Consider the following 57671-nt stretch of genomic DNA (forward strand, 5'->3'; position numbering starts at 1 on the left):
GACTTTTCGGACACCCTCTTTTGAATGACCTAGGGAAGAATAAATAATAGCTGTTAAAGCTAATTAATAGATTTGAATCATGTATCGGAAAAAAATAATAAACGGCGATAATTTACCAAAGTTGGTCCGCCTTCTTTCACAGATTGGACTACTATTCACCGCCTTGTTGATTGCACATTATTCTACACATCAATATCTTCCAGATTGGATCAATATAATTATTTCTTTTATTGTTGAACTTTTTACGATTCCATTGATGATGATGGTCTTATTGATTTGGATGATATCGCTTTTTTTTCTTGTTTTCAAGAAAATGTATAGTGCTGATTGGATCATGAGTATTCTTTATTCTTCAGCGACTATTATCTTAGTGTTGGTTGGAGATTCTTTGGTGTAAATACAGTTTTAGGTTAATTAGTTTTGGAACGATTTGTTTTTTTTCTTTTAGCATTTGCCCCCAATTGATTGGGGGTTGAGTGGTTTGGATCAATGGGATTTACAGTGTTAAAACCTTACAGAAGAGGAATGGTCTTACGTTATAATGTGGTTGACCACGTATTTGTTGATCCAGAAAATGCTACCGAATTTATCAATGAGCTAAAACAGATTACACCCAATATAGATGTTGTATAAGGTAAATAATCTATAATTTTGAGCATACTTTATTATACTATTTCGGTCCTTTTATCCGAGAATTTCGTATCTTGTATCATACTAGCTTGCTACTAATTTATCATTATACATAGATAATTGTAGATAATTATTGGGATATCCGTTAGATATAGATAAACGGGAAGTGTCTTGTTACAATTAAAACTCTCGTCTCGGGAACGATCTCATTTTCTAAACTGCTCTATTTTTTCCGTTTTACTTCCCCTAAGGCAATTAGCTTTTATTTTTTTGATCTGTTTTTTTAGATTTACATGGACAAAATATGGTTTCAATTTTTCCTTGCTAACTTTTTTTTGCAGAAAATAAAAAATATTAAGCATTTTTACGACGCAATTATTAAGCATCCTGATCAGATGTACTTATATGTCCTAAAAATTCCCACTATGAAGTACGATTTGTAGTTTGGAAGATATCTAACTATGCAGAAGGAAGAAATATTATTTAAAACACACTATAATGGGCTTTGCCACTTTGCCTGGAAAATTGTCGGAGATTTAGCTGTCGCGGAAGATCTGGTGCAAGATTCCTTCATCGCTTACTTTAAAAATACAGAACAGGTCAGTGATAATGATATTGCTATAAAAAACTATTTGTATAGTGCTGTCCGTTTTGCATGCTATAATCATATTCGTCATGAGAAAGTTCGGCAAAAATATTGGAATGTAGTCGGTTTTACGGAAGAGGATAATATCGCCCTCGAATTAAATATGATTCATAGTGAGGTTATTCAAGAAATTTATAAAATTATCGAACAAATGCCTTTGTCATGTCAACAGGTGTTTCGTCTTGGATATTTGGAAGGTTTATCAAATCTTGAAATAACCGAGGAACTGAAAATTAGTGTTAATACCGTAAAAACTCAAAAACAACGCGGTATGAAAATGCTTTTAAAGCGACTAAATCCTGAGTTTTTGCCGTTTATTATATTTTTGCTAAAAAATATTTAAATTCTTGTCACCCTTTTGCCTGTCTTAAGTTTCTTTATTCTACAAAATGATGGAAAACTCAGGACATATCTCCCGTCTTCTTCAAAAATTTCTATATGGTCAATTGACCGAAGAGGAGAAAAATCAATTTGAAGAATGGCTACAAGCTAGTGACCATAACAGACGGCTTTTGGATTCATTTCAAAGAGCGAAGAATATTGAACAAGATCTAGCTATTGTTGGGCAGTTAGATGCAAATAAAGCATGGGATAGGCTTACTAACAAAAATAATAGATCGTACAATAAATGGTTTATTGGTATTGCTGCCTCACTGGTGCTATTATCTAGTTTCTTCTATCTATGGTACAGCCAAATGGAAAAAGAAGATAATGATGGCAGCATTTCGGCTCTAAACCTAAGTCAAGATGTAGCGCCAGCGAAAAGTGGAGCTGTTTTACGGATGGCAGATGGCAAAGAAGTTCGGCTAAACAATACTAAACCGAATGGTTACAATAGCGATAAAACTTTTGTATGGAATGCTGCAGAATTGATTGTTAAAAATGGCAAAAATAAGCTCGAATCTTCCCAGAATTCTTTAATTGTACCGCGGGCTAGTTTTTATAAAATCACATTGAGTGATGGTACTAAAGTTTGGGTGAATGCGCAGTCGAATCTAACATTTCCAGCACAATTCTCAGCAAATGAGAGGAGAGTACGTTTAGAAGGCGAAGCCTATTTTGAAGTGGCACATGATCCTAGCAAACCTTTTTTCGTTGAATCAAAAGCTGGTGAAATTAAGGTGTTGGGAACTCACTTTAATGTTTTTGCTTATCACGATGATATTCGAGCAACATTAGTTGAAGGAAAGGTTGAAGTAAGGCAGAAGGATAATACGCTTGAATTAAATCCTGGAGAATTTGCCTCGCTTTCGAAAAGTAACCTTATAAAAGGAAAAGCTGATATATTGCAAGATTTAGCTTGGCATAATAATGAGTTTTATTTTAAAAAGGAAACCATAGTAAATATTGCCCATCAACTTTCCCGTTGGTACGATCTAGAGGTGAAATTTAGAGGTAATGTTAATCTTAATAAAGAATACAGCGGCAGCATACAGCGAGATGTAAAACTTTCACAGGTATTGGAAATGCTATCTTACGTCAGCGATCTTAAATTTGAGATTCGTGGAAAAGAATTGATTATCGAGAATAAAATTTAAGTTGTTTAAATAGACATAAAATTAATTTGCCAAGGCTTATGATATAACTTTACTACCCAATCATTAAAATGCCCCAAAAAAAAGAACAGGAATGTTGGCGCATCCCTGTTCAGAAATGTGATCAAAGGGCTCATAACTTTTAAAGTGAACTATTAATTACCTAATTAACCACAAAATGTAAATGTATGAATAACTTACCATTAAGCAAAGCCTGGTCCTTGTTACCTCAAGACCATCGGTTTTGCAAACCCTTACGTATTATGAAAATTAGTACATGCCTTTTATTCGCATTTGTAACTGGCGTCCATGCAAAAGGAACAGCACAAAAAGTTACATTGAAAATGAGGAATGCACGGATTGAGGAGGCGCTTTCTGCGATCTCTAAACAATCCAACTTACGCGTTCTCTATAGCGAAAACCTAAACGCTAAATCTCGTATTACAGTCGACCTAAAAAATGCGTCTGTGGAAGAGGCGTTGAACTCGATACTAGGAAATAAAAATATCGAGTATAAGATTATAGCAAATACGATTTCCGTTAACAGTAACGAAAAGAGCGAAGTTTCAGAGAACTTGCAACAATCTGTCACTGGAACCGTTAAAAATGCTAACGGAAATCCTTTGGCCGGTGCTACAATTACGGTTAAAGGTACCTCCATTTCTACCCAAACTGATGCAAATGGACATTTTAAGATAAATGCTGGCGGAAATGCTGTATTGGTTGTCCGCTATATAGGATTTAACAATACGGAGGTTGCTGTCAATAATAGAAATACAGTATCTATCGTATTGGATTCTAATGAAAATCAAATCGAGGAAGTTGTTGTAACGGGGCTTGGAGCTAAGATTGACAAACGAACCTTTACAGGCGCTACCGCTAAAGTCAATATGAAAGATATTGAACTGGGCGGACTACCTGACCCTTCGAGAGCTTTGGAAGGGCGTGTCGCCGGTGTATCAGTACAGAACACAACTGGAACATTTGGATCAGCACCAAAAATCAGAGTTCGTGGGGCGACCTCGATTTATGGTAGTTCAAAACCACTTTGGGTAGTTGATGGAATCATTATAGAGGATGTGGCGAATGTTTCATCGGATGATCTTTCTTCCGGAGATGCATTGACGTTGATCAGTTCTGCCGTAGCTGGATTGAATGCGAACGACATCGAGTCTTTCACCGTTCTTAAGGACGGTTCAGCGACATCCATTTACGGTGCTCGGGCGATGGGTGGTGTTATTGTTATTACAACAAAAAAAGGAATTGCCGGTAGAAATTCTGCAAACTATGTAGGAGAGTTTACATCCAGAGCTATTCCTTCTTATAATAATTTTAATATCATGAACTCGCAAGAGCAAATGGCTTTCTATCAAACACTTGAGCAGAGAGGATGGCTTACAATGTCCGATGTGGCAAATAGGTCCGAATCAGGAGTGTATGGGAAAATGTATCAGTTGATCAAAGCGGGACAGTTAGAAAATACACAGGAGGCAAGAAACGCCTACCTAAGACAAGCTGAATACCGTAATACAGACTGGTTTAAACAGTTGTTCAGCCGGACAATCATGCAAAATCACTCGGTCAGCCTTTCTTCTGGTACAGATAGAGCACAATATTATACCTCTATAAGTGGTGTTTTTGATAATGGCTGGACGCGCAAATCGGATGTGAAGCGCTATACTGGGATGTTTAATGCATCCTATAATTTGTTCGATAACCTAAAATTGGATTTAAGAACAAACGGTTCTTATAGGGATCAAAGAGCACCAGGTACGATAGGTTCATCGGTGGATCGGGTCTCGATGGAAATTAAGCGCGACTTTGATATCAACCCATACACCTATGCATTAAGGAATTCTCGTACCCTTGATCCTAACGAGTTCTATACACGGAATTATGCTCCATTTAATATCCTGCATGAGTTAGACAACAATTACATGGATATCAATGCTGCTGATATAAAATTCCAGGGGGAACTAAAGTGGAAGCCCATTAAAGCACTCGAACTAGGGTTATTAGCTGCAACACGCTATCAACAAACTTCGCAGCAGCATTATATCAAGGATCATTCGAATCAGGCATTAGCTTACCGATGGATGCCAACAACGTTTATTCGTGATGCAAATCCTTTCTTATATACTGATCCAAGTAATCCCTATGCTGTTCCGGTTTCTGTGTTGCCTGCTGGAGGGATATATAATCGTACAGACAACAAGATGTTTACCCGTGATTTGCGCTTTACTGCAGCTTATGATAAGACATTCAACGATATCCATAAATTATATGTATTTGCGGGAGCCGAATCTAATTCTGTAAATCGTAATCAAAACTGGTTTAGAGGTTGGGGCTTGCAATATGATCTAGGAGAGATTCCATATATTGATTACACCTTATTTAAGAAAAATCAAGAAGAAAATGCTGACTACTATTCTATAGATCGTAAAAAGAACGGTGATGTGGCCCCTGCGCGAAATAGACAGGTTGCTTTTTATAGTACAGCAAATTATACATTTGACAATCGTTATACTGTCAATGGAACATTTCGTTATGAAGGTACAAATCGCTTAGGACGTACAACATCTGCGCGTTGGATGCCTACATGGAATGTTTCGGGTATGTGGAATGTGATGGAAGAGGATTTCTTTAAAAACTTGGAGACGCCTTTTTCAAACCTGAGTTTTAAAGGTTCCTATAGTTTGACTGCTGATAGGGGGCCAGACTTTGTAACCAATTCGAAAATTATCATTCAAAGCTATAATCCATGGAGACCAAGTACAGCTGATAAAGAAACTGGTCTTTCTATTTCGGATCTTGAAAACTCTGAGTTGACCTATGAGAAAAAGCACGAACTTAATATTGGTACTTCAATCGGTTTGTTCCGAAATCGTATTGCCATAGATGTGGATTATTACAAACGCAAAAATTACGATCTTATAGGCATAGTCAATACTCAGGGATTAGGAGGAGAAATCTTGAAGTATGGTAACGTGGCAGATATGGAATCTAATGGTATTGAGCTTAGTTTATCTGCTACAATATTGAAAAAGGAGCATTTCTCTTGGGTATCGAATTTTATCTATTCAAAGGCGAAGAATAGAATTACTTCATTGGAAAATAACAGCAGAGTTTCTGATTTAATAGCGCTAGGTGGATACGGTGTAGAAGGTTATCCGGTACGCCCCTTATTTTCTATTCCTTTCAACCGTATTATTGACAACGGATTACCAGTTTATAATTACATCGATGGCGCTGAAACAACTACAGGTGTCTATTTTCAGGAAAGAAATAATATTGGGTTCTTAAAGTATGAAGGTCCTACCGAACCAACAGATATGGGAAGCTTTGGAAACGTATTCTCTTACAAAAATTTTAAACTGAATATATTTCTTACCTATTCTTTTGGAAATGTCGTACGATTGGATCCTGCGTATAAAACAGGTTATACAGATCTGGATGCCATGCCGAGAGAGTTTGCCGATGCCTGGACAGTTCCTGGTGAAGAAGCGCTCACCAATATACCTGTCATTTTGGATTCTCGTTTTATTCGAAATAACAGTCAGTATCGGTATGCGTACAATGCGTACAATTATTCTACTGAAACAGTTGCTAAAGGTGACTTTATTCGCTTGAAGGATATTTCATTAGCTTATGAATTACCGAAACATATCGTTAAGTCCTTAAAGATGTCTAATCTAGGTGTACGTTTCAATATGGTGAATCCATGGTTGATTTATGCAGATAAGCGTCTAAATGGACAGGATCCAGAATTCGTTAATTCAGGCGGTGTAGCTTTACCAATTGCAAAACAATATACATTAACCTTAAAAATGGGATTTTAGCATATGAAAAATAGACTATCATATATACTGATTTTTGCCGGTTTAACGGCGATGGGCCTATCGTCCTGTAAAAAGTACCTTGATGAATTGCCAGATAATAGAGCCGAGTTGAATACCACAGACAAAATAGGTAAAATGCTTGTAGGGGCTTATCCTAGCAGCGCTTACGTTGTTGTTACTGAGCTGTCTTCAGACAATGTCGACGATGTTGGTCCGGTATATTTAAACTATCCGAGATTTATAGAAGAAATCTATAAATGGCAGGATATATCGGAGACGAATAACGACGGCATTGAACGCATTTGGGGTGCATGCTATGGTTCAATAGCCAGTGCCAATGCTGCCTTACAGGCAATTGAAGAACAAGGAAATCCTGCTAGTCTCAGTGCACAAAGAGGGGAGGCATTGTTGGCTAGAGCCTATAATCATTGGATACTTGTCAATGTTTTTGCTCAGAATTATTCAAAGACACATGCGACAACTGATCTTGGTATAACTTATATGACAAAGGGGGAAACTACTTTAAACCCTAAGTATGAGCGTAATACTGTCGCAGAGGTTTATGATTATATTAAAAAAGATGTGGAAGAAGGGTTACCATTAATTAATGATGCTTCGTACGCGAATTCAAGTGTAGCAAAATATCATTTTAATCGTGCAGCCGCTTATACATTCGCATCTCGTGTTGCTTTGTTTATGGAAGATTGGACCAAGGCAGTGGAGTATGCGACATTGGCTTTAGGTGAAAACCCAGCCATCACGTTACGGGATTATAAGACAATAGCTACTTTCTCAGCGACTTATGCAAACTTTACGCGCGAGTACAATGCGAGTTCTGTTAAAGCAAATTTTCTGATTGCTACGGCATCTTCTTCTATGGGGCAAACGTTTGGAAATTATTCTACAAACAATAGGTTAGCACACGGTGGTAGTATCGCTATGACAGAAACTATCTTTGCCAAGCAACCTTTCGGACAGGCTAAGGTAAGTACTGATTACAGAATTAAAGCTGCAATTTATTCCAGTACTACAACAAATAAAGTTATTTTTCCACATGTGGCGCGAATGTTTGAATATACCGATCAAGTTGCAGGTATCGGTTATACAAAAGGCGTTTATGCCCCAATCGTATCGGAAGAAGCCCTACTTAATCGGGCGGAAGCGAATATTCATTTAAAAAATTATAGTGCAGCGCTCTCTGATATGCAAATCCATATTGACAATAATACGATCAATGCTCCTGCAACAGTAAGTGAAGCTTCAATTAATAATTGGGCAAATTCGTTTGATTATTTTACGCCAACCACACCTACCCCAAAGAAAAAATTGAATCCAGAATTTTCCATTGAGCCTGGTACGCAGGAAAATATGCTTCATGCCGTATTATCTTTAAAACGGCTACAATTTTTACAAACTGGTATGCGATGGTTTGATGTGAAACGTTACGGAATAGAAATTACAAGAAGGGAGGCTCCGGCTGTATATAATGGTAATCTAACATATACGGTTACAGATAATATACTTACCAAACGTGATAAAAGACGTGCTATACAGTTGCCGCAAGATGTTATTAATGCAGGTTTAACTCCTAATCCTAGATAATATGAAAAATAATACCCTATTAATATCAATATTATTATCCTTTGGCGTGATGTTTTCAGGCTGTAATAAAGAGGATAAGTTGGATTCGAAAAGTGTTTTTGTGGATTCAGAGATCCCGAAAAATGCTTTAGACAACTATTTGTACAACAACTATACGAAGCCTTATAACGTACAGATATTTTATAAATATAATGACAACGAATCCAATATGACTTATCGATTGGTGCCAGCTCCTTATGACGCTTCTATTCGTTTGTCAAAACTAATGTTGTTCTTGGTAATGGATCCGTATAGTGAAGTAACTGGAAGTACCCAGTTTTTAAGAAGTAATTTTCCAAAGATCATTACTTATACAGGCTCTGTACCTGTACAAACAAACGGTGTCATTATACTAGGTACAGCCGAATCCGGCACGAAAGTTTCACTGTACAATTTATTGGAGCTGAATGAAACTACTGGTAAAAATTCCCAGTTTTTGAATAACGGATTCTTTAAGACAGTACACCATGAATTTCAACATATTTTAAATCAAAATAAACCCTATCCGAGCAATTTTAGAGAAATCTCGGGAAGTAACTATATTGAAGATGAGTGGAATACAAAATACCCTAATAGTCCAGTCGGAATTGGATCCGCTATAGCGGCAGGTTTTATATCACCTTACGCTTCTAAGGCTGATACAGAAGATTTTGCTGAACTGTATTCATTCTATGTTACACGAAGTCAGGCTGATTTTGATGCGATGTTGAATGTCGAAAATTCGACAGCAGCGGGAAGGACATTGATATTATCAAAATTGGCTATTGTAAAAAGCTATATGAAATCCGAATGGGGAATCGATATGGACATTTTACGGGCTAATATTATTGCTCGTTATCCTAAACTTAGTACGTTTGATCAAACAACTTTAAATTAAGAAAAATGAAATTAAAACTATTTATATTCGCAATAGCCATTTTATCTTTGAGCGTAAGTTGTGAAAAGAAAATGGATCGAATCTTTGATGAAAGTCCGACTGATCGTTTGAATGCAAGTGTATCCAATGTATATACAATGTTGCAGGCTAATAAAGATGGTTGGATGATTAAATATTATCCTAGCAGTGCATTGGAATTTGGTGGTTATACATTATTTGCAAAATTTACCAATTCGGTCGATGTGACTGTGGAAGGTGACATGACGACTTTGGCAGCACAGACTAGCACTTACATAGTGGTTCCGGGGGCCGGGCCAATTTTGACGTTCGATACCTATAATCGTATTTTTCATTATTTTGCTTTGCCAGGGTATTTTAATAAATCAAGTGCATATCAATTACCTGGTTTCTTAACGGCGCAAATCGGTTCCGTTAATGAAGGAATGAAAGGTGAAAATGATTTCTTGGTAACAAAAGCGTCAGCTGATTCCATTGTTATGGAAGGTAGAAAGTCGTACAATAAGGTTGTGATGGTTCCAATCAAATCTTCAGAGGCTACCACAATTGTTGCAACATATCGTTCTGCACTTACAAAATTCCATGCCTTTTCAAATTACAAATTTGAAGTGGGAACTGAATCTTTTCCTGCAACATTTGCAACAGCGGCAACGAAGAGAGCACTATTGATCGCTGGAAATTCAAAACCATATGCCTATCGTTATATCCCTACTGGACTTGAATTTTACACAGAATATGACGTCAATGGAGTGAAGTTTAGAGAATTGAAGTATGTAGAACCAACAGGTAGCTATGCGAAGGGATACTTTACCAATGATGCTGGAACAATCAAATTAGTTCCACAAAGCTAAAATCTATTATATTCAGAATAGTTTCTTAAGTTTATGTAATTATACCCTCTCAAATGTTTTTGAGAGGGTTTTGTCATTCCGATAATAGATTTATACACTATCACCTTTCGATTAAAATCCTTCTTGTTATCTACGCAAAGTTAACTTACCCTTATGCTTTTGTAAAATCGTCTGTTTAAATTTGCTGTAGAGACTGAGATAGCGAAATGTGAAGAAAGCGTACGATTGATAAGTCGATAGGTGCCTTGCAGAAAAGAAAATATTAGCATAACTTAGTTGTAGCCTATTTTCTGAAATTTAATGACAATGAGATACATTATTTCCCTATTCATTCTTATTATACAAACTGTTGCCATTCAAGCGCAACAAAAAAGCAGACCATTCCAATTTAAGAAACCGAATAAAGTAGTTGAACATGCTAAGTATGGCAAAATAAGGCTATACGATGCACGAGAAATAAAAGATAACCTCGGCGTCATACAAGTAGGTATGCTCAACGCAAATCGATTTTTAGTGGCTGAACCATCATTGGAAAAGCAACTGCAGCGCCAATTGGAAGATATGACAGCAAGCCGCAAAGCCGACGACGAATTACTAATGCGCCTTGAAAAATTTTGTATTGCGGAATTGACGGGGGCTTTTTCCGAAAAAGGATTCTTGGATTTTAGAGCAATTTTATTTGCTAAGAAAGGAAATGGAAATTATTTGCAAGTTGCTCAGGTAGATACGTCTATTATAGTGAAAGGGATGGATGTAACCAAAGCGACTTTGGCACGTGCTAGCGACGTCGTCAATAATTTGATCTGTGATGCGTTAACCAAAGAAGGCGACACCACAAAACTTTACACCCTAAGTCAAATTGAAAATTACGATTCTGTTCAAAAGAGACAATTAGCGTTATACAATACGTCCACTTATAAAGATGGACTTTATCTCACCTACGAAGAGTTTATGCGTCAAAAACCTTCAGGTGGGCCTGCACAATTAAAAGATGGGGATTTATATTTGGGATTCTTTAAAGAAAATGAAAAAGGGAAATTTAAAAAGTTAAATGCAAAAGATTATTATGCAGTGGTGTATAATGGTAACCCTTTTATTTCAAGTCAAGATCAATTTTTTGCGTTAATCAAAGAGGATGACGATTTTATTTTTGTCGGGCCTGTAAAGGAAACTGCTTCTGCAAGCAACGTCGTTGCGGCTTCCGCGCTGTTAGGTGCGATAGGAGGGATGTTGGTATCGGGACCTGAAACAAACTACTACACGCAGAAACTTGATTATGTTAACGGTACCTTTATTCGAATAAAATAGATGGTTGGGAAAAATAGTTTTGTTATTGCTTTTAGACAAAGGCTCAACTTTATTTGATTTGTCTATAATCAAAAATTTCGAAACCTTAATTATTAATCGATTTAAAGACTCTGGTATCGTATTTATGTCTCTTGAAGAATATAACTATTTAATGGCTCCCCGAGAGTTTGTAAAAATATTTAAAACAGCTTTCTATATTTATTTTAAAAGTTAAACTCTATCGTAAAATATTCGTGGATTTAATTTTGTTTAATGCTAAAACAAAAGACCGCTCTAGATAAGGAGCAGTCTTTTGTGATTTGTAAACATATACTATCAAAGTAATATCTTTATTGTGTTACTGGCAGCCAAAAATTGAGACTTCCTCTACTTGCATCCAGAGCTATCAGAATAGCTTCCTTCTGTTGTTGGTTCAAATAGCCTGTTCCTATAACATACTGCTCATAAGAGGCAATATAGTTTTCCACTTGATCCTTGCTATATAACAAGTTTAGTCCATCAAAGAAATTATTCGAAACAGTAGTCAAAAAGCTGTCATTGACCACGCTATTTACATATGATTTACTAACGTATACGCTAGGTTCAATATTAGAAAAAGTACTAATAGTGGTATTGATTAAATTCTGACATTGTGAAACAATCGCTGTTTCATTATTCGTCAATTGTACATTGTCGAAAATAGAATTGCTTAGCCCACCTCCTGGACTAGGTGTAGGAACCCCTGGATTGAGCACAGGTACCCCTCCTGGTAAAGGCGCCTCACCACTGGAAATAGATGGAGAGATCAAAGCTGCCAATACTCTGTTATGACCATTGTAAGCACTTTCCTCCCCAATTGGTGCCGGCATAGCCAGAGGGTTATTTACCATTGGAATGGCTCTTAATGTCGTGTCGGACACTGCACCTGACGCCCCGTAAGAAGCGGCGGCTCCCACTATAACTCCTCCTGCTACTGCTCCTGCAGCTGCTCCAGAGACCGTCCCTACACCAGGCACCGCAATAGTGCCTGCGAGACCACCGATTTTACCCCCCGCCCAAGTTCCTGCCCAAGCGCCAGCTACGTCGTTTGAGAATACTGCGCAAAATCTCTTAAAGGAGAGCCCAGTAAAAGGCTTAGGCTCGTTGGGCGCCGGAACTTCAGGACCGTTGGCTTTTTTTATTGTATAATGTTTTGTAATAAATTGATTGTTAAGATCTCTTAACTCATTGTTGATAAGGTCTATTTTGTCCTTCTTCTCAACCTCTTTGGTTAAATCATTACCTTTACATGCAATCCAAAATAAAATTGTACATACGCTAATGATCGCAAACATAGCTCTTTTAGTAGTTTTTACTTTTCTCATGATTATATAATTTTTTAGATATTTACTAAACAATTATTTAAATAAGTTGTTTCAACGTAGGTGATTTTTTTTCTAATATAATATCGTTGATATATACAAGGGTGTCATTAACGCTTTGTTAGAATGTATAAAAAGTTCCGGAAAAACAGACTTAGAGTGATATCCCTAAGTCAATCAATGGAAATCCAGAACCAGATGGACTCTTATTTTTTCTTTCTATAAAGCCTCAGCCGGATATAGGATCCTTGATGGATGGAAGATATACAAATACTGCTTGTATAACACAAATTTTTATATAGATTTCTTATGGAATATATTTTTTCTTTCTGTCATTGTGGAGTGGACCATGCAGACAACAGCATATATTGATCAAAAACAATCTCGGCGGAACGAATCTCAAAATGTTTCTTTATTCAAATTATATTTATCTATTTGCAGACCATTTCTTATCTCGAATGCATAGACCGATTATAAGTTCAGATAAAGAGGCGCGCTCTTTTTCGGGTCTGCATAATATTCTTCAATTACCATTATCCATGGGTATATCGTTGATCTATACTTTATTTTATAATTTAGTTTCACAGTCTTGAGAATATATAAAGCGAATAGGGGGTGTCGATACATCAATAAGTGAAGATTAAGTAAAACTTCAGTTTTCCACATAATGTTAATAACGATGTGGAAAACGCTTTCAGCGTTCGCATCGAAAATCGCAAACTCATCCACTGTGGTTCCAAGCATACAATCATACCTTTTCTTTAAATTTTAAAGAAAGAGAATTTGAAGAAGTAAGCAATGATGAATGGGAGATTGATATCTTTTATAGGCAAGATCCCAATTCAAGGAAATAAATCAGTATTGGATGCATCAATTTTGCGGGCAGCCCAATGCTAGCGGGATTTACACTCATATATCTTCAATTTTTTCAATCCTAGCCGGTATGCATTCACCGCTCCTTTACGACCATTTACCGACTTTTTTATTTTGTTTATCGAAATGTAATAAAATAGAACGCTGCGTTGTCTTACTTTTGAATCAGAATCTTAAAGGAAATGATGCAACATAATCAAGATCCTTGCGACTATAAGAAAAGAAACAAAAAACTAACACGATAAAGTACAATATTATGAAAACTTTAGTAAAGACATTCGCAGCAGCAGCATTGATTACAATATCAACTTTCGCAATGGCAGCTACCGATCCTGGAAAAGCATTGAACCTTTCCACAGCTGATCTGGCCATCGATAGTTATGTGTCCGTAATGACGGAAGGCGCTTCTCAGGGCGTAGAAAAGTTGTTCGCTCAGGAATTTAATCAGAAAATTCAAGGGAAATCAGTTCGTACCAACAGCCGTTCGGAAGTTATTTCGTTCCTGAAAAAACAAAAAGGCGAAAAATTGAACTGCAGGACGCATACTGAAGTTCTGGAGGAATCTGAAAACTATATGGTAGCACGTATCACCATGAAGTTTGACAATTTCATCAAAACAGATGTAGTGACATTGGTCAATGAATCAGGTACCTGGAAAGTTGCAAGCTCCGTAAACTCGTATAAATAGAAACTGTTTAATTAAATTCATATGTTTATTTTGGCCACGTCGGGATGATGTGGCTTTTTTTGTTGTATTAAGCACTTAAAAAGTGCCAAAATTATTTCTAAGCCATTAAAGGTAGTATACCCATTCTGTTGAGCTCCTATCGTTGATTTTATACTATGTAAAAGAAAGTAGTATTTCTTTTTGGGAGCACAATTGCTCTACTGCTTCTATGAGGATGGCGTTTAGTTATAAGATTATGTTGTTCTTTCTACGTGTAAATTGGGTTTTCAACAACGTTATTAACATGTTGTGGAAAACTAAAATTGCTGTTTTTGTCGAATACGTAATAAACATAAACGTTTTTTAACCAATTAATTTTTTAATTATCTTGCATATTTATTATTATTACCGTTATACAAGCAAGTATTTATGAAAGGTTATTTAAATTTTTGGGCGTCATTCGTCTGTTTTTTATTATTCAATTTTTGTTTATCAAACCTTTATGCTCAGGTTTCTTTTACCACCTATCACAAGAGAAATGATACCGAAACAAAGCATTTGGATTCGGCCTATTACACGCGGATAGTTAATATCGATGCATCTGGGAAGGATAAAGTTTACCGTGTCGAAGAATTTTATACGCGCAACGACTCCATTAAACTCAGTGGGATCAGTACGAGTCCTCTTTACCCGTTTAAATTTCGCGGGCGAAAATATGAATTGTATGAACAGGGAACGATAAGAAGTATCGAGGACTATAGCGACGACAGCGCGCTTGTAGATTCTGCTTTTTACTTTTATCCAGGTAATAAATTGGAAAAAATTGTTTTTTATCCGACTAGTTCAGCTAAAAAGGGAAAACTGAAAATAGGAGATCCTATTTATGTCGTATATTATGATTCACTCAATAATAAAACACTGGAAAATGGAACGGGTTTTATCCGTTTAAGTTATAGCGGGGGATATGAAGAGGGGAAAATGAAAAATAATTTGCGTGAGGGTGAGTGGAAAGGAAAGTCGGGAAAGGATAGTTTTGTTGAAACTTACACAAATAATCAATTAATTTCAGGCATTAAAACAAAAGGTTCGGGTGAAGTTTTCAAATATGATTCTTCCAACTTTATGAGTCCTCCCGATTACCCTGGTGGAATTTCGAGACTGATGGGCTTCATCGCGAGCAATTATGTCTTCCCAAGGGGCGCTATTAGTAATGGGGTGTCTGGCGTTGTAAGGATAGCGTTTGTGGTCGGCAAAGATGGTAACGTAAAGGATTTAGTTGTAGAGAATGACCTAGGTTTCGGAACAGGAGAGGAAGGAATTCGCGTGATAAAAAGAGCAGGAAAATGGAAGCCCGGCATACAGCGTGGAGAGGCCGTTAATGTGAAGTATACGCTTCCCATACAATTGCACTTATCAAATTAGGCCTATTTAGATCGTATAATTAGCGGATGTGCAAAAGTGATCTCAAAGAGCTGAAATCGCATTATGAAGATATATATGTAACAGCAGTTATATAGATAAATCAAACTAAAAATGGCTGTCCAAAAAAATCGGACAGCCATTTCTAGTTGTATCGTATACGTTATACTATTTTTTCAAGGCTGATGCCCCGCTGATAATTCCTTCTACTACATTCGGATCCTGTAGGGTAGAAGTATCTCCTAAATTGCTGGTATCGCCTTCGGCTATCTTACGTAAAATTCGACGCATGATTTTTCCTGAGCGAGTTTTTGGTAGATCATCGACAAATTGGATAATGTCTGGTTTTGCAATCGGACCGATAATACGAGAAACGGTTTCCATGATATCGCGTCTGGTCGCTTCGGCATCTGTGTGGTGATTGGCAATCACATAAGCATAGATACCTTGCCCTTTTACAGCGTGCGGATAGCCTACGATTGCAGATTCTACAACGTCAGCGTGCATGTTGATAGCATTTTCAACTTCAGCTGTGCCAATACGGTGACCCGAAACGTTGAGTACATCATCTACACGACCTGTGATTTTGTAATAGCCCTCCGGACTACGGAAACATCCGTCGCCCGTAAAATACATATCCTTATAGGTCGAGAAATAGGTTTGACGACAGCGGTCGTGATCTCCCCACGTCGTACGTAACATACCCGGCCAAGGGAATTTGATACACAGGTTTCCTGTGACATCATTGCCCTCGATTTCTTTTCCATTCTCGTCCATCAAAGCAGGCTGAATACCTGGCATTGGGAACATCGCATAACTTGCTTTCTCTGGTGTCACGCCCGCCAATGAAGTGATCAAATGGCCACCGTTCTCTGTTTGCCAATACGTATCAACAATAGGACAATTGTTCTTACCGACTTTCTCATTAAACCAGTTCCAGGCTTCTTCGTTGATTGGCTCTCCCACAGATCCTAAAACACGCAACGAAGAAAGGTTGTTTTTGTCTACAAATTCATCACCAAAAGCCATTAATGAACGTAGAGCAGTCGGTGAGGTATAGATAATATTAACGTTATACTTATCCACAATATCCCAATAGCGGCTCGCATCCGGGAAGGTTGGTATACCTTCAAACATCAATGAGGTAGCGCCTTGTGATAGGGGGCCGTAAACGATGTAACTGTGTCCAGTAATCCAGCCAATATCTGCTGTGCAGAAAAATACGTCGTTTGGTTGATATTGGAAAGTGTTCATGAAGGTATAACCGGTGTATACCATATAACCACCACACGTATGCACCACTCCCTTAGGCTTTCCTGTAGATCCTGATGTATAGAGAATAAACAGGGTGTCTTCAGCATCCATTTCTTCTGCTGGACACGCTGGATTTCCTTGTGTTTCTACTTTCTTGATCTCATCTTCCCACCATACATCACGGCCTTTGATCATTGATACAGGGGTGCGTGTACGCGTTAACACAATAACTTTCTCCACCGTATCACACTGCATCAACGCGTCATCTACAATATTTTTAAGTCCAATGGTTTTATTTCCGCGGTAACTGCCATCTGATGTGACAATCAGTTTGCATTCGGCATCTTCGATACGATCAGCAATAGAACGCGCTGAAAAACCTCCAAATACTACAGAATGTATAGCACCAATACGGGCGCAAGCCAATACAGCAATGACCAATTCGGGAACCATTGGTAAGTAAATACAGACACGGTCTCCTTTTTTGATGTTATTATTTTTAAGTACGTTGGCAAATTGCTCCACCTTTTGCAATAATTGCTTATAGGAAAGAATGCGGTGTGCTTCATTCGGATCATTAGGTTCCCAGATGATGGCCGGTTTATCTCCATTTGCATATATATGGCGATCAAGACAATTTTCTGTAATATTTAGTTTGGCACCCTCAAACCATTTGACATTGGGTTCTTCAAAGTTCCAATTTAGCACCTTATTCCATTTTCTCTTCCAGAAAAAATGATCTGCAATGCTCGCCCAAAACTCCTCAGGTTGTTCTACACTTCGCTTATATTCACTTTGATATTCTTCAAATGATTTTATTTGTAGGCTCATCGTTATTAGGATTATTATGAATTATTTTAATTTATATTGTTATCGTTGCGAAATTGTTTTTGGTATTTCGATTTCGGTGTACAATTTAGCGGTTTTTGCCCATTTTATCAAAAAAATGATGTTTAATATAATGTTAAACTACTTTTGTCTATCAAGATTGTTATCTTGCATCAAGATTTACCAAGATGTCTTTTCTGAGAAAGCTATTCTATATTACAATTTATACGAATCTTCTGATCGCTATGGCAGCCATGGCACAATGTGCACTGACTTACATTATTTTTGAACGATCCATCAATTGGTATATTGTGCTGGTGGAGGGAACAGCGACACTATTACTGTATAATTTTAGCCTATGGTGGTCCAAGCCCAAGAATCCAAAAGAATCAAAATTTCCCCGGACACGCTGGATCTTTAATCATGAATGGGTCATGTGGTTAAATAATGGTATAGCGTTGCTTGTGCTGGGGTATTGCTTGTGGTTTATACACATTTACTCTTTCCTTTTTTTGGGATTTATTGGAATCCTAAGCCTATTATACGGGATGCCACTATTTAAGTTCCATGATCGTAAAGTGGGACTTCGACAGATTCCTGGTGCCAAAATTTTTCATATTGCCTTAGTGTGGGTCTGCAGCAGCGTGGTGCTTCCTTATGTGGAACTGGTCAATGTAGGTGTCTCCATAGATCGTTGGGTCTTTATTGCGCTTTGTGGATTGAAGTTCATATTTTTGTTAATCTGTACATTACCATTTGATATTCGGGATATTCAACAAGATTCTTATTATCACTTACGAACTTTACCCAATATGTTGGGCGAACAAAAAGCAAAGAATTTAACCTATTTGCTGCTGGGCCTGCATTGTGTTCTGATCTTGACAGTACCTTATACTGTACCTATAAAAATTGGATTGATTTTGACAAACCTGCTCATATTTGCTTTGCTAAAACTGGCAGTTTTTAAAACAAAAGACCATTATCACTATGCTTATCTACTCGACGGTAGTTTGGTATTACAGTTTTTGATTGTTGTTCTACTAGTCATCTTTAGTCCAGCAGCATGAGTTTTTATCAGGGGCAGCAAAAATAGATTACTCGGACTTCATGTATTGAAGCTGCCTGCTGCACGAAAGATTGTGACCAATGAGCCGTGTAAAACTCAAGACGTCAGAAATGCAATGATCTTATCGGCGGTGATTTCTGATAATTTATAATAACTTTCAAATGTCCATCCGGCAACATGGGGAGATAAGATTACATTATCCCTGCGGATAAGATCTGCATACCAGACTTGTTCTGCTAGTGTTGGGAACTTTTCGACCGGCAACACGTCAAAAGCCGCTCCGAGAATGGCACCCGAATCAAGCCCCTTTAGCACTGCGGGTATCTGTACTATACCACCTCGTGCCCCCAGTAAAAAGAAAATAGGTTTTTCAAATCGAGCCAGATAGCCTTCATCAATCATTGCACATGTTTCGTCTGTTAAGGGAATATGAAAACTGAGTACATCAGCTTCTTTGTAGATTTTTTCCATGTCTGCTTCTGTTGCATATTGATCGGTATAGTCGATTCGATATTTATCATAAGCAAGCACCTGTACATCAAAGCCCGATAGTTTTTTTGCCATGGCCATACCATTGTGCCCATAGCCGATCAACCCTACAGTACGCCCCTTAAGTTCGTATCCACGATTGGCTTCACGCAACCACTGGCCAGATCGTATTTGTTGGTCGCCACGATTCAGATTGTTCATCAGACTAAGCAACATTCCGATCATATGCTCACCTACAGCATCCCGATTGCCTTCATTGGCTGGAATTAACTGCACAGCCCTTTGCGCAGCAATGACATCGTCAATATTGTCCATACCGGCCCCTGCGCGGGCGATAAAGCGGAGGTTGGGCGCTAGGTCAAAAAATGCTTTATCGACCTGAAATTTGGAACGGATGACCAGGCCTGAATAGTTAGAAATAATTTGCTCGGCTTCTGCTCGGCTGATAGCAGGCTGATAATCGTAATGGATACCTGCCTGCTCAAATTTCTCAAGCATGATCTCATGAATGTCGTCGACGATCAGAATAGTAGTTTTCATCCAATTATTTTTTATGTGGGAACGATAAATAAATAGTGCTTCTATTTCGTGTTGATTTTGTGCCCAGGGGCATGATTACGGTTAATCTGCATAAAATCCACAGACAGTAATTTGTTTAGCTGCTGTTGCTTCATGCGGTTCGGCATGATTCTCATGCAAAAATTTCGCATTCCTATCAAAAATGGATTTTCCCATTGTGCAATTTTGCCTATCCTCCAGGATGTATTGCAAATATAATTAACCCGATCCAATCGCCTTTTTTCGAATTGTTGGAAGGCTAAGGTAACCGAAGCTGCTGTTTGTAGCTCGTCCATCAGTACAGCGACATCTTCAATAGCCTGACAAGCTCCCTGCCCCAAGTTTGGGGTCGTGGCATGTCCTGCATCACCAAGCAACAGTATATTGTCAAATGCAAGCTGCTCAAGCGGTGCGATGTCGATAATATCATTTGCAATCAATTGACTATCGCTAGTCTCAGACAGGATCGTTGGAATAGGGGGATGATAGTCGCTGAAGTTGTCGAGCAGCTCCCTTGTTTTCCAATTTTTTAAAACTGGATTTTGTGCAGATGAATTAATGCAAGCGTACCAATAAATTCGGTTATTGACAAGTGGGGTCATTCCAAAACGTCCTTTCGCACCCCAGGTTTCCGTCCCTTTGTTGAGTTGTATGCTGCTATTGTCAATGGTGGCCCGCCAGCAGGTGTAACCCGAATAACGTGGTGCCGAACCGGGTATAAGTTGCTGCCGTAGGGGGGAGTGTACACCATCAGCAATTAAAAGGGCATGTCCGTTTGTATGGCTTCCATCGGCGAAATAAACTCGAATCTCTTCACCCTCTCGTTCGAAGGAAACAGCGCGTTTGCCCAGGTGGATCTGTGTGGTTGGGATTTTGGATAATAGAAATTGATGCAGGTCTGCCCGATGGATAGCGAAGTTGTCCTGTTGATATTTTCGGCTGATTGATCTGGTATCTGGTTCAACCAATATATTTCCCTTTTGATCCAAGACATGGTAGGATGCAAGATAATGTCCTATCGGAACGATTTCATCTTTCAATCCCAAATACGCTAAAGCCTGCATGGCATTGGCTGCAAGGCCAAATCCAGCACCTATGCCTTTAAGCTCAGCAGCACTTTCATATACCTGTGCTTCAATGCCCAGCTTTGCAAGCCCGATTGCAGCACATAATCCCGCGATACCTCCACCAACGATAATAAATGTGCTGTCTGCCGCCCGCATATTAAAGACTATTTGCTATTTCATTTGTTAAGCCCACAAAATCATCTACCGTCAGTCGTTCTGCTCGTAGTTCGTAGAGTGGATTATCGGACATTTTATCTTTGGGAACAACGCCTGAGAGTGAATTCCGGAGGGTTTTACGACGTTGGTTGAAACCTGCTTTCACAACGCGCCAAAACAGTTTCTCATCGCAGGCCAATTGATCCCGTTCATTGCGGGTCATGCGAATAACGCCTGACAATACCTTTGGAGGCGGATTAAATGCTCCCGCCTTGACGGTAAATAGGTATTCTACCTTATAGTAAGCCTGTAAAAAGACACTTAATATGCCATATTCCTTACTGCCCGCTTTAGCCGTACAGCGTTCAGCCACTTCTTTTTGGAACATACCTGTCATCTGAACGACACGTTGACGTTCATCCAAAATTTTAAAGAGAATTTGAGAAGATATGTTGTAGGGAAAATTGCCAATAACGGCCATTTTCTCGCCGAAGTATTGTGAAAAATCAAGGTTTAGGAAATCCCCATGAATTAACCTTTTGCCCAATTGGGGATATTTGTCATCCAAATAAGCGATGGATTCATCATCCACATCGATTAAATAGGTTTCGTATTCCTCTTTCTGCAACAGAAAATCCGAAAGTACCCCCATCCCTGGACCGACTTCAAGCACTTGGCTAAAACCCATTTTAGGATCCAATGCTTCCACAATCTTTTGTGCAGCATTTTTATCGTTTAAGAAATGCTGTCCTAAATGTTTTTTTGCTCTTACTGTACTCATGTTGCAAAAGTAATGAAAATTAAAAATTAAAAGTCAGAAATTAGAAGTCAGCAGTGAAAAGCTAAGCGTTAAAAAAGAGCAACGGGCAAAGAACAAGGATAAAGGACAATACCTAATACTAAAAAAAAATCCCTATTTTTGAATCAAAGCATTTAAACAGAATGAGCGATAAATTAAAAATCGGAATTACCGTAGGCGATATTAACGGCATTGGACTTGAAGTAATCATTAAATCTTTGGTGGATCAACGTTTGTGTGACTTCTTTACACCAGTGGTTTATGGAAACACAAAGGTTGCTTCTTTTCATCGTAAAGCGATCGGCGTAAATGATTTTAGCTTTAATGTTATTAATGATGCTGAGCAGGCGCATTCCAAAAGAGCAAATATGATCAATTGCTGGCAGGAAGACGTCAAGATTTCGCTGGGTGAAGAAAACGAAATTGGCGGTAAATATGCTTTCTTGTCATTAGAGAAAGCCGTTGAAGATCTAAAAGCGGGTAAAATCGATGCTTTGGTGACGGCTCCAATTAATAAGCACAACATCCAGCAGGAAGGATTTCAATTTCCAGGGCATACCGAATACTTGCAAGCCAAAGTTGGAGCCGATGATGTATTGATGTTTATGGTATGTGATGAACTGCGTATCGGCGTGGTGACCGGTCATATTCCTTTACATGAGGTTGCTGCTCAAATTACCGAAGAGGCCATTCTTAAAAAACTTGCGCTGATGAATGATTCGCTGAAGAAAGATTTTTGGGTAGAAAAGCCTAAAATAGCTGTTTTAGGGCTCAATCCACATGCGGGAGATCATGGCATTATTGGTACCGAAGATGATCAGATCATCAGGCCTACCGTAGAAAAGGCCAACGAACTGGGGATCTTCTGTTTTGGTCCTTATCCGGCCGATGGATTTTTCGCGAAAGGGGCATATGAGAAATTTGATGCGGTATTGGCGATGTACCATGACCAAGGGTTGATTCCTTTTAAACATATCGCTAAAGGTGCCGGTGTAAATTATACCGCTGGTCTACCTATTGTAAGAACCTCGCCAGATCATGGTACAGGATATGATATTGCCGGAAAAAATCTAGCTTCCGAAAGTTCTTTTGTAGAAGCTATTTTTTCCGCATTGCATATTGTAAAGCGTCGCCGTGAACAAGCTGAATTGCTTAAAAATCCACTTGCTTTCCGTAAATTATCCAAAGATAGGGATTAGGGAAAAAATTGTTACTTTTGCAAACTGTTTGGTTTTTTACCTGCTGTTTTGACTATGTACGATAATTTACAACATCCAATCTTTACCATCATTAAGGAACTCGCCGAGACAACACATACCGAATGTTATGTCATTGGTGGGTATGTCCGCGACTATATCATGAAGCGTCCTTTTAAGAATGATGTGGATATTGTTGTTGTCGGGAGTGGAATTGAATTTGCGACTTCACTGGGTGAAAAGCTACATACTAAAGTTGCCGTATATAAGAATTTCGGCACAGCAATGCTTGTGTATGAGGGCCTCAATGTGGAATTTGTGGGTGCACGAAGGGAATCCTACCGCGCGAATTCGCGCAAGCCTATCGTAGAAGATGGCTCCCTATCCGATGATCAAAATAGACGTGATTTTACGATCAATGCAATGGCCTTTTCACTGAATAAAGCTGACTATGGTACTTTAGTCGATCCGTTCGGAGGTGTACAAGATCTTGAACAGCGGATCATTAGAACCCCCTTGGATCCGATAGAAACGTTTTCGGACGACCCATTGCGTATGATGCGCGCCATTCGATTCGCCACGCAGTTGAATTTTAAAATTGCTATCGAAGCAATTACTGCAATTACCGATACCAAAGAGCGGATACAAATTATTTCCAAAGAGCGGATTATTGATGAAATCAATAAGATTATTCTTTCCCCAAAACCTTCGGTAGGATTCAAATACTTGTTTGATACCGGTCTATTGGAATTGATATTTCCGGCGATGTATAATCTACATGGTGTGGATATTATTGATGGCAAGGGGCATAAAGATAATTTCTATCATACGTTGGAAGTCCTTGATAATGTATGCGAATTATCAGATGATCTCTGGTTACGTTGGGCGGCGATTATGCATGATATTGCTAAACCAGCAACGAAACGTTTCGATAAAAAGCTCGGCTGGACTTTTCATGGCCATGAAGATCGTGGTGCCCGGATGGTTCCCAAGCTATTTGCTGAATTGAAGCTTCCGCTCCACGAGAAAATGAAATTTGTTCAGAAGCTGGTACAATTGCATCTTCGGCCGATTGTATTGGCACAAGATATTGTAACAGATTCGGCCGTACGCCGTTTGTTATTTGAGGCTGGTGACGACATTGAAGCACTGATGATGCTGTGCCATGCGGATGTGACAACAAAGAATGAGTTTAAAAAGAAAAAATATCGACAGAATTTTGAACTTGTCAAACAAAAACTGAAGGATGTCGAAGAGCGGGACAAGGTGCGAAATTGGCAGCCACCAATCAGTGGGGAGGATATTATGCTCTTATTCGGCTTGGCACCAGGACGTACCGTTGGACAGCTTAAAAATTTGATTCGTGAAGCTATTCTGGAGGGCGAGATTCCAAACTCCCGAATAGAAGCCTATCAATTTCTGGTTCAAAAAGCAGTGGAAATGAACTTGACAATCAAACAAGAAATCCCATTGGAAATTTCCAATTCTTAAAATATAGTATTATTTTTAAAAAGGTTAAAAGAAGAAAATAGTAGAGATGGCAATTTATAGATTTAGAGTTACTTTTGAAGATTATGAAGATGTGTACCGTGAGATTGACATGCCTTCTAAAAGTACATTTATAGACCTACATGAGGAAATCCATAAATCGACAGGATATAATGCAGATGCATCTTCCTCTTTTTATGTAAGCAATGATCAATGGAAAAAGGGAACTGAAATTGCATTCAAGCCTACTCAACGTAAAAAAGATGCTGAGGTATTGTTGATGGAGAATATCCGTTTAAGCAAGTTTATTGATGACCCACATCAGAAATTTTACTACGTTTACAATTTTGATCGCCCTTATGACTTTCAGGTTGAATTGATCAAGATTTTGAAAGAAGAGGACGGAAAGGTTTATCCTGCTTTATTTAAATCTATTGGACAGGTTCCTAAGACGATGACTGCGGCTAATTTCCCGGTAGCAGATGCTGTTGAAGAGGATGAATTTGTAGAGGAAGATGATACGCAATATGGTGTGGATGATGAAGATGAATTGGATGGCTTCGATAGTGATGGTGACGACGAGGAAGAGGGGGAAGAAGGTGAAGAGCGTGAAGAATCCACTGGCTACGAAGACGAATATTAATTAAGAAGACTTTAGAGGTTGTTTCAGCTTTTAAAGTGTTAAAATATGGCAAATAGAAAAACATTGATAGCCATTGTGGGGCCAACAGCTGTTGGTAAGACTGCAATGGCTATTTCATTGGCACAATATTTTAAAACAGCAATAATTTCTGCAGATTCTCGTCAGTTTTACCGAGAGATGTCCATTGGTACTGCAAAGCCAGATCCAGAGGAATTAGCTGCTGCTCCCCACTATTTTATTGATTCGCATACGATTACACAGGATTATTCTGCAGGAGATTTTGAGCGTGAGGCGTTGCTGAAGTTAGAAGAACTATTTCAATTACATGACGTCGTGATTATGGTAGGCGGCTCTGGCTTATTTGTGCGGGCGCTTTGCGAAGGATTGGACGATTTGCCTAAGGCAGGGGATGATGTCCGCGAGAGGCTTAATCATGAACTTGCAGTTTTAGGACTGGAAGTCTTAAAAGATCGATTGAAGACTATCGACCCGATATATTTTGAAACGGCCGATATGGATAATCCGCAACGTGTCGTGCGGGCTCTTGAAGTTTTTGAGGCAACCGGTAAACCGATGTCTTTCTACCACAAGAAAGATGTTGAGAGAAGGCCTTTTGATGTCCTTACGATAGGGCTGAATATGGACCGGGCGAAGTTGTACGAAAGGATCAATTCACGTGTAGATCTGATGATGACCAAAGGCTTACTGGATGAAGTGAAAGCTTTACTTCCTTTCAAGACGAAACCTGCTCTGCTTACAGTAGGTTATGCGGAATTGTTTGATTATCTTGATGGTAAGCAGTCTTTGGAGGAAGCAATAGCGAAAATCAAGCAAAATTCTAGGCGTTACGCCAAAAGACAGATCACCTGGTTTAAGAAATATGGTCGTACACATTGGTTTCTAGCCCATGAGACTGCAGCTATTATTGAATTTATCCAAAAGGAACTGGCTGGGCACATCCATAGGGATGCGGTGAGGTAGGGTTTTGTAAAAGTTATATGAATAGGAAATAAAAAAGCCTTGGTTATTCATAACCAAGGCTTTTTTATTTTTCCTGGAGGACTATTTTACTAGGTAGTTCCATCCATACGGATCTTCTACTTTGCCGTAGCGTAAATCATTAAGGTAATTCAAAACACGATTTGAAAATTCGCGGCCTTCGACTGGCGGCAAATTATAATCCTGTCCTTCAAAACCGATACGGCTGATATCTGTAATGGTGGCTGCAGTGCCCGCTGCGAAAGCTTCTGTCACGATACCTGCTTTTATACCATCAATTAGTTCTTGTACAGATACCTTTCTCTGCTCAGTTTTATAGCCCCATTTTTCTGCCAATTCCATGATTGTCCGACGCGTAACACCATGTAGGATTGTGTCGCCATGTGGAGTGATGATCGTATCTCCAATGCGGAAAATAAGATTCGCTGTACCGGCTTCTTCAATGTATTTGTGCTCGGAAGCATCAGTCCACATAATTTGGTCATAACCTTCATCATTTGCCAATTGTGTTGGATAAAGTGATAGCGCATAGTTACCGGCATTCTTAGAAAAACCGACACCACCTTCAGCAGCGCGTGTGTAGTAAGTTTCTACTTTTAAACTAATTGCTTTGCTGTAATATGCGCCAACTGGACCTGTGATAACAATAAATTTGTATGATTTAGAAGGGTGCACACCTAATGCTGCTTCTGTTGCGAACATAAAAGGGCGTATATACAAGGATGAGCCTTCTTTTGCTGGAATCCAATTGCGGTCGATGTCCAATAGCTTGCTTAAGCCATCCATAAAAATCTCTTCAGGTACCTCGGGCATTTGTAAACGAGCTGCAGATTTGTTGAATCTTTCCCAGTTCCTGTCCGGACGGAAAATGCTTACTGTTCCATCGGCAAATTTATAAGCTTTGATTCCTTCGAAGATCGCTTGACCATAATGTAAAGCGGACATTGAAGGGCTAATACTGATATCTCCATAAGGAACGATGCTGACATCTTTCCATTCACCGTCATCATAGTTTGCGACCAGCATGTGGTCGGATAAAATCTTTCCGAATTTTAGATTGTCGAAATCTACTTGCGAGAGTCTTGAATTTTGAGTTGGCTCTACGCGAATTGAATAGTTCTCTGTCGCGTTCATCTTATTTTTTAATTACATAGGCTAAGTTAGGAAAAAAATGAAATATAAGTCGCACGTATAGCTGGATAATTTGCAGGTATGGATATGCCTTTTATTTCGGACAGTTGTTCCCCATTTTACTACACTTTTTTTTGAAATGGAAGAATTTCGATGCATTTTTTAATGCGCATAAGTATTCATAATTAATAGTGTTAATTTTTTATTAATTAATGTCGGGTTTCAATAGTATGGCATAAAGTTTGGCTGTAAAGGATGCAACCATTTTGATGGGCTTTGTGGTTTGCAGTAACGCTATAAAATCACTTATCATAAAATAAACTAAGTATGGAATTGACTCACAGTCTTGACAAAGGTAATGAAGTAACATCTGGCGATGTACACACATTGTTACCGCGTGACGTTGAAGTTCAGAAGAAAGGTATTTCGATGAATTTTATCCTCGGTTTTTTTGTGTTTTTATATAAAACAGCAATTAAACCCTAACAAACCTCCACAATTGTGTAAGCTTTTGGGCTTATCACATCAAATGAACTCGCAGTAGTTTTTTCAACAACGATTGGATACCATGAGATTAGCCAAAATAAAAAGTCCAGGAAATTTTGGCTAATCTCCAGCCGGAGGCTAGGCTATTATTTCGGCCGTATGCTTCATCATGTTTCATGTTGTATCATGAAGTAATCATACTTAATGTATCATTTAGCTAGCGAGTAGTTTTAAGAGCGGGTCGATATATTCGCGATTATTACTCAATCTAGGAACCTTATTTTGCCCCCCGAGCTTACCGCGTGATTTCATCCATTTGTAAAATGTATCTTCGGGTGCATTATGAACGATGGGCTGGCGGAGAGCCATATCTTTAAAACGCTTGGCGTCATAATCCGAATTGATTTCACGGAGCTTCGCGTCTAATATTTCACAGAAACGCTTAAAATCATTGGGTTGTTGTTCAAATTCGATCACCCATTCATGTGCGCCAGCTTGGGCATCTTTAAAATATACCGGTCCTGCCGTATAATCTTTTATTCGAGCTTGAGTCAGTTTGCTCGCTTCGGCCAGTGCCTGTTCGGCATTGTCTACGATAACTTCTTCCCCAAAAGTATTAATGTATTGTTTGGTGCGTCCGGAGATCTGAAAACGATAAGGGGATAATGATGTAAATTTTATGGTATCCCCGATTTTATAACGCCAAAGACCTGCGTTGGTCGAGATGATCAATGCATAATTTTTACCTAGTTCAACCTGATCCAAGCGTAGCGTTGACGGATTTTCTTCCTGCATTCGCTCTGTAGGTAAAAACTCGTAATAAATACCATAATCCAACATGAGTAGGAGATCTTCCGAATCAGATTGGTCCTGTAAACCAAAATAGCCTTCTGAAGCATTATAATTCTCCAAATAATACATGTTGTCTGACGGGATCAATTTTTGGAATTGTTCACGGTAAGGTTTGAAGCTCACGCCCCCGTGTCCATAAAATTCGAGATTTGGCCATATCTCCAGTAAGTTGTCTTTACCTGTAATTTCAAGTATACGTTTGGCCATAACGATATTCCAAGTGGGTACACCTGCCAGGCTCGTTACGTTTTCTTTAAGCGTGATTTGAGCAATTTGCTCAATTTTTTCTTCAAAGTTTGGGTTTAAAGTTACTTCCATATTTGGTGTCCGTTTAAATTCGGCCCAAAAAGGCAGATTCCGAATGAGAATCGACGAAAGATCACCATAATAGGAATCTGGACTAAAATTGTTTATTTGTGAAGAACCACCGATAACCACCGATTTCCCTGTAAATACACGGTTTTCGGGCCTATTATGGCAATAGATTGTCAACATATCCTTCCCCCCCTGGAAGTGGCATTCTTCGAGTGCTTCTTCACTGACTGGAATAAATTTGCTTCGATCTGAGGTAGTGCCCGAAGACTTCGCAAACCATTTGATATCCGATGGCCACAGAATATTTTGCTCACCTTTAATCATACGATCAACATAACCCTTAATATCGTCGTAGTCCTGTATAGGGACACGTTCTTTGAAAATTTCAGGCGTTAATATACTTGTGTAATCGTATTTTTTTCCCCATTCTGTTGCTTCCGCAGTGGCAATTAAACTTTGAAACCATTCTTCTTGAACATCATGCGGATATTTCATGAAAAGTTCAATCTGGTGAATTCTTTTTTTCATGAACCAAGTAAAAATGGAATTTAATAAGGCCATAGGGGAGGTTTGTCTTTAATTTTTAAAATTTTTTCCTTCTTAACTCAAAATGTCGACCGAGATAAAATTTACGGGCAAGCTCATTATCCGCAATCTCCTCAGGTGTACCCGTCAGCATAATCTTTCCTTCGGTTAGCAGATAGGCCCTATCGGTGATTGATAATGTTTCCTGCACGTTGTGATCGGTAATTAAGATGCCGATATTACGGGTTTTGAGTTTGGCCACAATCGTCTGAATTTCTTCCACGGCGATTGGGTCGACCCCTGCAAAAGGTTCATCCAAAAGAATAAAGGATGGATTTGCAGCTAATGCCCGCGCAATTTCGGTACGTCGACGTTCGCCACCAGATAACAAATCACCTCTGTTTTTACGGACACGGTGTAGGCTGAATTCTGTGAGTAGTTCTTCCAGTTTTGCCAAACGTTCTTCTTTATTCGGATAGTGTATTTCTAATACAGCCAGGATGTTGTTTTCCACAGAAAGCTTCCGGAAGACCGATGCTTCCTGAGCGAGATAACCTATCCCACGTTGAGCGCGTTGGTACATCGCATCTTGCGTAATTTCCTGATCGTCGAGAAATACTTTACCTTCATTGGGCTTAATAAGACCAACGATCATATAGAAAGAGGTCGTTTTTCCAGCTCCGTTCGGGCCCAATAACCCGACGATCTCTCCCTGCTCTACAAAGAAAGAAACATCGTTGACAACGGTGCGCTGTTTATACTTTTTGATAAGATGTTCTGCCTTTAAAATCATCTTCGTGGAATATCTATTGTTGTGTAAATATATTTAATATCTTCTTACTCTTGCAATACTAATACTTAATCCCTTTGATGTTTAGCTGTAAGTTCTTTTTGTTGCGCCACACATTCTCTTCGATGCTGTAGCAGATATCGAAACTTTGTCCAGAATTGATATGCGTGATATGTTCTGCCAATCCAAAACCAATGCAGTCAAATGCCGGAGAGTCTTCCTGCACAATGGTCATCTTAAGATGATTGGTACCTACTATAAAGGCTTGTCCTACTGCATTTACCTTTTTACTGAGGAAAATAGGGGATTCATTTTGGGGACCGAATGGTTCAAATTGCTGGAGAATACGGAAAAACTTAGCGTCGATATCTTTCAGTGCTAACTTGGCATCTATCAAAATTTCTTGCGTCAGCATTTCTGGACTGATACGTCGTGATACCACTTCTTCAAAACGATCTTGGAAGAGGGTGACATTATCTAAGGACATGGTTAGTCCGGCAGCATATTTATGTCCGCCAAATTGTTCCAATAGATCGGCGCATTCGCTTAACGCTTCATATAAATCAAAACCCAATACCGAACGGCAGGAACCGGCGATATGACCATTTGTTTCGGTCAATATAATTGTCGGTCGGTAATATTTTTCGGTCAGACGGGAAGCGACAATCCCAATGACGCCTTTGTGCCAGTCGGCTTTATACAGTACGGTGGATTTGCGGCTTTTAAGTAGAGCGTTATCTTCAATGAGAGCCAACGCTTCTTCTGTGATTCTGAGATCGAAGTCTTTCCGCACATTGTTTTGATCATCAATGCTCGAACTGAAGTCTTTTGCTTCTTGCAGTGATTTGGAAATCAAAAGTTTGACGGCGTCCTTGGCATGATCTATTCTGCCCGCGGCATTTATTCGGGGGCCAATCTGGAACACGATGTCATTAACGGTAAAAATCTTCGTTCGGTTATTGGATAAGTCAATCAGCGCCTTCAATCCAACACAGGGATTCGTATTCAGTTTAATGAGGCCAAAGTGGCTGAGTATCCTGTTTTCACCGGTAATAGGAACAATGTCCGAAGCGATACTTACAGCGACGAGATCCAAAAACTGATAGCAGGCATTGATATCCATGCCGTTTGTCAATATAAAAGCCTGAATAATCTTAAAGCCGATTCCACAACCTGAAAGTTCTTTATAGGGATATTCACAGTCTATACGCTTGGGATCTAATACAGCATAAGCTTTAGGAAGCTCTTCCCCCGGAAGGTGATGGTCTCCGATAATGAAATCAATCCCCTTGCTGTTTGCGTAGTCTATTTTATCGATTGCCTTGATACCGCAGTCTAATGCGATAATTAAGCTGAAACCGTTTGCTGCGGCGTAGTCGATTCCTTGCGTCGAGATGCCATAGCCTTCGGCATAGCGGTCTGGAATGTAAAACTCCAGCTGGCTATGGAATTCCCTGAAAAAACTATAAACAACGGCTACAGCGGTTGTACCATCCACGTCATAGTCACCATAGATCAGAATTTTTTCTTTATTACCAATAGCCTGAATAATACGTGTAATGGCTTTTTCCATGTCACGCATCAAAAATGGATCGTGCAAATCCGATAATTGAGGTCTAAAAAACTGTTTAGATTCGTCAAAAGTCTCAATCCCTCTGCTCGCGAGCAACTCTGCCAATACAGGGTTTATGTTTAATTCCTCGCGCAGTTTATTGGTTATTTTGACATCAGTTTTAGATTTTAGTACCCATCTTTTTTGCATATCTTTGCACAATATTTTAAGTGTAAATATACGTTTTAAGGCTGGACTTACCTAATTCCTAAACCGGGTATTGATTCGCCGTTGCTTAACGTGCATATTCCCAATGTTTTAAATATGGTACAGGCTTATTCTTTATACGAAGGTTCTTTTTCGGTAGATAAAAGCAGAAAATTTGTTCCCTTTGATCCGTCACTAGATGACCCTCAGGACCGTCCGGGCGCTATGTTTATCGATGTTCATCCTTTCTTGATCCAAACCGATGCCGGACTCGTACTCTGTGATACTGGGCTTGGTTATACGGATAAAAATGGGCGGTTACAGCTGTATGATAACTTACATAAATTAGGATACCGGCCTGATGATGTAAAATATGTATTGATGTCCCATTTGCATAAAGATCATGCCGGTGGCATGGTGACATTTGAAAGTGGAACAGGTCGGATTGCATTTCCGGAGGCCGAATACATTGTGCAACGAGGTGAATGGGAAGATGCCTACTCGGGAATTTCCAGTTCATACCGGACCGAGATTTTTGATGTGATTCAACGCAGCGGAAATTTGGTACTGGTGGAAGGTGAGGGGAAAATAAATGATGAAATCAGCTATGCGCTTAATGGTGGACATACCGCACATCACCAGGCATTTCATATTCAAACGGATGACCAGCATTATTTCTTTGGCGGAGATGTATTGCCTGAGCCCGAAGAGATTTTCCATAACTATGTGGCAAAATATGATTTTGACGGCCGGCGCTCTAAAGCGTTACGTCAGGCGTACTGGGCAGAGGGTGCCCCGGCAGGCTGGGTCTTTTTATTTTACCATTCAAAAAATATCACGATCGGGCACAGTCAGCTCCGGGAAGATGGTACTTATAGGCTGATTGATGCTGCCTTGCGGGAATAAAAAAGGCGGGTCTATTGGGTTCATGGATACCGTGCCATAGGTAAGAATGTTTGTTTCCTGTGTTCTTTTTTGCTACTTTAGGGTAATTTGCGCCTTGTGAAGACATCCTGTTAGATATTGAACGATTCGTTTAAGATTTATTTTTTGGGTAGATTTGTGTTTTAGTAGCTAAGTAAGGATGCTGTTTTTTCTGTAAGTCTTTGTTTTATTGGCTGGAAAGCATCTTCAGTTTGCTTTCATAAAGTTCGTTTATAAAAAATTATGAAGGTTTTTTTATTATTGGTATATATTTTAAAAAGAAGATTATGTCTATTGTAAGAGAGTCCGATCTGATTGGAATTGGTAAAAAATTTCAAATTGAAACCGATGCGGGAGATAACATGGTTGTTGTTATCCATGACGATGGCAGACGGGAACTTTATCGTTATGATGACGAGGAGCATGAGTCACGTTGCGTGATGACACTTAATGACGATGAGTCCCGTCAGATTGCGGGAATCATCGGTGGATTATCTTACAAGCCGAAGGCTTTGGAGACGATTGAAGTTGCTCTGGACGATTTGCGCATTGAATGGTATAAAGTAGAGGGCAAAAATGAAGGTGCAGGAAAGACAATCGGGGAGTTGGAAGTTCGTCAGCGCACTGGTGCATCGATTATTGCTGGTATACGGGATGATGATACGGTTATTAATCCAGGACCATCTTATTTGATTAGCCCAGGTACGACACTGGTTATCGCGGGGAAAAAGAATAATATTAAACTTTTAAAGGAAATTTTACTGTAATTTATGCTATCACATACCTTAATTCTGGAAATTGGAATCGCTGTAGGACTTGTTGCCATTGTTGGCCTAATTGCCAATAAGCTTAAGTTTTCTGTTATTCCTTTTTTCATCATTATAGGAATGGTTTTGGGACAGCACGCCCCACAGGTCGGCATGGTGGATTTAACATTTACAGAAAGCAAGCCCTTTATCGATTTCATGGGCCGTTTGGGGGTTTTATTCCTACTGTTCTATCTTGGTCTTGAGTTTTCAGTCAATCGGCTTATTAAGTCTGGTAAAGCCATTGTGACAGGGGGAACCATTTATGTTTTATTGAACTTTACTTCAGGACTATTGATCGGTTGGTTGATGGACATGCCATTTAAGGAAATGATGGTGCTGTGCGGTATTATGACTAGTTCCTCGACAGCTATTGTTGCAAAAGTTCTGACTGATCTCAAACGTACTGCCAACCCCGAGACAGAGGTCATCATGGGCATGATTATGTTCGATGATTTGTTTATAGCGATGCATATCTCCTTTCTTTCAGGCCTGATTCTTACGGGGAGCAGCTCTTTTTGGACGGTGGCTGGAACTTCTTTACTGGCCTTGGGTTTTATATTGGCATTTTTGATTTTAGGCAGAAAACTGGTGCCTGCAATTGATCGTTTATTGAAGGAGAAAACCTCTGAATTATTTATATTGATCATCTTTGCGCTGCTTTTTATTGTAGCGGGATTTTCCGAAACGATACACGTTGCAGAGGCTATTGGTGCATTGATGGCTGGATTGGTGCTTGCAGATTCTCAATACATTAAAAAAATTGAATCCATGGTACTGCCCTATAAAGATTTTTTTGGGGCCATGTTTTTCTTTAGTTTCGGATTATCCATTGATATTATGTCGTTAGGAGGTGCCGTTTTTTGGGCTTCGATCGCAGCGTTGGTAACCATGATGGGTAATCTTGCTTCGGGATATTTTGCGGCTAAATTTTCGGGCATGAAGCCTAAAACTTCTTTTGATATCGGCTTTACCTTATCTGCGCGGGGCGAGTTTTCTATTATCATGGCAAATATTGGTAAAGCGGGGGCTTTATTACCAGTGATCCAATCCTTCGTGGTTGTTTATGTCCTTATTCTTTCAATTGTATCGCCCCTATTAACTAAAGAGTCGCGAAAGCTGTGGAAAACACTTTTTGGAGCGGATCCCAATAGTGCTAAGCCCTTAAAGAAGCTGAGCGATCTGGAAAATAATCAGAAGCTTTAGAGTTACAAAAATCCTAATTCTAGTTTTGCTTCTTCCGACATCATGTCTTTGGTCCAAGGCGGATCAAATGTCAATTCTACCAATGCTTCTTTGATGCCTTCGATGGCAGCAACTTTTTCCTGAACTTCATTCATGATTTCGCCTGCCACCGGACAGCCTGGAGCAGTGAGTGTCATCACAATCTTTGCAATACCTTCTTCCTTCGTAATGATTTCATATACAAGTCCCAAATCTACAATATTTGCAGGTTTGAGTTCAGGATCATAAATCGATTCCAGTACAGTCTGTATCTGCGGCGCTAAACCTAGTTTATCTAATACGATGATACTCATTTATTCCGTTTTTTATCGTGAATAGCGTCCTGATAGATCGCCAATAATTTTCTTTTATTTATTTCAGGTGTAAAATTACTAAAATAGTAAGTACTGCAGGTCTTTCTTATCTCATCTTTTTCATCTTTCATTTTTGTACTCCATGCGGTCAAAGAGCGGATGATGTCATTTTTATTGTGAGGATCGAAGGTCAGCCCTGTTTTGCCGGGAGCAATCAATTCGGGAAGCGGCCCAATATTGGAGCAGAGTACGGCTGTGCCTACAGAGTAAGCTTCAAGAATTGTAATTGGCATGCCCTCGAAACAAATGGAAGGAACGAGCAATGCTTGTGCATTTGCTACCAAGGGCAAGATTTCATCCCTCTTTTTAAAGCCAAGGTAGGAAATATTAGGTTGACCCTTGATGCGTCGGTTTACTACCGCTTCGAGCGGTCCCCCGCCAATGATCTGTAGTTTAAAATCTGTCCCGATAAAAGCATCTATCAGATTTAATATGCCCTTTTCTTCTGAAAGACGACCGACGTAGATGAAGTAGGGAGGGGTAACGTTGGGCACTATTGTAGTAGGGAAGACAAAGTTTGGTTTAACAACGAATAAGTGAGGTGAAAGGTTCAGCGTAGATTTAACAAATATTTCTTTTGCAAAGGAGCTTAAATTGATGTAGCGATTTACTTTTTTCCAAGTCCCAATTTTACGGTGAACCCAATAATTCAAAGCTAGGATAAATGTTTTTACCGTAGAGTTATTGAATGCTTTTTGTCGCACAGCAGTCCAAGGGAAGTTCTCATGGATTGAGTCCAAAAAAAGGTGATTGTGGTGATACAGCGTGGCCGATGGGCATAACAGCCGGAAGTTATGGAGCGTCATGACCTGTGGGATTCCGAGTTTGGCGATGGTACGCACGATAACTGGACCAGCTGCATAATGTGTATTATGTATGTGAACGATATCTGGTTTAAAGGTATTTATTTTTTCCTTGACACGTTGCGCAGCGAAAATATTCCAAAAGGATCCCACTGTCTGTAGGGCTCCCCTCCATCCCTTTTTATTCTGGAAAGTGACCGTGAGGACTTCATGATCCTGAGCAAGGAGGGAAGCTTCCTGCTGAAACACAGTGTCTTCACCACCAGGATCTTGGTAAAATGTATGGATAATCAGTATGCGCATAATAAAATACTTGTACAAATGTACAATTTTGGGGCGACTTCCTTTAAAGGGACAAAATTGCCATTTCTATCCGATTATTGCTATATTCGCAAGATTCGATCGTAAAGATATATGCAACATTTACAACAACTCGTGATGGAGGCGATAGAGACAAGTAAATTTCCTGAGACACCATCCAATTTATATGATCCAATACGGTATATTTTGACTTTGGGCGGAAAGCGGGTTCGACCTGTACTGACCTTGATGGCGGCCGAATTATTCGGTATGCGGGACATGGCCGATATTATACCTGCCGCCAAAGCAGTGGAGTTTTTTCACAACTTTTCGCTAATCCACGATGACCTAATGGATAAGGCTCCCTTAAGAAGAGGTAAAACGACAGTTCACGAGAAATGGGATGCTAATATTGCCATATTATCTGGAGATGGATTGTTGGTTAAAGCCTATGAGGAAATCTCAAAATGTAATCCCGTTTATCTACCTGCAACGTTGAAAATTTTAAGTAAAGTTGCCATGGAAGTATGTGAGGGCCAACAATTGGATATGGATTATGAAAGTCGGAGTTCGCTATCGATGGCTGAATATTTGGAGATGATCCGCCTGAAAACTTCCGTGTTATTGGGTGGAGCATTGCAATTAGGTGCTATTCTGTCAGGAGCAGATGAACAGCAACAGCAACTGATTTACGATTTTGGTGAGAATGTGGGTTTAGCATTCCAGTTACAAGATGATATTTTGGATGCTTACGGCGATCCGGAAACCTTTGGAAAGATCGTTGGTGGTGATATTCTGATCAATAAAAAGACGTTTTTATTGGTGAAGCTGATGGCCGTGATTTCGCAAGAAGATAAACCCATTTTGAAGAATTTGTTGGAAGCTCCTGCTGAGGATACTCCATCAAAAATAAAGGATATGCTTGCGTTGTATGGGAAATATGAAATTAAAGCAGCTGCTGATAAACTTAAGGATAGCTATACACAGCGGGCTTTTGAAAAAATGGAAGCTTTAAATGTACCAAATCATCGCAAGGAACCGTTATTAGTTTTAGCAAATAACCTTTTGGTGCGGCAGCAATAAGTATTAATTCTTTTAAAATTTGTATCTTGCCGTTAAATGGTTATTTTATTATAAAATAATTAAGTAAATTTTTAGATTACGTTCATGGAGCCTTTAAAGATCACCGTATTTCAAGCATACCTATTCTGGGAAAATATAGAGAAGAATCTAAATAATCTCGCGTTGAGGCTTTCCGCATTGCGCGAAAAAACGGATGTTATTATTCTTCCTGAGATGTTTAATACAGGCTTCACAAATAATGTTAAGAAATGCGCCGAACCCGCAAACGGACCTACCACAAGATGGCTATTTGAGATGGCTAGTTCGCTTAATTGTGTTGTCGCAGGTTCTTTAATCATTGAAGATGGTGGGAAATATTATAATCGTTTTGTGTGGATGTTTCCGGATGGCAAATATGTAAAATATGACAAACGCCATCTCTTTGGATTATCGAAAGAAAATGAATACTTCGAACCGGGCAATGAACGCATTTTAGTAGATATCAAAGGCTGGAAAATTTGTCCAATGATCTGTTATGATCTTAGATTCCCTGTTTGGTCTAAAAATCAAAATGGTGCATATGATATTTTAGTATATACGGCCAGCTGGCCTGACAAGCGATCTGCGCATTGGAGAGCCCTTATTCCAGCACGTGCGATAGAAAATCAAGCCTATGTTGTTGGTGTAAACCGCGTTGGGCATGACGGTAATGATGTTTATTATTCTGGCGGTTCGATGTGTATATCTCCTTTAGGGGATGTAGTGTATTACAAACCGGAAGATGAAGACTTATATACATTTACCTTAAATCCGAATGATTTACTGGAAGCTCGTGAGAAATTCCCTTTCTTGAAAGACTCTGATTCGTTTACTATCAGCTAACTCCCTTTTAATTAGGTATAATTGCAAGCAATAATTTTGGTCGTATACTTTTTATTTGCTAAATTCAATCTGGCATAAATCAAATTTTGATGATTTATCAACATCTACTGATGACATGTTGATAAATTTTGTTTGAAGAAGCTATACTAAAGCGTAATTTAGGCTAACTATTAGCCACAATACGTTTAGCTTTTTTTTACATCATATGAAAGACAGCATTTTATTGCTATAATAAGTTGCGTAAACAACCATAACCATTATTATATGTTGCACCAAGATTTAGTATCACAAGAGTATTTTTATAATTTCCTAACGGGTAAATATTCCATTGCAGTTATGCGAAGGTTACAGCGTAATCTCCGGGAGGCCGGTTTAAGCATTACTTCTGAACAATGGAGTATCATGTATAACCTTTGGGTAGAGGAAGGGCTTACCCAGCAAGAGTTAGCTATTCGTACATTTCGAGACAAGCCGAGCGTGACTCGGCTAATAAATAATTTGGAACGGGTCAATCTGGTTATTCGCGTGAATGATAAAAACGATAGACGTTCTAATCTGATCTATTTGACAAAAACGGGAAGAAAGATGAAGGATGAGGGCATGAAGCAAGCTAGAAATACAATTGAACAGGCCTTAGAGGGGTTGAACGATGATCAGATTGCTGTCTCAAATATGATTTTACATCGTGTACTCTTTAATCTAGAATAGTTTTTATGTTCGGCTCCTGAATAAGCAAGCCATAAAAAAGTCCCCTATGCTGATTTTACATAGGAGACTTTCTGTTTTATTTAAACAATATCGCTTAATCTTCGAACAGCTTACTTTCGAAATCTGTGCGGCTGTTGACCAATTTACCTTCATTTCCGAAATAAATTTCCTGAAAGCTTAGTGTCCGTATCGCATCCACTTTACGATAAAATTTATCTGCCGATACATCAGACAGTGTTTTGAATCCGCAAGCTTCCATAATTTCGACAGTAGCACGTAAGGTGTTACGATGGAACTGAGCGACACGCACATATTTATCGTTCACGTCTAGTCCTTTGTAGAGATGTGGTTGTTGTGTCGCCACGCCAACTGGGCAAACGTCTTCATTACATTTCAGTGCCTGGATGCAACCCAAAGCGAACATCATACCGCGCGCGCTATAACATGCATCTGCTCCTAGGGCGATAACTTTTAGAATGTCGAACCCAGTGACGATACGGCTGGATACGATCACTTTGATATGTTTTTTTAGACCAAAGGAAATTAAGGTTTTTGTGACAAACGCCAGTGCATCATAGAGCGGCATACCTAAATTGTCCGTAAACTCAAGTGGCGCTGCTCCGGTACCACCTTCCGATCCATCTACAGAGATAAAATCTGGAAAAATCTGTGTATTTTGCATCGCATGACAGATATCCATAAACTCATGTTTATCTCCGATACAGATCTTAAAACCGATAGGTTTTCCACCAGACAATTCACGCATATGCTGTATGAAGTGCATCATTTCTGTTGGCGAAGCGAATGCACTATGCGCTGGAGGTGACATGACGTCTGTTCCGGGAATAACGTGACGAATGGCAGCAACCTCAGGTGTATTTTTTGCAGCTGGAAGGATACCTCCATGACCTGGTTTAGCACCTTGTGAAAGTTTCAACTCAATCATCTTCACGTTTTCACGGTTTGATTTCTCCTTGAAAAGTTCGGCATCAAATTTTCCTTCTTTATTACGGCACCCAAAATAACCTGTACCAACCTGCCAAATTAAATCACCGCCATTATTATGATAGTCACTGATCCCCCCTTCACCGGTGTTGTGAGCAAAATTTTGAAGTGCAGCGCCTTTGTTTAAGGCCGTTATCGCGGTTTTGCTTAAAGCACCGTAACTCATTGCTGAAATGTTGAACACACTTAAACTATAAGGCTTTTTACAAGCCGAGTTTCCAACCGTAGTGCGGAGGTCGTGGTTCTCGATATGACAAGGGAAAACAGAGTGCGCTGCCCATTCGTTCCCGACAGCCTGCGGATCAGTCTGCATACCAAATGCGACAGTTTCGCGTTGGTTTTTTGCACGCTGGTATACGATCGAACGCTGTCTTCTGTTAAATGGACGTCCATCCATGTCTGATTCCCAAAAATACTGTCTCAATTCAGGACGAATAGATTCAAAAACATAACGGAAATATCCAACCAAAGGATAATTGCGCAAGATGGCATGTTTGGTTTGGAAACTATGATATAGTGCTATCAATAGCAGCGGAAATGGTATGATGAGCAGCCAAAACCAGCTTGATGTAAATATAAATCCAAATGATAAGATGATCAAATTAATCACTATCATTATTGAAAGAATGAGTTTTCTAACTTCCATAGAAAATACGATTATTTATTTTTGATTCGCTATTTTTAATTTTAGCCCAACTGATTATTATAGTACTCAATTAGCATTCCAAAACGCGCTTTTGGACGAAGCAAATGTACTAAAGTTCCCTAAGTAAATAGCTATATTCACCCGTTTGGAGTAAGTTTTGATAAGTTTATAACCGTTTCTAACAAACTATTTTCTTTTAGTAATCTCCTGCGATAAAAGTTGATAGATTTGCTGTAAATCTGGTTTATTGCTAATAAATTGCAAATGTTTTTGCATTGTTGTGCTGTCTTGCCGGATGGCTGGTCCTGTCTGAACTGTTATCGGAATATGATTTTGAGCTTTTTCTGCCGTCTCCCGGATGATTGGCTTGATCAGATCAAAGGATAAGTTATTTTCGTTGAGGAGCTCATACGCCATCTGATAGAGGATGTTCGAAAAATTATTGACCATGACCGAAGCAAGATGAATAGCTAAACGCTGGTGTGAAGTACAATATAAGCTGTGCGGGCTTAAGTTGCGTGCGAGCTGGAGTATCATTGCGCTATTGTCATCCGTATTACCTTCAACACAAAGCGGAACGGTGGAAAAATCGACTGCTTTATCTTTAGATAAAGACTGTGGTGGATAGATGACACCGGCGTTCTCAAATCTATTGAGTACGGCCAGATCTGTTGCGCCTGAACAGTGGATAACAATTCCTTTTAAATTTTCAGGTAGCGCTTCTACTACCGGTATGATAGCATTATCCGCAACCGCAATGAGGTAAAGGTTGGCATTTAAGTCAAGTTCAGACAGCTGGTCAATTGCCGCGCAATGAAGATCAAAGGCCAATGCGTCTGCATTGGCCTTTGTTTTACTATAGATCTGAACGATATGCTGTCCTATTTTTTGAAACTGTCGTGCGAAGTGTGTGGCTGCATTTCCGCTTCCTAAGATCACAATGTTCATTATTTCAATGCTTTTCGTTTTTCCTCTTTATTTCTTCTCACAATGGACATGATAAAGCCAATTGTCATGACAATTGTGCCACACCAGAAAAAGTTTATATAGGGGAATTTAATGGCTTTAAATACGACCCATTTTTTTTCTGGAAGGGGTTTTTGATAAACCATAATTTCCAGTTTATCTTTGTCGGGCTTAATACCCGTAAATCTGAATTTAAGTCCTTGTTCATTGACATCTTTATTGAAGTCATAAACCCCGCCATCTTTAATGAGGTAGATAGGTTGTACCTCATATTGTTTGTTATCGGCGGAAAATACTTTTATTTTCAATCCAACCATGACATCATTGGGACCCTTTGGAATTTTCTCTAGGTGAGCTTCTTTATTTAGGCCTTCAATGACATAATAGCCATTACGATAGCGTAGCGTATCGCCGATATTTACCTGATATGTCGCTGGCTCCTCGTAGTCTTCGAAACCAGTTTTCTCTTCTGCCGAAACTTTCGCATGTGTAGCCTGACTTTCAGCTGCCGCAGCAGTAATCAGTGTATATACATCATGTGTAATATAATGTTTGGTCGCTGGCGTGCCAATCAAACCACCCATTTTTGCATTGTTTTGAGCAAAAGGTTGCAGAACGAATTGCTCCTTTACTTTTCCCGTTTCTTCGTCGATTCGTTCATATTTTATTTTATAAAACGTATTTGGAGCAACGATGCTGTCGCCGATATAGGTGATTTTGTATTCGCCCATCTGTACCGGTTCACCCTCGGTCAAGAATAAATTTTCGCCGGGTTTCTCAACTTTGTCAAACCCTGATACAGCGATGTATCCTGTATTGTTAACAGAAATGACCTCGTTGGTTGCTGCAGCGACCATGGCACCGATCAGCAAAAGTCCGAAACCAATATGAGCTACGGAAGAGCCCGCAAGCTTCCATTTACCTTTGACAGCATCTCCCAATACGCGGATATTAGCTAAAATACAGAAAATACTTGCGAAGGTGATTAAAATATAGATCAGGTTGGTATAAGTCTTCGTCAAATAAACTACACCAGCGGTTAATATAAGAGACACGACCAATGATGCCACAGTAGACGCCAAAAACTTGCGGCTGTCGGTACGTTTATATTTTAAAAATTGCGTAAATCCGGTTAGGATCATAACGATAACAGCAAAGCCTGATTGCCATTTGTTATAATGTTGTATCGGATCTAAAGGCGGGGCTACTTTGGTTCCAAAGATCTTGTTAAATACCGGAATTGATGTTGAAGCGATGATCTGTGCACAGGCAACAGTTAATACCAAAGCGCCGATAAACATCCAGAATTCTCTTGAATAGATATCTTCATCCTTTTCTGTAATCGGCATTTCTTTCTTTTTAACTGTCAGAAATACCACCATGATAACTAAAAATACGACATTGAACAAAATCAGTTGTCCGCTCATTCCCAAATCGGTAAAAGAGTGTACTGAAGTTTCTCCGAGCACACCACTTCGCGTGAGGTAAGAGGCATAAATCACCAGTACAAAGCTGATCATCGCTAAAAAAGTAGCGGTGAAGTAGGAATGGCCAGAATTTTTGTAAGCGACCATGACGTGTACCGCTGCAATCAACGTAAACCATGGAATAATGGATGCATTTTCTACGGGATCCCAAGCCCAGAAGCCGCCGAAGTTAAGTGCTTCGTAAGCCCAGAATGAACCCATGATAATACCAGCTCCTAAAATCATCACAGCAAATAGTGCCCAGGGAAGTGCAGCATTGATCCATTCCTTGTAACGTTTGGTCCAAAGGGCGCCCGTTGCATAAGCAAAAGGAACAATCATAGACGCAAAGCCAAGGAACAGTGTAGGCGGGTGAATTACCATCCAGTAGTTCTGCAACAAAGGGTTTAGACCATTACCGTCTTTAAGTAGGGACAAATAGTTTGCTTCCTTTAGGATAGGGAAATCCATTGCATCGCGCAGGAGGATAAATGGAGAGCTTCCGATGCGTAAACCCAGTAACTCAATCCCTATAATCATCGAGGCTAAAAATGCCTGACACAACATCACGAAGGTCATGACGGACGTTTCCCAGCTCTTGGCTTTAAATAGTAATACTGCGCCTAATACGGTTTGCCAGAATGTCCATAGCCAAAAGCTTCCTTCCTGCCCTTCCCAGAAACTGGAAATGATATAATAAGTCGGTAAGTCTCTCGAAGAGTGTGCAAAAGCGTAATTATATTCAAAATAGTGATTGTAAATAATATAAAATAAAGTTGCGCCGACAGCCACGACTGAGACAGCATTAACCCAGAATGCGATGCGAGCAATTTTTTTCCATGAAGTTTCTTCAGGAGTTTTAGTCGCGAAAAAATAAGCAATACAAGATAGAAGTGCGGCACCAAAAGAAAGAACAATAAAGAACTGTCCGATCTGCCCGGGTAGCAGGTGCTCACCAACGTAATTAACGTCCATTGAAAATTGATTTTACGAATTAATTATTGAAAGCAGTCGCATTGATCTCGGTAACGACCGATTTATCGTTATATTTTGACGGACATTTCATTAAGATCTTACTTGCCCTAAACACATTTCCATCCATTTTACCGGTCAATACAATTTGCTCTGAACGTTCAATATCCTGAGGTTTGGCACCCTTAAAAATCACTTCACACTCTGTACCATCATTGTCGTACATGAAAAACGAGAATCTGTTGGCGTCGGTCTTAGGGTCATAATGAAGCGCTTTTTCCTTATTTAATTGACCTACCACGTACAGTTCGGTTTTCTTTTCCTTAGCTTCGGTAAATGTCGAATACGTACTTGAATCGGTGTAGATAACAAGTATCATGGCAATGGCGACAGCGATGATAGCGATTAGAATAATTGAACTTTTTTTCATTGTATTTACTTATTTATAAGTGTTTGACTCCATCGAAAACATAAATCGTTTCACTCGGTTTCGTTGTTCTTGGTGACGATGTTAACTGGGTAAAATATTTAGATTACTTCTTATAAAAATCCCGAATTTCTTACATTTGACACCTAATCGAATGCAAAATTACAAATAGATTCGCTAAGAAAGGAATAATGCAACTTTTCCATATTATTTATATCTATTCTAAATAGTTTAAATTAGTTTGAAAAATATGACGTATACCAATGCTTTTCAATAATTTGATGTATGATTTGCTTTTTTGGTTCCAATGATTTCGCATGAATTTTACAATTGCCTGTTAATATGAGTGTAGGTTTGCGATCCTTAGGGCTCCTGTTGCCCCTTTTATTTTCGTGTTTTCTTGTGTTTGGGCAGGTGAAATTCCGTAATCAGGAACTTTCCATTCAAAACGATAATGATGTTTACCTCTTGGTGGGGCAGGATAGGTATTATACGAATGGTATCAATGTCAATTATCGCGTGGCAATACGGAATGGGAGCAACGCGGAGATCTCCAATACTGTATTGGACTTTGAACTTGGACAACGAATCTATAACGGCATTAGCATGCTGGACTATCGTCGGCAAAATAGGACATATGACCGGCCTTTTGCAGGTTACCTTTATTTGAGCGCAGGTGCAACGCGGTTTCTAAAGGCGGATCAAGTTGTAGAAGTAAAGGTGGAATTTGGGCAAATCGGCTCCAGATCCTATGGTGAAGAAGCACAGAAGTTTATTCATCATCTTTTTGGACTGTATGAGGCCACAGGTTGGGAAACGGAGTTGCGCAATGCATTTGGTGTGGATATGCAGGCTAAATATCTTAAAGGAATTTACCGGAATGATTCGCAGTCCTTCGATCTTGGCGTGATGGGAAGAGGTGTGCTGGGCATGAACAATACCAATATCGAGGCAGGAATTCCGATACGTGCAGGTAAACTCAAATCGTACCATGCTTCGACCTTTACCCGTGGACATCTGACGCAGGCCATAAGTAACAACGAAAAGGAATGGTACTTTGTCTATCAACCTAGTTTGATTCGGGTTTTTTATAATTCCACTATACAAGGGGGATTGGGGAAAGATGATCCGATTGGTGGATTATATCAGATTGAACCTTGGATGCTCAGTCATCGCGTCGGATTCAACTGGGCTGACCATAAGGTTAATTACGGCATTAATTATATTTTCAATTCCAAGGAGCTTAAGTCTGTATTCCATCGACATCAATACGGACAGTTATTCTTTGCTTACCGCTTTTAGTGCATTTGGCAAAGACCATTTCCACTGATATTAACCCATGGACTGACCTTGGGCTGAATAACTTGTATTTTCAGGTCTTAAACTTGATTTGCTATTATAGGATCTGCCAATTTCTGTCCGATTAGCCGAGTAGTAAGCATTGCCGCGACCGTATCGCCGGTCGCGTTGAGCATCGTCGCCAACGGATCTACCAATGTCGCAATGATCATAATTGAAGGAATGACCTCAGTCGGCATTTGATAAACCGATATGATGAGCATCTCACCGATATATCCCCCGTTTGGAATACCGCCGGCAACGATGCTGACCAACAAGGTGATCCCCACCGCCATGATCATATTGCTTGGTTCAAAGAACTCTTGTCCACTCAACAGCAGCGCAATGTAAATTTTAAAGATACAGGCGATGGCCGAACCATGTTTATGTAAGGTCGTGCCCAAAGGGATGACGACGCTGGCTACCGTATCGGGTATGCCAATTTGTTTTGCTGCCAGTAAGTTGGCCGGCATGGTCGCAAGACTGCTGCAGCTGCTGAGGGCAGTCAGCGAAGGTAAAATATTGTTTTTCCAATAGCGTTTGACACCTTTGAGCCCAGATGCAAGAAAGGCAAAAACACTAAATACTATGAAGAAGTAGAGTACCCCAAAGATATAATAGAGGCCAATGGGTTTGGCATAGAAGCCAAACAGCTGTGGGCCAAGGGTACCGACTTGATAGGCAAAGTAAGCGCCGAGACCTATCGGAGCCAGTTTCATGACCATGACCAGTAAATTGCCCATGACGGCATTTCCGGAGTTGATGAATTTTCGGAATATATCAGCGGAAGCGCCAGATCTGCGTGTGGCGATGCCTACTAAAAATGAGAATATCACAAAGGCAAGCATATTCTGCCGGGATAAGAGACTGGAAAATTCACTAACAGTCAGGAATCGAACCATTTTTTCACCCCAGGAATCATGAATGGCTGTATCCATGATATTGTTTGCCTGTTCGATGGCGAGCGGAGCGTCTACGGGAAATAGGTAGAGGAAGAATATGGTCGATACTCCTGCAACGACAATACCGAGAACAAATACGAATGACATCATGCCAATAATTCTGCCCAACACACTGTCACCTTCAATATTGGCGACAGATGAAGCTATTGCGAAAAAGACCAAGGGTATAACACTGACGAAGAGCAGGTTTAGAAAGATATCCCCAATTGGCTTAAGGTTATCCACAAAATGTGGGAAAAAGATGCCAATTAAACTTCCGATACTGATGCCAAGAAGCAGCAGTAAGATGCTGCCGTAGTTCTGTATAAAAGTTTTTGCCGAGTATGCCATTAGGTTCAGTGATTGTTTCGTGTTTACGGCGCTAAAATAATCTTTTTATCCATTATTTTCATTTTACGCTTTGATAAAGATTAATCGGAGTTTATTCGAACTGGCTTTTTATCTTTGAACGAATCTTCTGATAGCATACCGTCGCGGTTGCAGGGAGAAAGGTGGAATATGGAGGCGTTTTGTGTCGAGTGTGTCCGAAGATTCATGAAGACCTTATTGATGTCTTGTTGGGGGAGGGAGATAAGGTTATTAGATTTTTAATAATGAGTATGAGAAAAATGAATTTTGTAACGACCGGAGATGGCTCGAAGACATTGTACAATGCCGAGATCGGCGAATGTTATCATTCAAAGCATGGGGCCGTACAGGAAAGTAAGCATGTTTTTATCAAAACAGGTTTGGATCACTATGTGCAAAAGACAGGGGCTTCGGATGTTGCTATCCTGGAAGTAGGATTTGGTACCGGACTTAACTTTCTTCAGACAGCCGATTTCATTCGGGACAAGCCATTTCAGATAGACTATGTAGGAATTGAAGGTTTCCCTTTGCCACTTACGACCATTGCCGAGACAGGATATAACGAGACCGTGAATCCAACAGTGTGGTCAGCTTACCTGAATTGCTATGAAGCGGCATTGCAGCAGGAGGTGCAAGTTCATGAACGTTTACGACTCACTATTGCTCATACTTTATTGATGGATTTTCAAACAGAAAAACAATTTGACGTCGTGTATTTTGATGCTTTTGCTGCCATACATCAGCCCGAAATGTGGAACGATGCGGCATTAGCACATGTCGCGCAGTTTGTTAAACCTGGGGGAGTCTTTGTGACTTATGCGATTACGGGTAATCTTAAACGTAGTATGAAATCTTTGGGCTTTTCTATTGAGAAGGCTCCCGGCGCACCTGGAAAAAGGGAAATGTTACGGGCGACAAAGCTTTAAGAAGCTTACTGTCCTATATGTCTATGGGAGAAAGAGAATATAAATTAGTATGCGCGCACTAAGACGGTTGGAATGAGCGATGGTATGTCGGTGACAGGTGATAGCAATAACTAGTTGGGTAGAAATAAAAATCAAAATGAGAATAGCACAGATCTTAGCTAAACAGAGTGAAACTAAGCTTACACAAGCTAAAAAACTCATCGTTCGTGAATTGGAAGAAGTTGAGGTAAAAGGAAATTTTGTGGCTTATGTAGATGAGGGGGAGGAATCTTATGATATTAATGTCCAGTTGGATAAAGAAGTTGTTGTCGGTCATTCTTGCGACTGTGGGCGTAGGGATAGTTATTGTATACATCAGATCGCCATACTTCTGATGCTCTCGTCAGAAAAGGAGAGCCCTTCAGCTACGAAAAAAAGCAGTAAGCCAGCCAAGGGAAAGAAGGTGAAGGAAAGTGAACAACTACTACTCATGTTAGAACAGGAAGTGTTAGCCTCCTGGCTGTTGGAGCTTTTCAAATCCAATAAAGATATTGAATTACAGTTTCTGATGAAATTCGGGAAAAATAAGCAGGAATATAAAGAGACAGATGTCGCTAAGATTTTAAAAGATACTGTTGTTTCAGTAGTAGGCAAGCGGAAGAAGATAGAAGCGTCAGAAGTTAAAAAAATAGTACAATTATGGGAAAAGGCACTTGAGCCTTTTTGGGAGTATTTAGCCTTGAATATAGGAAATGAAAAGATCATCCATCTGTTGTCGGCAGTCTACAATACTGTTTTAGATCTTGAATATAGCATTTTCTATACCGGTACGCGTTTTAGAAAGTTTATTGAAACCGGAAATTTGAAAATCGCTGGAATCATTGCTCATGTTGATTCTGACATACAGTGGGTCGCATTGACCAATGCGTATTGGGATAAAATGTGGGCGGCGGAAAACGCACAGGGGGGTATGTTGGAGTTGTTTATACAGATCTATGAAAGTTCTTCCATAGAACGGAAACGTTTACTGGCCGACAAAATAAAAGATCTGATCATCTCCCTGTTAGAAGGGCGCTATCACATGTCCGTAGCGGTTGATAGCTTCTTTTTAGATGTATTGCTTGAGAATAATATGTTTGACGACAGTGCTGATTATTTTGTACCCCGCCAATGGGAAGCTAAGTATAATTTGAAATTAATAGAAGCAATAAGAGGTCATGATCCCAACAAAGCGATTGATTATTGCAACAGGGTGATCGCTGGCAATGTAAATTCAACTTATAATGATCCTTTTTTGGAGATTTTAGAGGACATATACGCGAATAGTGGAGATTTTAGCAAGCTTGCCTCTATTAAAATGGAAAAATTTTCAAGTGCTCCGAATATTGTTGATTACGTTTTTATCATGGATCATTCCAACGATGAAGAGCTCAATAAGAAATTTAGGACGAGGACATTGAGTATGCTTCGCAATAATATGGAATATGCAGGGTATGATGAGCTGTATTTCAGGATATTGGAATATGAAAAGAATTATAAAAAAATGCTTGAGGTGATAGATTATCGTGTTCGTCCTTCTGTACTGCTGAAATTTTGGAAATATCTTTATGCCCACGATAAGCTAAGATTCTTGCGTGCTATCGCAGCTAATGTACAGATTGATTATCGTACGGATCCATCCGCACTTGAACAACTGATTCTCAAGATAACCGATAATTATGAAAGCGATGTCATTAAGATATTGTTCAAGCCAGACGCGTGGTCGAGCCATCAACGAACTTTTAAGGCAATGGTCTATAGTAGATTGGAGAGTCTGAAATAATATTTATTTCTAAACTTTTTAATCAGGCTGAAATTGTTTAGCAATTAATTTTCATCGATCTCTAAAGTATATGCGGTAAATATGTGGGTTATTTATCGCAAAAAAGCGGAGAATAAACTGCTTATTCTCCGCTTTTCATAAACTTCGTGGATTTATATCATTAATTCCGTCTGATAACATTCCATATCAAATCGCTTTAGATAATGGATTATTTATTCTTTAGCAGCCTTTCTAAATACTCCACCTTAGCTTTTTCGGCTTCTAAAAGGCGTTCGTAGAGCCTTTTATTTTCTTCATATGCTTCGATGAGTTTATCAAGCGGATTAAAGTTCGGATGTATATTTATTGCATTTAGTGTAGATGTGTCGTGGCTTGTAAAAGTGTTATTTATAATATTAAACACTGCTTCTTCATCAAAATTCTCAATGGCTTCAGGCGTAACACCTAATGCTTCCGCTACCTGAGCCAATAGACTTACTTCTATCTCAGGACTACGCTCCATATTGGATACAGCTTGTTGGCTTACACCCAATTCGAATGCTAAAGCCTCTTGTTTCATTCCCCTAAGTTCGCGGATACGACAGATTTTTCTTCCTATATGGTTTGTTGCGCTGGTTGTACTCATAAATCCAAAGTTAGCAAATATTAAGTGTTTAAGATACGAAATATCTTTAGATGGTACAAAACAAGAAATCCTAGTGTGATACAAACTATGCTAGGTATTTTACAAGTGGTTTTGGTTCGGTACGTAGATAGAGATGTGTTTATTTGTGCAAATCAAAATAGACTTGATATGAAGAAGAAAGGTAAAAGCAAGGTTGTAACGGTAGACATGTATCATAAGTATGCCGAAATCGACGAAATGTATGGTTCAAAGGTTAGAGACCTCAAATTGGATATTCCAAGTAATCTCAGAATGTTATGTGCGATACTCCATGTTAAAGTAGAAAAACTGTTAAACGACTTTATGTGGATGTTAAGCTATTCCCATCATAACTCAGCTACTGCTAAACAACGGAGGCTGCTAATAAATTTTTTCTTGCTTGCGAATATGGACTGCCTATGTATTCCAAAAAGCAGATCAATCAAATGTTTGGTTAACTAAAGGCTAAGCGGAAACACTAAAACAAATCAATATCGCTGATAAGGTAGAAAATAAAATGTAATATTATGGACAATTTATATCTCAAAAATCCGGAATGTGAATTAGAGCCCCAGTGGTTCTTCTTAGAGGGCGGAATAGTAGAGGCTTTTGAGTTTGAAAGCTTTGAGTCGTTTCGCGAAAGACTATGGAATTTATTCCAAGAACTAACATCCAGATCTCAAAAAACGGATGAAGAGCAGCGTCAATTAACGACGACTTTAGATAAACTTATTCTGCTCGTTAAGGGATGTCACTATTTTTTACACCATAAAAAGCGGTTGAACTATGAAGAAGAATGGATAGATATTAAATGGCTAAAAAACCCTTATCGCTGTTTGAAAAAATATCGGCATCAGGATGACGAAAAGCTCAATCATCATTTGGCACATTTCGATTATAACTTTACCCAGTTAAACCGAGAAGAGGTGCAAAACTTCACGGTGCCTTTCAGAATTTTTTTTTGCAAATGGATTTATCGTCTTGGCTGAATCTTTTTGATGATTACAAAGAATGTATAGCGAGAAATGAAAGTTTATATGAATGGACCGTAGATGATACTCCGCTAAAAACTTATGAGCATCTATTGAAGTTGCTAGAAGCCTGCATAGTCGCCTTTCATTGGGCAAATATGTGGATATGTGTACCGATTTTGGCATGAAACTGTACTTTGGCCCAAGAAGTGGTAAAGAAAATCTGATCCATTTCCTTTAACGGCCTATTTGCTGGGGAAAAAGTTATTCGCGATCTGGAATATCGTCCCACAGAGCGTAGTGGTGAACAGGAACACAATCGTAAAGTCATTTTTGACCTCTATTGTACCAGTGATGACAATAGTCATTTCATTATCGAAATGCAACAACTTCCCCAAGATTTTTTCCGTGATCGTATGGTTTATTACAGCTCGCGTCTTATACATACATTAGTTCCACGCGGACATAGCGGAAATACCTATGAGTTACCAGAAGTTTATTTCATTGGTATTCTTAATTTTGCATTGGATAACATTGATAATGATCGATACTATTATGATGTGGTACTTTGTGATCGTGAGAAAGGTGAACAGTTTTACGATAAGTTAGGCTTTAAACTTCTTTGTTTGCCTAATTTTCGCAAAGAGGAGGTTGAGATAAAAAGTTTTATGGACATGTGGCTTTATCTTTTCAAAGATATGTCTAAACTCAATGAAATACCGAAATTTTTGGATAAGCGTGTCTTTGGTCTTATCTTTGACATAGGAGAGGTGTCAAATCTAAATTCAGAAGATATGAAAGCATATGAATTGAGCCTTAAGGATAAAAGAGATGCGGAAAGCATTCGCCTTACAGCGGAACGTATAGGCATGGAAAAAGGCATTAAAAAAGGCATGGAAAAGGGAATAGAAAAAGGTCGGCAAGAGGAACGAGCGAAGGCTGAAGCTGAGAAGCGAATCTCAGCCTTAAAGATGTTGAAGAGCGGTTTTGATTCCAAGGTCATAGCTGATATTATAGGATTGTCAATTGAGGAGATTGAGAAATTGTAATAGCGTGTTTAATCGAATCGCCTCTTTGGTGATATCAATAATAAACAATTAAGGTATTTCTTTCTCTATAGTGCCTATGTCTATATTTTGCTTTTAAAATTCAATAATAAATGCACCGACAATTGCCGCAGGATGCAGATCTTTACTATTTAGCAGGGCATAATCTTCGCGAAATCTTTCATAGTATTCGATATTCATTCCAATAAGTACGGTCTCAGCATCTCGATCGTTCACATCAAATCGTAATTCTTCCAATTCAACAGTTCTAGGATCTGCCTGTAAGCTCAACGGAATTTGGTGTTTGTGGCTACGGACATAGATCTGTTTTTCGAAATTAAATACGACAATCATCAGATTTATCTTCATGAGATTACAGTGTTTTGGACGATGAATATCGTTTTGCATGTCAAATTTTGGGAACTTTATGGCAATTTGTTTTTTATCCAACAATTTTATTTCTGGATCAAAATGCATGTAGTCATGCATATGGCATTTGTCGTTGAATTGAAAGTTTACTATCCGATCGATCTTTCCGCCTCGAATCGTCTTTTCACCCAGAGGCGCTCTATTTGGGCGGGTGACTCTTTTCAACTGATTGATGAGGCGATTGTGCATATTGCTATCGTGCAATTTGAGGTGAACTTCTCCCATTACATGTCGTATGCGGGATCCTGCAGTACTCGCATGACCAAAATCTGTAGCAGCTGATTTTGTGCCCTTCGTTTGTTTTGTTTTACGCCCTGGGGCAGTCTGCACAATAGTTTTTTCATTTGATTTTCGAAAGACAAGGTTTCCAACCAAGCCTTTTAGATTTCCGTTCTCTAGTATAGCCATATTTTGAATTTGCAAATTAAAATACTGAAAGCCAAATAATTGTTTATTTTTGGGAGATTTGAAATTGGCTTTTGCCAACAATTATTAAATTCATAATAGCTAGTAAAAGCCTATTATGAAAATTGCATTGGCTATTTTTATCAGTGACGCGGGTAAGGATCTTTTTCGAATTTGGTATGGGTTTAAAACTGCTGCTTCAATGGAGGTTCGATGCAGCATCGTATCTGCTTCGATACCACTCCACCCCCTAGTCGAGATGAATCTGTGGTGAGCGCGACATGTGTCCGTGGTGAGTCCGAGTTAGACTCGGAGATAAGGCGGTAGCAAGGCTGTTGGAAAACACTCTTATGTGCTAGCAAGTACGAATAAGGCCCGAAGAGGCCTCGAATAATTGTCGAAGGAGAATGAAATAGCGTATAGAACACGGACTCTCTGATTAAAAATAATAACGGTAAAACAGTATATAGGTTACCTATTGATATGAATTTACAATGGAGATTATATAAAAGCAAATATCTTCTTAAAAGCTGATACTACTTATTAACACAACAGATTTTGTTTATCAGTTAATTAACATGTTTATCCATATTTTATAGTCCACTTAATAATCGGATATAATTGTCAATATAGTGTTGTTTGTCCTTTGATTTATATTGTTGGATATAGCGGGGATGATCCAGAATAATCATCTCTCCAAATAATTTCTCTTCTTTGTTGATTTTTGCGAGGAAGGTTGCGTTTTTCTTTCCAAGGACAAATACTTCCTCTGTTTCGAGCCCCATAGCGATATGTTGTTTTAGGGATTCAACCATAAATGGCTTCACCATTTCAAAAAGCTGCTTATCGTCATAGTAGTTTGCATTGATCCAGTTGTTGGGATTTGTCTCACGGACAATTGCCAGTGGAAAAGGTGAATTGATATAAAACTGTTTGTAGAAAATACTTGGTCCTCCATAGGCTTCGATCATATCATACATGAAAACAGAGGATATTTCATGGGTATGTGCTGAATGCATTTTTATTCCACATGCGCTAGCTAATCTTTTCGTGTCGGTAAAAGGAACACCCGTTACTCCTGCGCCATGTCTGCTCGGATTAATGCCTATAATGAATTTTCTTTGTAAGTTATCCTGGTAAAATTTTTTGTAAAACTGTTCCATCACCACCAATGTCTCGGGATTATCGAGGTAGGGATTAATGACATTGAACCCTGAAGGTAGGTTTCCCTTATAATGAAGTTGTTTATTAAATAAAACTACTTTTTCCGCAAATGTCAACATATCGAGTGTGTTTGAAGACAGGATAATTTTTTAAAAAGTTATAAATAAAATAGGGCGCCATTTTGGCGCCCTATTTTATGCATTTATCAAGGCCACGATTAGTGACCTTGTGTACCGTCTACACCATGTGAGTGTCCATGAGACAATTCTTCTTCAGTAGCAGGACGTACAGTTAAGATTTCGATATCGAAATTTAATGTTTTACCAGCCATTGGGTGGTTTAAGTCAGCAACAACAATTTCTGGAGTAACTTCAGCTACCACAGCGCGGAATTGGTTTCCTTGGTTGTCTTGCAAAGGTAATACTTCTCCCACTGGAGGTAATCCTGTTTCTTTGAACATATCTACTGGTAACTGTGCGAATGCTCTTTCGTCTTTTTGACCGTAAGCATCATCAGGTGCCAATTCAAATGAAATTTTATCACCAATGTTTAAATCTGCGATGTTTTCTTCAAATTTAGGCAACATCATACCTACACCATATAAGAAATCTAAAGGTTGTTCTGCAGTTGTTTCTTCAACGAAAACTTTTTCACCGTTTTCTACTGTGTGAAGTCTGTACGTCAATGCTACGACGTCGTTTGCTTTTATAGCCATCTGATTTTGATTTTTGGAAGCCGAGGCTACCGTTTATTAAATATAATTTATTAACGCTTTTATTGAATCCTGAGGCAGACTGCAGGTCCTATTTTTACAAAGATAAGCTTTTGTCTCCTTTCCAACCCTATGTTTTAGAAGTGGAAGATTTTCTTCTGTACCGCCAAGAACAATTTTGTTTGGAATATAATATTGATCGAGCTCATGTTTAAAAGCCATCGCTTTATTACCCGTCAATGCAATTTCATTGATTCCATACCTTTCTTCTAGCAATAATATTGCCCAATTTGAATAGGCTGAACCATAAGTCTTGATTTGAGGGAATACATTCGCCAACAATTGGTCTGATATGGCGATATAATTTTCATCATCAAAAAGCAGACCTAGACGTTTCAGTTGACGGGTCATGGTTGATAAAGAAGATGGGATTACATTATCCATGATTTCGCTTTTTCGCGCGATGAGTTGCTCCGCTTCCGACGATGTATAATAAAAAGTTTTTTGCGATCCATCGTAAAATAAGACAATAGCTTTGTCAGCAAGCTGTCTTGCTTTGGTTAACCAATTGAAGTCAAATGTAGCCTCATACAATACTATGAACGCTTCAACCGTGAATGCATAATCATCGAGGAAGCCTGCAATCGCTCTATTTTTATCTTTTGGCTGATGCAATAATTGCCCATTGTTTTGGATAAGTTCATTACATATAAATTGTGCATTATTCAAAGCTAGTTCCAGAAAATGTATGTTGTCCAGACTGGTGTAGGCATCTACGAGTCCTTTTAAGAATAGGGCATTCCAAGAAGTCAATTGTTTATGGTCCAGTCCCGGGCGTACTCTTTTTTCGCGGAAGTCGTATAATTTTTTCTTTGAATCTTTTAGAAACTCTGCCCATTCGTCAGCTGACATATTGACCTTTGCAGCTAACTGATCTGCATTTATGGCGCAAATAGGAATATTCGTTTGCTCTTCCTCCCAGTTGCCCGATTCTGTAATATTAAAGTATTGACTAAATAAGCCAGCGTCTTTGCCCAGTACGCTATCAAATTCAGCTTTGGAGAATGCATAGTATTTTCCTTCAACACCATCACTGTCGGCATCAAGAGCGCTGTAGAAACCATGATTGGAGGCAAGCATCTCCCGTTCGGCCCAAGCAATCGTTTCTTCGATAATTCGTTTATAGAATGGATCGCGGTTTTGCTGATAAGCTTCCGCATATAAGGATAGCAATTGCCCGTTGTCATAGAGCATTTTTTCAAAATGGGGGATATGCCAGTAGTGATCGACTGAGTACCGTGCAAAGCCACCGCCAATCTGGTCATATATACCGCCAGATCCGATTTTTTTCAATGTAAAATGCACGTGGTTCAAGATCTCTTTATCATCTGAGAGCACCCCATATTTTAGAAAAAACAGCCAATTGTTTGGTAGCGGAAATTTTGGTGCTTTTTGATAACCGCCTTCTTTTTTATCGAAAGTTTCGGTCCATGGTGTTACAATTTCAAGTAAGTCTTCCCTGCTATACTGATCTGGAATGGAGTGGATAGGTAGTTTTTCAGCCCGTTGAATACCGTTGTTTAACTTTTCGGCATACTCGAACGCGACTTCGGGTTTCTCTTCCCACATTTGAGCAATTTGTAACAGGATGTTCTGCCAGTCGTGCGGTTTAAAATAGGTGCCGCCATAAATTGGGCGACCATCTGGTAAACAGATACAGTTCAAAGGCCATCCGCCCGCATTCGTCATCAATTGGACAGCTAACATATAAACTTGGTCAATGTCGGGGCGTTCTTCACGATCGATTTTGATCGAGACAAAGAATTTATTCATGGTCTGGGCGATGGCAGAGTTTTCAAAACTTTCGCGCTCCATCACATGACACCAATGGCAAGCGGAGTAGCCAATGCTTACGATTATCAGTTTATTTTCGTCTTTTGCTTTTTTTAAAGCTTCCGGCCCCCAGGGCATCCAATCTACCGGATTGTGTGCGTGCTGCTTAAGGTACGGTGAATTTTCAAATTGCAATTGATTCGCCATAAGACGAAGATAGTGAAAATGGAGTAAAGATGGTTGTTGTAGCATAGCTTTCTGTTTTTCCGTCTAAGGAAGGAGTGTTAGGAAGAAGAAATCTTCTTGTTAGTTAGAGTGTTGCCTTGAGCTATACTTCGATTGAAGGGTAAGGAACTTTTATTTTTTCATTTCCATAAGAATAGCTGAATTTCATGAAATTGATTACTTTTACACACGATTATTATTAGCGTTACCGAAGTCCTATGTCAAACGACGTTGACCAGCTTAAGAAGATAGTTCAGA

The 57671-nt window shown here is 39.2% G+C and carries 51 protein-coding genes (1 of these 51 running past the window's edge); 30 read left to right on the forward strand and 21 right to left on the reverse strand.

The features are described from left to right. Positions 1–79 precede the first annotated feature (79 nt). The 9 genes from B2W36_RS21945 to B2W36_RS21985 all read left to right on the forward strand — a co-directional run bounded on the left by B2W36_RS21945 (position 80) and on the right by B2W36_RS21985 (position 11345). Complete coding sequence (locus B2W36_RS21945) at positions 80–397, forward strand: hypothetical protein (RefSeq protein ID WP_293889572.1); 318 nt, start codon at positions 80–82, stop codon at positions 395–397. A 92-nt stretch (positions 398–489) separates the two neighbouring features. Continuing rightward, positions 490–633, forward strand: a complete 144-nt coding sequence (locus B2W36_RS21950; protein WP_293889573.1) for a hypothetical protein — start codon at positions 490–492, stop codon at positions 631–633. Positions 634–1091: 458 nt separating this feature from the next. After that, positions 1092–1619: an RNA polymerase sigma factor gene (locus B2W36_RS21955; RefSeq protein WP_293889574.1), complete on the forward strand. Its 528-nt coding sequence runs from the start codon at positions 1092–1094 to the stop codon at positions 1617–1619. 103 nt (positions 1620–1722) lie between these two features. Continuing rightward, positions 1723–2814: a FecR family protein gene (locus tag B2W36_RS21960; protein WP_293889575.1), complete on the forward strand. Its 1092-nt coding sequence runs from the start codon at positions 1723–1725 to the stop codon at positions 2812–2814. 260 nt (positions 2815–3074) lie between these two features. Next, positions 3075–6650, forward strand: a complete 3576-nt coding sequence (locus B2W36_RS21965) for a SusC/RagA family TonB-linked outer membrane protein (RefSeq protein WP_293889576.1) — start codon at positions 3075–3077, stop codon at positions 6648–6650. 3 nt (positions 6651–6653) lie between these two features. Beyond that, on the forward strand, positions 6654–8252 hold the full coding sequence (locus B2W36_RS21970) for a RagB/SusD family nutrient uptake outer membrane protein (protein ID WP_293889577.1): 1599 nt from the start codon (positions 6654–6656) through the stop codon (positions 8250–8252). Position 8253: 1 nt separating this feature from the next. Continuing rightward, entirely contained in the window at positions 8254–9168 is a 915-nt protein-coding gene (locus B2W36_RS21975) for a zinc-binding metallopeptidase (protein ID WP_293889578.1), read from the forward strand. A 5-nt stretch (positions 9169–9173) separates the two neighbouring features. Next, positions 9174–10037, forward strand: coding sequence for a DUF4302 domain-containing protein (locus B2W36_RS21980; protein ID WP_293889579.1), 864 nt, complete (start codon positions 9174–9176; stop codon positions 10035–10037). 306 nt (positions 10038–10343) lie between these two features. Next, the gene (locus tag B2W36_RS21985) at positions 10344–11345 is read left to right on the forward strand and encodes a hypothetical protein (protein WP_293889580.1); all 1002 of its coding nucleotides are present in this window, start codon (positions 10344–10346) and stop codon (positions 11343–11345) included. 329 nt (positions 11346–11674) lie between these two features. Here the strand turns inward: B2W36_RS21985 and B2W36_RS21990 are convergent, their stop codons facing one another. After that, entirely contained in the window at positions 11675–12688 is a 1014-nt protein-coding gene (locus B2W36_RS21990) for a hypothetical protein (protein ID WP_293889581.1), read from the reverse strand. Between the two features lie 1126 nt (positions 12689–13814). Between B2W36_RS21990 and B2W36_RS21995 the strand changes: the two genes are divergently transcribed. Both B2W36_RS21995 and B2W36_RS22000 read left to right on the forward strand, forming a co-directional pair. Continuing rightward, positions 13815–14246 carry a nuclear transport factor 2 family protein gene (locus B2W36_RS21995; RefSeq protein ID WP_293889582.1) on the forward strand — a complete coding sequence of 144 codons (432 nt, stop codon included), beginning with the start codon at positions 13815–13817 and terminating at the stop codon, positions 14244–14246. 408 nt (positions 14247–14654) lie between these two features. Further along, positions 14655–15647, forward strand: coding sequence for an energy transducer TonB (locus tag B2W36_RS22000; protein WP_293889583.1), 993 nt, complete (start codon positions 14655–14657; stop codon positions 15645–15647). 165 nt (positions 15648–15812) lie between these two features. Here the strand turns inward: B2W36_RS22000 and acs are convergent, their stop codons facing one another. Further along, positions 15813–17729 (reverse strand): acetate--CoA ligase, encoded by a 1917-nt coding sequence (gene acs / locus B2W36_RS22005; protein WP_293889584.1) that lies wholly within the window; start codon positions 17727–17729, stop codon positions 15813–15815. A gap of 185 nt (positions 17730–17914) precedes the next feature. Between acs and B2W36_RS22010 the strand changes: the two genes are divergently transcribed. Beyond that, positions 17915–18793 (forward strand): hypothetical protein, encoded by an 879-nt coding sequence (locus B2W36_RS22010; protein WP_293889585.1) that lies wholly within the window; start codon positions 17915–17917, stop codon positions 18791–18793. A gap of 95 nt (positions 18794–18888) precedes the next feature. Here the strand turns inward: B2W36_RS22010 and B2W36_RS22015 are convergent, their stop codons facing one another. The 3 genes from B2W36_RS22015 to rsmA are packed head-to-tail and all read right to left on the reverse strand — an operon-like array spanning position 18889 to position 21843. Continuing rightward, a complete protein-coding gene (locus B2W36_RS22015) occupies positions 18889–19821 on the reverse strand; it encodes an NAD(P)-dependent oxidoreductase (RefSeq protein ID WP_293889586.1) in 933 nt (310 codons plus the stop codon). Between the two features lie 41 nt (positions 19822–19862). Then, positions 19863–21062, reverse strand: coding sequence for an FAD-dependent monooxygenase (locus B2W36_RS22020; RefSeq protein WP_209580415.1), 1200 nt, complete (start codon positions 21060–21062; stop codon positions 19863–19865). Between the two features lies 1 nt (position 21063). After that, the gene (gene rsmA / locus B2W36_RS22025) at positions 21064–21843 is read right to left on the reverse strand and encodes a 16S rRNA (adenine(1518)-N(6)/adenine(1519)-N(6))-dimethyltransferase RsmA (RefSeq protein ID WP_293889587.1); all 780 of its coding nucleotides are present in this window, start codon (positions 21841–21843) and stop codon (positions 21064–21066) included. Between the two features lie 161 nt (positions 21844–22004). Here rsmA and pdxA point away from each other — a divergent pair, with 161 nt between their 5' ends. Genes pdxA through miaA form a run of 4 tightly spaced genes read left to right on the forward strand, consistent with a single transcriptional unit; the run spans position 22005 to position 26169 of the window. After that, entirely contained in the window at positions 22005–23060 is a 1056-nt protein-coding gene (gene pdxA, locus B2W36_RS22030; protein WP_209580420.1) for a 4-hydroxythreonine-4-phosphate dehydrogenase PdxA, read from the forward strand. A gap of 54 nt (positions 23061–23114) precedes the next feature. Further along, the gene (locus tag B2W36_RS22035) at positions 23115–24548 is read left to right on the forward strand and encodes a CCA tRNA nucleotidyltransferase (protein ID WP_209580421.1); all 1434 of its coding nucleotides are present in this window, start codon (positions 23115–23117) and stop codon (positions 24546–24548) included. A 46-nt stretch (positions 24549–24594) separates the two neighbouring features. Further along, positions 24595–25188, forward strand: a complete 594-nt coding sequence (locus tag B2W36_RS22040) for an IS1096 element passenger TnpR family protein (RefSeq protein ID WP_209580423.1) — start codon at positions 24595–24597, stop codon at positions 25186–25188. 45 nt (positions 25189–25233) lie between these two features. Continuing rightward, on the forward strand, positions 25234–26169 hold the full coding sequence (gene miaA, locus B2W36_RS22045) for a tRNA (adenosine(37)-N6)-dimethylallyltransferase MiaA (RefSeq protein ID WP_293889588.1): 936 nt from the start codon (positions 25234–25236) through the stop codon (positions 26167–26169). An 81-nt stretch (positions 26170–26250) separates the two neighbouring features. Here the strand turns inward: miaA and B2W36_RS22050 are convergent, their stop codons facing one another. After that, entirely contained in the window at positions 26251–27321 is a 1071-nt protein-coding gene (locus B2W36_RS22050) for a branched-chain amino acid aminotransferase (protein WP_209580427.1), read from the reverse strand. Positions 27322–27645: 324 nt separating this feature from the next. On the opposite strand from B2W36_RS22050, the gene B2W36_RS22055 reads away from it, so the two are divergent. Beyond that, a complete protein-coding gene (locus tag B2W36_RS22055) occupies positions 27646–27804 on the forward strand; it encodes a hypothetical protein (protein ID WP_209580429.1) in 159 nt (52 codons plus the stop codon). 213 nt (positions 27805–28017) lie between these two features. Here the strand turns inward: B2W36_RS22055 and B2W36_RS22060 are convergent, their stop codons facing one another. From B2W36_RS22060 to recJ, 3 genes are read right to left on the reverse strand one after another with little or no spacing between them, the layout of a single operon-like run. After that, positions 28018–29532 carry a GH3 auxin-responsive promoter family protein gene (locus B2W36_RS22060; RefSeq protein WP_209580431.1) on the reverse strand — a complete coding sequence of 505 codons (1515 nt, stop codon included), beginning with the start codon at positions 29530–29532 and terminating at the stop codon, positions 28018–28020. A 22-nt stretch (positions 29533–29554) separates the two neighbouring features. Next, on the reverse strand, positions 29555–30289 hold the full coding sequence (gene lptB / locus B2W36_RS22065; RefSeq protein WP_209580433.1) for an LPS export ABC transporter ATP-binding protein: 735 nt from the start codon (positions 30287–30289) through the stop codon (positions 29555–29557). 58 nt (positions 30290–30347) lie between these two features. Next, a complete protein-coding gene (recJ, locus tag B2W36_RS22070; protein ID WP_209580435.1) occupies positions 30348–32048 on the reverse strand; it encodes a single-stranded-DNA-specific exonuclease RecJ in 1701 nt (566 codons plus the stop codon). A 114-nt stretch (positions 32049–32162) separates the two neighbouring features. Here recJ and B2W36_RS22075 point away from each other — a divergent pair, with 114 nt between their 5' ends. The 3 genes from B2W36_RS22075 to B2W36_RS22085 all read left to right on the forward strand — a co-directional run bounded on the left by B2W36_RS22075 (position 32163) and on the right by B2W36_RS22085 (position 34981). Further along, positions 32163–32951, forward strand: coding sequence for an MBL fold metallo-hydrolase (locus tag B2W36_RS22075; RefSeq protein WP_293889589.1), 789 nt, complete (start codon positions 32163–32165; stop codon positions 32949–32951). A 305-nt stretch (positions 32952–33256) separates the two neighbouring features. Continuing rightward, on the forward strand, positions 33257–33736 hold the full coding sequence (locus B2W36_RS22080) for a cation:proton antiporter regulatory subunit (RefSeq protein WP_046672804.1): 480 nt from the start codon (positions 33257–33259) through the stop codon (positions 33734–33736). A 3-nt stretch (positions 33737–33739) separates the two neighbouring features. Further along, positions 33740–34981, forward strand: coding sequence for a cation:proton antiporter (locus B2W36_RS22085; protein WP_293883714.1), 1242 nt, complete (start codon positions 33740–33742; stop codon positions 34979–34981). Between the two features lie 2 nt (positions 34982–34983). Here the strand turns inward: B2W36_RS22085 and B2W36_RS22090 are convergent, their stop codons facing one another. Both B2W36_RS22090 and B2W36_RS22095 read right to left on the reverse strand, forming a co-directional pair. Next, complete coding sequence (locus tag B2W36_RS22090; protein WP_209580447.1) at positions 34984–35313, reverse strand: metal-sulfur cluster assembly factor; 330 nt, start codon at positions 35311–35313, stop codon at positions 34984–34986. Beyond that, complete coding sequence (locus tag B2W36_RS22095; protein ID WP_293883717.1) at positions 35310–36479, reverse strand: glycosyltransferase family 4 protein; 1170 nt, start codon at positions 36477–36479, stop codon at positions 35310–35312. The genes B2W36_RS22090 and B2W36_RS22095 overlap by 4 nt, the downstream gene beginning before the upstream one ends. A 111-nt stretch (positions 36480–36590) precedes the next feature. On the opposite strand from B2W36_RS22095, the gene B2W36_RS22100 reads away from it, so the two are divergent. The 3 genes from B2W36_RS22100 (at position 36591) to B2W36_RS22110 (ending at position 39128) form a co-directional block, all read left to right on the forward strand. Next, complete coding sequence (locus B2W36_RS22100) at positions 36591–37559, forward strand: polyprenyl synthetase family protein (RefSeq protein WP_293883719.1); 969 nt, start codon at positions 36591–36593, stop codon at positions 37557–37559. Positions 37560–37643: 84 nt separating this feature from the next. Further along, positions 37644–38420, forward strand: coding sequence for an amidohydrolase (locus B2W36_RS22105; RefSeq protein ID WP_293883721.1), 777 nt, complete (start codon positions 37644–37646; stop codon positions 38418–38420). Positions 38421–38684: 264 nt separating this feature from the next. After that, positions 38685–39128 (forward strand): MarR family winged helix-turn-helix transcriptional regulator, encoded by a 444-nt coding sequence (locus tag B2W36_RS22110; RefSeq protein ID WP_293883723.1) that lies wholly within the window; start codon positions 38685–38687, stop codon positions 39126–39128. A gap of 94 nt (positions 39129–39222) precedes the next feature. On the opposite strand, the gene B2W36_RS22115 is transcribed toward B2W36_RS22110, so the two are convergent. The 4 genes from B2W36_RS22115 to B2W36_RS22130 all read right to left on the reverse strand — a co-directional run bounded on the left by B2W36_RS22115 (position 39223) and on the right by B2W36_RS22130 (position 44613). Then, a complete protein-coding gene (locus B2W36_RS22115; protein ID WP_293889590.1) occupies positions 39223–40779 on the reverse strand; it encodes an FMN-binding glutamate synthase family protein in 1557 nt (518 codons plus the stop codon). A gap of 186 nt (positions 40780–40965) precedes the next feature. Beyond that, positions 40966–41727, reverse strand: a complete 762-nt coding sequence (locus B2W36_RS22120; protein ID WP_293883727.1) for a Rossmann-like and DUF2520 domain-containing protein — start codon at positions 41725–41727, stop codon at positions 40966–40968. Continuing rightward, entirely contained in the window at positions 41727–44186 is a 2460-nt protein-coding gene (locus tag B2W36_RS22125; protein WP_293889591.1) for a heme lyase CcmF/NrfE family subunit, read from the reverse strand. Before B2W36_RS22125 ends, B2W36_RS22120 begins: the two co-directional genes overlap by 1 nt. Positions 44187–44205: 19 nt before the next feature. Further along, positions 44206–44613 carry a cytochrome c maturation protein CcmE gene (locus B2W36_RS22130; RefSeq protein ID WP_209580469.1) on the reverse strand — a complete coding sequence of 136 codons (408 nt, stop codon included), beginning with the start codon at positions 44611–44613 and terminating at the stop codon, positions 44206–44208. A 339-nt stretch (positions 44614–44952) separates the two neighbouring features. Here B2W36_RS22130 and B2W36_RS22135 point away from each other — a divergent pair, with 339 nt between their 5' ends. Beyond that, the gene (locus B2W36_RS22135; RefSeq protein WP_293889592.1) at positions 44953–45912 is read left to right on the forward strand and encodes a lipid A deacylase LpxR family protein; all 960 of its coding nucleotides are present in this window, start codon (positions 44953–44955) and stop codon (positions 45910–45912) included. Positions 45913–45989: 77 nt separating this feature from the next. On the opposite strand, the gene B2W36_RS22140 is transcribed toward B2W36_RS22135, so the two are convergent. Beyond that, positions 45990–47240, reverse strand: coding sequence for a dicarboxylate/amino acid:cation symporter (locus tag B2W36_RS22140; protein ID WP_293889593.1), 1251 nt, complete (start codon positions 47238–47240; stop codon positions 45990–45992). 278 nt (positions 47241–47518) lie between these two features. On the opposite strand from B2W36_RS22140, the gene mnmD reads away from it, so the two are divergent. Beyond that, positions 47519–48184, forward strand: a complete 666-nt coding sequence (gene mnmD / locus B2W36_RS22145; protein WP_293889630.1) for a tRNA (5-methylaminomethyl-2-thiouridine)(34)-methyltransferase MnmD — start codon at positions 47519–47521, stop codon at positions 48182–48184. A gap of 136 nt (positions 48185–48320) precedes the next feature. Beyond that, positions 48321–49985, forward strand: coding sequence for an SWIM zinc finger family protein (locus tag B2W36_RS22150; RefSeq protein WP_293889594.1), 1665 nt, complete (start codon positions 48321–48323; stop codon positions 49983–49985). Positions 49986–50193: 208 nt separating this feature from the next. Here B2W36_RS22150 and B2W36_RS22155 read toward each other — a convergent pair whose 3' ends face one another. Continuing rightward, a complete protein-coding gene (locus tag B2W36_RS22155; protein WP_293889595.1) occupies positions 50194–50610 on the reverse strand; it encodes a helix-turn-helix domain-containing protein in 417 nt (138 codons plus the stop codon). Between the two features lie 168 nt (positions 50611–50778). Here B2W36_RS22155 and B2W36_RS22160 point away from each other — a divergent pair, with 168 nt between their 5' ends. The 3 genes from B2W36_RS22160 (at position 50779) to B2W36_RS22170 (ending at position 52648) form a co-directional block, all read left to right on the forward strand. Further along, positions 50779–51090 (forward strand): hypothetical protein, encoded by a 312-nt coding sequence (locus tag B2W36_RS22160; protein WP_293889596.1) that lies wholly within the window; start codon positions 50779–50781, stop codon positions 51088–51090. 65 nt (positions 51091–51155) lie between these two features. Further along, complete coding sequence (locus B2W36_RS22165; RefSeq protein ID WP_293883739.1) at positions 51156–51617, forward strand: hypothetical protein; 462 nt, start codon at positions 51156–51158, stop codon at positions 51615–51617. 212 nt (positions 51618–51829) lie between these two features. Then, on the forward strand, positions 51830–52648 hold the full coding sequence (locus tag B2W36_RS22170; protein WP_293883866.1) for an Rpn family recombination-promoting nuclease/putative transposase: 819 nt from the start codon (positions 51830–51832) through the stop codon (positions 52646–52648). Between the two features lie 93 nt (positions 52649–52741). Here the strand turns inward: B2W36_RS22170 and B2W36_RS22175 are convergent, their stop codons facing one another. The 4 genes from B2W36_RS22175 to B2W36_RS22190 form a co-directional block, all read right to left on the reverse strand. Continuing rightward, complete coding sequence (locus B2W36_RS22175; RefSeq protein WP_293889597.1) at positions 52742–53482, reverse strand: hypothetical protein; 741 nt, start codon at positions 53480–53482, stop codon at positions 52742–52744. A 590-nt stretch (positions 53483–54072) separates the two neighbouring features. Next, a complete protein-coding gene (locus B2W36_RS22180) occupies positions 54073–54762 on the reverse strand; it encodes an SMUG2 DNA glycosylase family protein (protein WP_293889598.1) in 690 nt (229 codons plus the stop codon). Positions 54763–54860: 98 nt separating this feature from the next. Next, positions 54861–55358, reverse strand: coding sequence for an FKBP-type peptidyl-prolyl cis-trans isomerase (locus B2W36_RS22185; protein ID WP_209580491.1), 498 nt, complete (start codon positions 55356–55358; stop codon positions 54861–54863). A gap of 36 nt (positions 55359–55394) precedes the next feature. Beyond that, a complete protein-coding gene (locus tag B2W36_RS22190) occupies positions 55395–57395 on the reverse strand; it encodes a thioredoxin domain-containing protein (protein ID WP_293889631.1) in 2001 nt (666 codons plus the stop codon). A gap of 236 nt (positions 57396–57631) precedes the next feature. Here B2W36_RS22190 and B2W36_RS22195 point away from each other — a divergent pair, with 236 nt between their 5' ends. Continuing rightward, positions 57632–57671, forward strand: partial view of an RNA polymerase sigma-70 factor gene (locus B2W36_RS22195; protein ID WP_293883745.1) — the 5' portion only. 575 nt of this gene lie beyond the right edge of the window; the window shows 40 of its 615 coding nt (coding positions 1–40); the start codon lies at positions 57632–57634; the stop codon falls past the right edge of the window.

The organism is Sphingobacterium sp. UBA3549 (assembly GCF_002376635.1).
Taxonomy (GTDB): domain Bacteria; phylum Bacteroidota; class Bacteroidia; order Sphingobacteriales; family Sphingobacteriaceae; genus Sphingobacterium.

Excerpts from the sequence above, each read along its gene's own strand:
- B2W36_RS21995 (WP_293889582.1), top strand. The coding sequence starts at position 13,815 with ATGAAAACTTTAGTAAAGACATTCGCAGCAGCAGCATTGATTACAATA.
- B2W36_RS22160 (WP_293889596.1), top strand. The coding sequence starts at position 50,779 with ATGAAGAAGAAAGGTAAAAGCAAGGTTGTAACGGTAGACATGTATCAT.
- B2W36_RS22085 (WP_293883714.1), top strand. The coding sequence starts at position 33,740 with ATGCTATCACATACCTTAATTCTGGAAATTGGAATCGCTGTAGGACTT.
- B2W36_RS22095 (WP_293883717.1), bottom strand. The coding sequence starts at position 36,479 with ATGCGCATACTGATTATCCATACATTTTACCAAGATCCTGGTGGTGAA.
- B2W36_RS21950 (WP_293889573.1), top strand. The coding sequence starts at position 490 with ATGGGATTTACAGTGTTAAAACCTTACAGAAGAGGAATGGTCTTACGT.
- B2W36_RS22190 (WP_293889631.1), bottom strand. The coding sequence starts at position 57,395 with ATGGCGAATCAATTGCAATTTGAAAATTCACCGTACCTTAAGCAGCAC.
- B2W36_RS22120 (WP_293883727.1), bottom strand. The coding sequence starts at position 41,727 with ATGAACATTGTGATCTTAGGAAGCGGAAATGCAGCCACACACTTCGCA.
- B2W36_RS22110 (WP_293883723.1), top strand. The coding sequence starts at position 38,685 with ATGTTGCACCAAGATTTAGTATCACAAGAGTATTTTTATAATTTCCTA.
- B2W36_RS21975 (WP_293889578.1), top strand. The coding sequence starts at position 8,254 with ATGAAAAATAATACCCTATTAATATCAATATTATTATCCTTTGGCGTG.
- B2W36_RS22175 (WP_293889597.1), bottom strand. The coding sequence starts at position 53,482 with ATGGCTATACTAGAGAACGGAAATCTAAAAGGCTTGGTTGGAAACCTT.
- B2W36_RS21990 (WP_293889581.1), bottom strand. The coding sequence starts at position 12,688 with ATGAGAAAAGTAAAAACTACTAAAAGAGCTATGTTTGCGATCATTAGC.
- pdxA (WP_209580420.1), top strand. The coding sequence starts at position 22,005 with ATGAGCGATAAATTAAAAATCGGAATTACCGTAGGCGATATTAACGGC.
- B2W36_RS22105 (WP_293883721.1), top strand. The coding sequence starts at position 37,644 with ATGGAGCCTTTAAAGATCACCGTATTTCAAGCATACCTATTCTGGGAA.
- B2W36_RS22125 (WP_293889591.1), bottom strand. The coding sequence starts at position 44,186 with ATGGACGTTAATTACGTTGGTGAGCACCTGCTACCCGGGCAGATCGGA.
- B2W36_RS22075 (WP_293889589.1), top strand. The coding sequence starts at position 32,163 with ATGGTACAGGCTTATTCTTTATACGAAGGTTCTTTTTCGGTAGATAAA.
- B2W36_RS22055 (WP_209580429.1), top strand. The coding sequence starts at position 27,646 with ATGGAATTGACTCACAGTCTTGACAAAGGTAATGAAGTAACATCTGGC.
- B2W36_RS22150 (WP_293889594.1), top strand. The coding sequence starts at position 48,321 with ATGAGAATAGCACAGATCTTAGCTAAACAGAGTGAAACTAAGCTTACA.
- B2W36_RS22010 (WP_293889585.1), top strand. The coding sequence starts at position 17,915 with ATGTCTTTTCTGAGAAAGCTATTCTATATTACAATTTATACGAATCTT.
- B2W36_RS22155 (WP_293889595.1), bottom strand. The coding sequence starts at position 50,610 with ATGAGTACAACCAGCGCAACAAACCATATAGGAAGAAAAATCTGTCGT.
- B2W36_RS22165 (WP_293883739.1), top strand. The coding sequence starts at position 51,156 with ATGGACAATTTATATCTCAAAAATCCGGAATGTGAATTAGAGCCCCAG.
- B2W36_RS22050 (WP_209580427.1), bottom strand. The coding sequence starts at position 27,321 with ATGAACGCGACAGAGAACTATTCAATTCGCGTAGAGCCAACTCAAAAT.
- recJ (WP_209580435.1), bottom strand. The coding sequence starts at position 32,048 with ATGCAAAAAAGATGGGTACTAAAATCTAAAACTGATGTCAAAATAACC.
- B2W36_RS22130 (WP_209580469.1), bottom strand. The coding sequence starts at position 44,613 with ATGAAAAAAAGTTCAATTATTCTAATCGCTATCATCGCTGTCGCCATT.
- B2W36_RS22180 (WP_293889598.1), bottom strand. The coding sequence starts at position 54,762 with ATGTTGACATTTGCGGAAAAAGTAGTTTTATTTAATAAACAACTTCAT.
- B2W36_RS22140 (WP_293889593.1), bottom strand. The coding sequence starts at position 47,240 with ATGGCATACTCGGCAAAAACTTTTATACAGAACTACGGCAGCATCTTA.
- B2W36_RS22060 (WP_209580431.1), bottom strand. The coding sequence starts at position 29,532 with ATGGCCTTATTAAATTCCATTTTTACTTGGTTCATGAAAAAAAGAATT.
- miaA (WP_293889588.1), top strand. The coding sequence starts at position 25,234 with ATGGCAAATAGAAAAACATTGATAGCCATTGTGGGGCCAACAGCTGTT.
- B2W36_RS22185 (WP_209580491.1), bottom strand. The coding sequence starts at position 55,358 with ATGGCTATAAAAGCAAACGACGTCGTAGCATTGACGTACAGACTTCAC.
- acs (WP_293889584.1), bottom strand. The coding sequence starts at position 17,729 with ATGAGCCTACAAATAAAATCATTTGAAGAATATCAAAGTGAATATAAG.
- B2W36_RS22115 (WP_293889590.1), bottom strand. The coding sequence starts at position 40,779 with ATGGAAGTTAGAAAACTCATTCTTTCAATAATGATAGTGATTAATTTG.
- mnmD (WP_293889630.1), top strand. The coding sequence starts at position 47,519 with ATGAATTTTGTAACGACCGGAGATGGCTCGAAGACATTGTACAATGCC.
- B2W36_RS22090 (WP_209580447.1), bottom strand. The coding sequence starts at position 35,313 with ATGAGTATCATCGTATTAGATAAACTAGGTTTAGCGCCGCAGATACAG.
- B2W36_RS21955 (WP_293889574.1), top strand. The coding sequence starts at position 1,092 with ATGCAGAAGGAAGAAATATTATTTAAAACACACTATAATGGGCTTTGC.
- rsmA (WP_293889587.1), bottom strand. The coding sequence starts at position 21,843 with ATGAGTACAGTAAGAGCAAAAAAACATTTAGGACAGCATTTCTTAAAC.
- B2W36_RS21970 (WP_293889577.1), top strand. The coding sequence starts at position 6,654 with ATGAAAAATAGACTATCATATATACTGATTTTTGCCGGTTTAACGGCG.
- B2W36_RS22035 (WP_209580421.1), top strand. The coding sequence starts at position 23,115 with ATGTACGATAATTTACAACATCCAATCTTTACCATCATTAAGGAACTC.
- B2W36_RS22000 (WP_293889583.1), top strand. The coding sequence starts at position 14,655 with ATGAAAGGTTATTTAAATTTTTGGGCGTCATTCGTCTGTTTTTTATTA.
- B2W36_RS22040 (WP_209580423.1), top strand. The coding sequence starts at position 24,595 with ATGGCAATTTATAGATTTAGAGTTACTTTTGAAGATTATGAAGATGTG.
- B2W36_RS22100 (WP_293883719.1), top strand. The coding sequence starts at position 36,591 with ATGCAACATTTACAACAACTCGTGATGGAGGCGATAGAGACAAGTAAA.
- B2W36_RS21965 (WP_293889576.1), top strand. The coding sequence starts at position 3,075 with ATGAAAATTAGTACATGCCTTTTATTCGCATTTGTAACTGGCGTCCAT.
- lptB (WP_209580433.1), bottom strand. The coding sequence starts at position 30,289 with ATGATTTTAAAGGCAGAACATCTTATCAAAAAGTATAAACAGCGCACC.
- B2W36_RS22015 (WP_293889586.1), bottom strand. The coding sequence starts at position 19,821 with ATGAAAACTACTATTCTGATCGTCGACGACATTCATGAGATCATGCTT.
- B2W36_RS21945 (WP_293889572.1), top strand. The coding sequence starts at position 80 with ATGTATCGGAAAAAAATAATAAACGGCGATAATTTACCAAAGTTGGTC.
- B2W36_RS22080 (WP_046672804.1), top strand. The coding sequence starts at position 33,257 with ATGTCTATTGTAAGAGAGTCCGATCTGATTGGAATTGGTAAAAAATTT.
- B2W36_RS21985 (WP_293889580.1), top strand. The coding sequence starts at position 10,344 with ATGAGATACATTATTTCCCTATTCATTCTTATTATACAAACTGTTGCC.
- B2W36_RS22020 (WP_209580415.1), bottom strand. The coding sequence starts at position 21,062 with ATGCGGGCGGCAGACAGCACATTTATTATCGTTGGTGGAGGTATCGCG.
- B2W36_RS22135 (WP_293889592.1), top strand. The coding sequence starts at position 44,953 with ATGAGTGTAGGTTTGCGATCCTTAGGGCTCCTGTTGCCCCTTTTATTT.
- B2W36_RS21980 (WP_293889579.1), top strand. The coding sequence starts at position 9,174 with ATGAAATTAAAACTATTTATATTCGCAATAGCCATTTTATCTTTGAGC.